The sequence below is a fragment of the Actinoalloteichus caeruleus DSM 43889 genome (assembly GCF_000429185.2).
GTDB lineage: Bacteria > Actinomycetota > Actinomycetes > Mycobacteriales > Pseudonocardiaceae > Actinoalloteichus_B > Actinoalloteichus_B caeruleus.
In genome coordinates this window covers 2,536,433-2,594,103 of sequence record NZ_AUBJ02000001.1, presented here as the reverse complement: position 1 = coordinate 2,594,103, position 57,671 = coordinate 2,536,433, and the positions used below count along the sequence as shown (strand labels likewise).

Genomic DNA, 57,671 nt, shown 5'->3' with positions numbered 1-57,671 from the left:
CGCGAGGCGGCTGACCAGGAGGACCGGCCGGGAGCGGGCCGGCCGTTTCCTGGCCGAGGGCGCGCAGGCGGTCCGCGAGGCGCTCCGGTGGGCCGCCGACGGCGGGGGCCGGGTGCACGAGCTCTTCGTCACCGACCCGGCCTCGGGGCGCAATCCCGAGCTGGTGGCCTCGGCCCACGTCGCCGGGGTCCCGGTGAGCCCGCTGACCGAGCGCGCGGCCGACGGTCTGTCCGAGACGGTCACCCCCCAGGGGATCGTGGCGGTCTGCGACCTGGTGGAGGTTCCGCTCCGGGCCGCGCTGAACGGTCAGCCGAGGCTGGTCGCCGTGCTCGCCGGTATCGCGGACCCGGGCAACGCCGGCACGGTCCTCCGGGTGGCCGACGCCGCCGGTGCCGACGCGGTCGTCTTCGCGGGCGACACCGTCGACCCGCACAACGGCAAGTGCGTCCGGGCGTCCACCGGAAGCCTGTTCCACCTGCCGGTCGCTCGGTCCCGCGATCTCGACGCCGTGACGAGCGCCTGCCGGGCGGCGGGCCTGCGACTGGTCGCCGCCGACGGGAAGGGCGACGCCGACCTCCACGACGAGGAGGTCGCCACCACCCTCCGGCGGCCGACGGCGTGGGTCTTCGGCAGCGAGGCCCACGGGGTGCCAGCCGAGGTCCTCGCCTCGGTGGACACCACCGTCCGCGTCCCCCTGTACGGGGCGGCGGAGAGCCTGAACCTGGGCACGGCCGCCGCGGTCTGCCTCTACGCCACGGCCAGGGAGCAACGGGCGCCGCGTCCCTGACCCGTCGTCCCGGCCGCCCGGCCCCGGAGCACCAGCCCCCTGGGGCCACCGACATCCCTTCCGCCCCGGCAGGGGGCGTCGCACGGAGAGGCGAGATGGCGAAACCGCTGCGGATCACCACCCGCAACGCACGCTTCCAGCAGTGGCAGGCCCTGCTCACCAACCGCACCAAGCGGCAACGGGCCGGCGAGTTCGTCGTGCAGGGCGTTCGCCCGATCTCCCTCGCGGTCGAGCACGGCTGGCGGGTGCGCAGCCTGCTGTTCGACCACGAGCGACGGCTCTCCCGCTGGGCCAGCGAGCTGCTGGGGAGCGTCGACGCGGAGCGTGTCGCGATGGCCCCGGACCTGCTCCGCGAACTCGGTGAGAAAGCCGAGGAGACCCCCGAGCTGGTGGCGGTCGTCGAACAGCGCCCCGACGACCTCGACCGCCTGGTCACCGGGCCGGACTTCCTCGGTGTGGTCTTCGACCGCCCCTCCACCCCGGGCAACATCGGTGCCCTGGTGCGGTCGGCCGATGCCTTCGGCGCCTCCGGTCTCATCACCACCGGGCACTCCGCCGACGCCTACGACCCCCGGTCGGTGCGCGGCAGCACCGGATCGCTGTTCTCCCTGCCCGTCGTCCGATCGCCCAGCCACCGCGAGGTAGCCAGGTGGGTCGGATCGTCGCGGGACACCGGGCTGCCGCTCGCCGTCGTCGGCACCGACGAGCACGGCACGGTGGACATCGACGAGTACGACCTCACCGGTCCGACGTTGCTGCTCGTGGGCAACGAGACCACCGGCCTCAGCGCGGCGTGGCGGGAGGCCTGCGACGTGCTGGTCCGCATCCCGATCACCGGTGCGGCCAGCTCGTTGAACGCCGCCAACGCGGGCAGCGTCGCGCTCTACGAGGCCGCGCGGCAGCGGGCACGGGCACCGCGCGCACGGTGAGCACGGTGAGGGGCCGCGGACGCCCACCCCGGCCCTCGGACGCCCCGGGGGCGTCGGCCGGCCGGACCGGCGGCGGGAGCTGGGCGGTGCCCGCCCAGGCCCGCGCCTCGGGCGGCCGGGGCGTGCCGCCCCCGCGTTCCGAGGCGGCCGCTCTCGCCAGGACTACCGCACGCCGACCCCCGAGGTGGAGGGAGACCGGCCGTGGGCTACCAGCACGCGGTGACCCGCGAGAACTACCAGGACCTCGCCAGCGGGGCCGTGCTCCGCTCGGCACCGGGGCTACCGGCGTTCCCGGTGCGCCTGGCCTCCGAGGTGTTCCAACGGGCGGTGGCCCTGCGGGGTCGGTCCGGACCGGTGACGGTGTGGGACCCGTGCTGCGGCAGTGGTTACCTGTTGACCGTGCTCGGCCTCCTGCACCGAGCTGCCCTCTCCGCCGTGGTGGCCTCCGACCTGGACGAGCGCGCGCTGTCCCTGGCCCGGGCGAACCTCGCCCTGCTGAGCGACCGGGGCCTGACCGCCCGCGCGGCCGAGCTGCGGGCCCTCGCCGAGCGGCACGGCAAACCCGGTTACCGGGAGACGGCCGACACCGCGCTGCGGCTGCGGGCCCGTCTCGCCGGGGGCGGGGACGTACCGGTGACGGTCCTGGCGGCTGATGCCTTCGATCCGGCGCCCGCCGTGGCCGACCGCTTCCGGGATGGTCCGCCCGACATCGTGGTCACCGACGTCCCCTACGGGGAGCGCACCGACTGGCTCGGCCCGGGCGCCTCGGGTGGCACGGCGGGCATGCTGGGCGCGGTCGCCTCGGTCGTCCCGGCGGAGACGGTGCTCGTCGTGGCCACCCGAGGTCGGAAGGTCCCGCTGGCCGGTCCGCGCCCCGCCGGGTCGCTCCGCGTCGGTACCCGGGCCGTCGCCCTCCTCCGGGCCGGCCAGGTCGTCGATCCGTCCTGACGTCGCCGGGCGTCAGTCCTCGGGCGCCTCCGAGTCCCATGCGCACCTCTCGGCCACGAACCTCGCGGCATCGTCCTGGAGCACCTCGGTCCGGGACTCGATGAAGTCGTCCCACCTCTCCTCGAGGAGAAGTCGTTCGGTCTCGTTCGTCAGGCCGTGGGACCTGAGGACGAGGCGCCAGGTGTCCGGCGTGACCTCCCCTGGCCGCACGGCCAGGCAGCTGTCGAGTTCGTTGACGGGTACCGCCTCGTCCGGCAGGAGAACCCTGTTGGCGGCCCAGTCCTGGTGCTCCTCTTTCAGGCTCCGCCGCGGGACCACTTGGGGTGAGGCCGACGCCGCGGTGGGGCTGTCCCCGAGGAACGAGGACAGCTGGGAGTGCCCATACCGTTGGCCGGTGATCGGAGAACGGGGTCCGATAGACCACCAAGCGCTCAGCAGGATCTTCGTCTCCGCCGAGTTCGTCCTGAACCTGGTCAGCGTCGGCGCCCGCAAGCCGCCGGGGGGAGTATCCGCGGCGTCGACCAGCGCCGACACCGACGCGGCCTCGTCGTCGGACCGGACCTTCGCGCACAACGCGCGGACCGTGCTCATCACGCTGCCCCGCCCAGTGAGCGGACCACGAACGGCCTCCCGCCAATACCACCGGGCCAGCAGGACGCGCGACCGTCGTGATGGTTCCGGATGGTGCGCGAAGAAACGGGTCATGACTACGAGGAGGTAGCGGTAGGCGAGCAGGCTCACGTGCGGGACCCCGACCTCCTCCCGGAGGAAGACGACGGCTCGCTCCAGCGCCCGGGCCCCGGCGGCGAAGGCGGTGTCGCGATCCTCTCCCCGGAAGTCGAACACGCCCCGGCGCTCGTGGTTGCTGAACTCGACCCGGAGATCACGTGCGACATCAGGGCCTCTTCTGGCGAGTACTCCCTGCAGGACCGTGTTGCTGTCCAGGAGCCCGAAACCGAGCCCTCCACTGATGGCGTTGGCGATTCCATCGATGGTCAGGTTGCTTTCGTGGGAGTTCTCGTCGCCCGCGTACAGCGCGGAGAACACCTCGGCTCGTCGCAGTCGCTTCCCGTAGTTGTTCATCCGATCGAAAATGTCCTGGAGGACGGCTACCTCGTCGTGTTTCACCAGGTAGGCCGGCACGCTGAATTGCCGGATTTTCCTGGCGAGGGAGGTGGCCTCGTCGAGGTGCTCGGTGAGTTCCGGATGCTCCGCGAACCAGCGGAGGAGTCTCTGGAGGTCGAAGATGACCGGAAGCGGGACGACCCAGGGGTCCTGGCTGTGAGGGCGCAGCGAGAATTCTCTGGCCCGGAGGTCGTAGGCGATTCGGAATCGTGGGTCGTTGGCACCGTCCGGATGCAGCACGTTGGCCAGGCTTGTCAGGCGTTGTTGGCCGTCGACGACCCACAGGGCCTCGTTGGTGGCCGGTGCTTCGATCTCCAGTTGGCCGAGTTTGAGCAGCTGCGAAGCCGCGGGCCGGGACCACAGGAGCAGGCTGCCCACCGGGTACCCGCGAACGATGCTGTCGAAGAGGCGGATGACGTCCTGCCGGTCCCAGCGGAACTCCCGCTGGAAGTGCGGTATCCGCAGGCGGCCCGCCCAGGCTTCGCCCAGGAGTTTCTCCAGGTCGAAGGTGGTCGCCGTCGGTCGTGTCTGGAGCGAATCGGTCATCTCAACACCTGGGGGATTCGCGGGGAAATATCCCAGGAATGATGGTTCAGCTCGTTACTCCCCGCTATCCCCCTTCCGGGTAGTCCTTTCGCGAAAAACGCGGTCGCTCCCCGTCGCGTGGCTGGGCGAGAATTCGGAGACGGCCTGCCCGCCGACTCGTGGCTCAACGCTGACCGCCGACCGCGGTCGCGTGTCGGCCTGGGATGCCCGGCGGACATCAGGGGTGCACGCGCGTCCGCGCTCCTGATCGCGGCTCCCGGAACCAGATGTCACTCGGGGTGCGGGTTCGGGCACCGGTGAGCGCGGTCCGTAATGCGGTCGACGAGGGGGTGAACCGACGGCTTAGGATCGGACTGTTCAGCACCCCTGCGACCCGGGAGTCAACCGCGGCCATGTCCGGAGCCAACGACAGCTACGACCCCAAGGAGGTCGCCGCACTCGCGCCGGAGACCCTGGCACGCGCGGTGGAGGACGCGGCGTCCGAGTTCGCTGCTGCCGGTGACCTCGACGAACTCCGGGCGATCAAGCCGGCGCACCTGGGTGATCGCTCCCCGCTGCTGACGGCGCGTCGGGAGATCGGCGCCCTGCCCCCCGCCGCCCGGTCGGAGGCGGGCAAGCGGGTCAACGAGGCGCGGACGAGGATCGAGGCGCTGTTCCAGGAGCGGCTGACCGTCGTGGAGGCCGAGCGGGACGAGCGCGTCCTGCGGGAGGAGACCGTCGACGTCTCGCTGCCCTGGGACCAGGTGGCCCCGGGGGCGCGGCACCCGATCACGGCCCTGTCCGAGACGGTCGCCGACGTCTTCGTCGGCATGGGCTACGAGGTCGCCGAGGGGCCCGAGCTGGAGACCGAGTGGTTCAACTTCGACGCGTTGAACTTCGGCAAGGACCACCCGGCCCGCACCATGCAGGACACCTTCCACGTCGCCCCGGAAGGCTCCGACCTCGTGCTGCGCACGCACACCTCACCGGTGCAGGTGCGCTCGCTGCTGGACCGCGAGCTTCCCGTCTACGTCGTCTGCCCCGGCCGGACCTACCGGACCGACGAGCTGGACGCCACGCACACCCCGGTCTTCCACCAGGTCGAGGGCCTGGCCGTCGACAGGGGCATCACGATGGCCCACCTCAAGGGGACGCTGGACGCCTTCGCGCGCGGCGTGTTCGGTCCCGACTCCCGGACGCGGCTGCGACCGTCGTTCTTCCCCTTCACCGAGCCCTCCGCCGAGGTCGACGTGTGGTTCCCGGAGAAGAAGGGCGGGGCCGGCTGGGTCGAGTGGGGCGGCTGCGGCATGGTGAACCCGAACGTGCTGCGTGCCTGCGGTGTCGACCCGGACGTCTACTCCGGTTTCGCGTTCGGCATGGGCCTGGAGCGCACCCTCCAGTTCCGGAACGGCCTGCCCGACATGCGGGACATGGTCGAGGGTGACGTCCGGTTCACCCTCCCCTTCGGCGTCCAGGGCTGAGCGCTCGGCCGCGAGTCACCAACCGCCTCTTCGCAGAAAGGCACTAGCGCGTGCGTATCCCGGTTTCCTGGCTTGCCCAGCACCTGGAGTTGCCGGAGGACACCACTCCGGAGCAGCTGGCCGACGCCTTCGTCCGGGTCGGCCTCGAAGTGGAGGACGTCACGTCCCTGGAGCCGGTCACCGGTCCCCTCGTGATCGGACGGGTCGCCGAGATCGAGGAGCTGACCGGGTTCAAGAAGCCGATCCGGCACTGCCGGGTCGAGGTCGGAACCGTGCCGGCGTCCCCCGACCAGGGCCAGGAGGCCGACGAGCCGGACGGGAACTCGGGCGAGGACGCCGTCGGGCGGCCAGACCTGCGGGAGATCGTCTGCGGCGCCACCAACTTCCGGGAGGGCGACCTCGTCGTCGTCGCGCTGCCCGGCACCGTGCTGCCCGGCGGCTTCGAGATCTCCGCGCGCCGCACCTACGGTCGGACCAGCGACGGCATGATCTGCTCCGCCAAGGAGCTGGGCCTCGGCGACGACCACACCGGCATCCTCGTGCTCCCCTCGGGAACCGCCGAACCGGGTACCCCCGCCGCCGGGCTGCTGGGCCTCGACGACACGGTGATCGAACTCGCGATCACCCCGGACCGGGGTTACTGCTTCTCGGTTCGCGGACTGGCCAGGGAACTGTCCTGCGCCTTCGACACCCCCTTCGCCGATCCGGCCAAGGTCGACGTCCGGGAGGCTGCCGGGGAGGCCTGGCCGACCTCGATCCGGGACGAGGACCGCGCCCCGCGCTTCGTGCTGACCCGGTTGACCAGTCTCGACCCCACCGCGCCCACCCCGTGGTGGATGCGGCGGCGCCTGATGTTGGCCGGTATCCGGTCGATCTCCCTGGCCGTGGACGTCACCAACTACGTCATGCTCGAACTCGGGCAGCCGCTGCACGCCTTCGACACCACCGCCCTGCGCGGTGACCTGGTCGTCCGGCGCGCGGAGCCGGGCGAGAAGCTGCGCACCCTGGACGGGACGACCAGGGATCTGGATCCCGACGACACGGTGATCTGCGACGACTCGGGGCCGATCTCGTTGGCCGGCGTCATGGGCGGTGAGACGACGGAGATCGGTCCGAACACCACGGACGTGCTGTTGGAGGCCGCGAGCTGGGAGCCGGCGAGCATCGCCAGGACGGTGCGGCGGCACAAGCTGCCGAGCGAGGCCGCGAAGCGTTTCGAGCGCAGCGTGGACCCCGCCCTGCCGGCCAAGGCCCTCGAGCGCGCCATGACGCTGCTGGTCCGCTACGGGGAGGCCACGGTGCACCGGGGGCGGACCGATCTCGGCGCCATCCGCCGGCCGGCGGCGGTCACGATGGCCCTGGACCTGCCGGACCGGGTCGCCGGTGTCCGCTACGAACGGGGTGTCACCGCCCGGCGCCTGAGCCAGATCGGCTGCCACATCGAGGTCAGCACCGTCGAGGGCGCCGCGGTGGTCACGGCGCTGCCGCCGACCTGGCGGCCGGACCTCGTCCAACCCGCGGACCTGGTCGAGGAGGTCCTGCGGCTGGAGGGCTACGACACCATTCCCTCCGTGCTGCCGACGGCGCCGGCCGGTCGGGGCCTCACACCGGGGCAGCGGCGTCAGCGCGCCGTGTCGAAGGCGCTCGCGCACGCGGGCTACGTGGAGACCCTGCCGTTCCCGTTCGTGTCCTCCTCGGTGTGGGACGACTTCGGCCTCGACGAGGACGACCAGCGGCGTCGGACGATGTCGCTGCTCAACCCGTTGGAGGCGGACCGCGCCGAGCTGACGACGACGGTACTGCCGGGCCTGCTGGACGCGGTCACCCGCAACGTGTCCCGTGGCCGCCGGGACCTGGCGCTGTTCCACGTCGGTCAGGTCTTCCGCGCGAAGGACGAGCAGCCCCCGGTGCCCCCCGTGGCGGCGACCGGGCGGCCGTCGGACGAGGAGATCGGGGCGCTGCACGCGGCGCTGCCCGAGCAGCCGGTGCACGTCGCCGTCGTCCTCGCCGGGCAGCGGGAACTCCCGGGGTGGTGGGGCTCGGGGCGTGCCGCCGGGTGGGCTGACGCTGTCGAGGCCGCCCGGTTGGTGGCACGGCACGCCGAGGTCCCCCTGCGGGTGCGGTCGGCCGAGTACGCGCCGTGGCACCCGGGTCGGTGCGCCGAGCTGTTGGTGGGCGACGAGGTCGTCGGTCATGCGGGCGAGTTGCACCCGAAGGTGGTGTCGGCGCTGGGCCTTCCGGCGAGGACCTGCGCGATGGAGCTGAACCTGGACGCGCTTCCCCTCGTCGAACGCCGGCCGGCGCCCCGGGTGTCGGCCTACCCGCCGGTCCTGCTCGACCTGGCGCTGGTCGTGGACGCCTCGGTCCCGGCGGCCGAGGTCACCGAGGCGGTGCGCGCCGGCGCGGGGCCGTTGTTGGAGGAGGCCCGGCTGTTCGACGTCTACGAGGGCGAGCAGCTCGGCGCGGGCAAGCGATCCCTGGCCTTCGCGTTGAGGCTGCGGGCGTCCGACCGCACGCTGACGGTCGAGGAGGCCACCGAGGCCCGGGACGCCGCGGTGGCCGCCGCCGCCGACCGGTTCGGCGCGACCCTCCGGGGCTGAGGACGTCCGAGGTGGGGTCGGCCGTCCGACTGCGGTGTCCGGCCCCGCTCCCGCGGGTCGACGGAGGTGTGGGCCTCGGGGCGGTACTCCGGTCGGAGCCGGGCGACGGCCCCGGGGCCCGACACCGGCTCCCCTCAGGTCCGGGGGAGGGGACTCGCGGCGGTGTCGGCCCGTGCGAGAGGCGCGGTGCCGCGCTCGCCGGCGGGCTCACGCCGCAGGCGAGGTGTTCACGGTGAGTGCCCGATAGTCCTCCGTTGATCACGCACGGTAGGATTTCGGGGCTCGTGGCGGCGCCGGTCACCCCACCCGGGGTCGCCGGTCCGCCGTCCGCCCGTTCCGGCCCCGACGACCGTGGAGTGGCCCGTGCCCGACCCAACCGACGTGGCGCCCTCGAGAGGAACCGACCGCGTGCCGCCGGTGCTGGGCGGTCCCAGGACTGGGCGCCTCACCGGCCTCGACGGTTCCTTCCTCGCCTACGCCCGGCCGCGGAGCGGGGCGCACGCCGACGTCGGCGCGGTGCTGGAAGTGCGGGGCACCCCCCCAGGCGTCGCCGAGTTGCGCGCCGAGATCGCCGGTCGGGTGGGTGCGACGCCAGGCCTGCGGTGGGGGCTCGGCCGGTCGGGTCTGGTGCGGCATCCGCGCTGGCGTCCGCAGCGGACGCCCGACGTGGAACGCCTCGTCGAGCACCTCGTCCCGTCGGACGGCTCCGGAGAGGACGGCCTCCGGGAGGTGCTCGCGGATCTGCTGCCCCAACCCGTCCCCGAGCGGGACCCGTGGCGGATCTCCCTCGTCACCGGGTACGCCGACGACGAGTTCGCCGTCGTCGTGCGGGTTCGGCACGCCACCCACGACGGTGTGAACGTCGTCCGGCTGCTGCGGGACGTGTTCGGCGAGGGGGCGTCGCCCCCGGGCGGGGATCGCGCCGCCCCGAGGCGGGCCGGCAACCCGTGGCGAGGGATGGGGATCGTCTGCCGGGACCTGCTCAGCCGCACCGATCCCGCGCCCCCGCTGGAACCTGCCGGTGCGCCCCGGCGGTGGCGTTTCGCGGATGTCCCGCTGTCGTGGCTGACCGACCTCGCCCGGGCCGCCGGGGTCACCGTGAACGACGTGTTCCTCACCGCCTGGGCGATCGCGGTGACCCGGCACCTGCTGGTCCGGGGGGAACGTCCGCCGGCGGAACTGAGCCTGCTGATGCCGGTGGACACCGGCGACGGCGACCGCCCTCCGCTCGGCAACCACCTCGCGCCCGTGCGGGTGCGGATCCCGTTGGGCGACGGTGGCGCGGACGCGGCCGATCCGGCCCGGCTGCTCACCACGGTCCACGCCCTGACCGCCCGCATCAAGAGCACCCGCCGGGCCTGGCACGTCGCCGCCCTGCTCCGCCTCACCGACTTCCTGCCGAACCTCGTCCTGGGCCTCCCGCACCACCTCTACTGCCGGTCGCGGACGTTCCACTGCGTGGTGACGAACCTTCGGGGCCCGGTCGAACCGCTGCGTGTCGGGGCGAGCGGGGTCCGCCGGGTCGCCCTCCTGCCGATGACCTACCGGGCGCTGGGCCTCTCGGTCGCGTTCGCCAGCACCGGCGGCGTCGGGACCCTCACCGTGGTCGACACCAGCGCGGCCGACGTGGATGGTGACCTCCCCGGCCGGTGGGTCGCCGCCCTGGGCGAACTCGCGGCGGCGCTGGGGGTCGAGACCGATCAACCGGCCTCGCCGGCAGAGGCGGCGCCCCCCGCTCCGTCGCGAGCCGTCGTGGCCACGGGCGGCTCCGGTGAGCCGGCCGTGGACGGCCCTCCCGCCTCGGACACGGCTCCGCCACCCGCTCCGGGCATCGGGACTTCCGGGCACGGTGCGGGGCCGGGGCAGCCGCTGTCGGACACCGGCGTAGCGGCCGACACCTGAGCGGCGCCGGGTCCCGGTGCCGCCCCGGCGCGACGACCGGTGTCGGCAACGGACCGGAACGGAGCCCGGCGGAACCCGGCCCTGGCGGAGGGGAGTGTGCTTCCCGGTTCAGCCGGAGTGGGGGCCGGTCGTCGGGTGCGGAGACCGGGTCGCGGACGCGGCGCGAGGGTCACCGGCCGGTGGTGTGGTGTGGCGGTGCTCGGGAGCGGCCCCGCGCCGTACCGGGCGCGGTGGGCGGTTGACGAGCGACGGCGCACCAGGGCGGGACGGGTGGTCCGCTCGCCGCCGGATACCGGCCCGGCGTGGCCCGTGGGGGCGGCGGCGAGTACCGGGCCCCGGGGTGGCGTCAGCGGAACCCGCGCCGCCACCTCTCACCCGGGTTCGGCGTTCCACCGGCGGCCGAGTGCGCGGGCACCTGGTGCGGGTGAGCCCTGACGGCGGAGGACCCGAGACGGCGCGACCGCGCACCGACCACGGGAACTCGTCGGGCGGGCCCGCCATCCGACGGCCAGGAGCGGACCGGTGGGCGGGTGTTCAGGTGAGCAGGTAGCGGGAGGCGGTGCGCCGGTACTCCTGCTCGGGGTCGCCCAGGTAGGCCCACGGGACTGGGTGCAGCCGGTCCTCCATCCCGAGCAGGTGGCGGCGGGTCCTGGGCAGGTCCCCGGCCTGGGAGAGCGCTGCCGCGAACAGGTTGTGGGCCTCCCTCGCGCGCGGGTGCGGCACCGGGTCCCTGGACCACTTGTCGGACGCGTCGACGAGTTCGCCGGCGTTGTCCTCGAAGTACCGGGTGTGGATCCGGAAGTACTCCACGCGCCTCCTGGCGCGGAACGTCTCCTCGAGGTTGTGCAGGTACACCTCGAAGTGGGCGAGCGGCAGCACGGCGGTGAGGGGGTGCCCGGCGGGAGCGCGGGCGACGGTCTCCCGGGCGAAGCGCAGGCTCGCCTCGTGGGAGCCGCCCCACTTCGCGGCGAGCGCCTGCACCCGGTACCAGTGCGCGGGGTAGAGGGTGGGCGAGCGGAGCACCGTCTCCGACCACACCTCGTCCTGCTGCTCGCGGTCGACCTGGAGGCCCTGGCCCACGCACACCAGCACCATCCAGGGGCAGGGGTCCTCGGGGAGCTGCGCGGCGGCCTCGTGCAGCGGGGCCACGGCCTTGCGGAGGGTGGCGAAGAAGATCTGGTACCTGTCGTGCCCCACGTCCTCGGCGACGCCGTCGCCGCGCACGGTCCAGGCCTCGTGCCGGTAGACGCTGCCGGCGAGTAACCAGAGCTCCGGATCACCGGTCGCCGAGGCGGCCTCGGCGATCTCGTCCGCCCGGCCGATGAACGCCCGGCCGAGCACGTCGGTGCGCAGGGCGCGGGTCTCGTGGTCGTCCCTGCACTCCTCGAGAACGGTGCGCGCCGCGACCAGGGAACCGGTCTCGACGGCGGCGTCCAGGACCGTGTCGTCGTACGGATGGCCGAGGACCATCTCCTCGGGACCGGCTTGCCTTCTCCGTCTGCTGAACAAGCGCACCGGGGGACTCTAGAGCCGCTGACATGCCGGGAGCCAGCCTGTGTCCGCGTTGTGATCAAACACGCCGGCGGCGTCCGACACGCCGTGCCGGACCCGCGCGTCTCCGGCCGGCGACCGGTCCTCCTGTTGGGGGAACGGGCTCCCCGGCGAGCGCGCCGCGGGTACCTCCGTTCGAGGCCGGCCGCCCTCCGGGCGGTGGTCCGTTCGACGTCCTCCCGTGGCCCCGGTCCCGCCGGGCGTCCCCGGGAGGCGATCGCCCCGTGCCGGGTCCGCTCCGCCGCCACCGGCTGGCCGAGGGGCGGCGTCCGGTGTGGACCGGACGCGGTGGGCCCGTCCACCGCGCCGTGGAGTCGGGAACGCCGCCCCCGGTGCCGGGCGCCTAGGCTGGGGCGGTGCGCACCGAGGAGACGCCGGACCTCTCCCCGCTGGAGACGGCGATGGAGCTGTTGGACCGGCACGCCACCCTGAACGACCGGTACCGGCGCCTGATCGCCGACGCGCGCCCGGTGTTCGTCGATCCCGCTCCACGCGGCAGCCAGGTGCGAGGTGTGGCGAAGAAGCTCATCGTGCTCGTCAGGGCGGCACGAGCGGAACTCGACCGGGTGCTGGCCCCCGAGCAGGTCGCCGCCGTCGAGCGCGGCGAGCGGGTGGCGTGGCGGGTGCTCCGTGACGAGCCGCGCCGGGAGCCGGGGCCGGCCGCCGACGACCGAGGCGAGGGCCCGCGTCCACGGTGACGGGTGAGCGACGACCGAAGGGATGGGGCTGGTGAGTGGAACCGGAGCGGAGGGTGGGCCGACGGGTCGCGGGCGGCCCCGGTGCCGAGGAGCGGCCGGTCGCACCACCCCGACGGCGCCCGGCCCGACCCCGGTGGTGGGGTGGAGGAGCCGCGTCAGGCTGGCACCGGGCCAGGGAACCCGGCGCTCGACCGGTTGGGCGCGGCGAGGTACCTGGCGGTCACCACCTTCCGGCGGTCCGGTCAACCGGTGGTCACGCCGGTGTGGCTCGCCAGGGACGGGGACGCGCTCGTCGTGTGGACGGTCGCCGACTCCGGGAAGGTGAAGCGCATCCGGCACACGCCCACGGTGCGCCTCGCCCCGTGCGACGTGCGGGGTCGCGTGACCGGCCCGGAAACCGGCGGACGGGCGGTCGTCCTCGGCCCCGAGGACAGCGACCGCGCCCGTCGCCTGGTCTCGCGTCGCTACGGTCCGCTGGGGTGGCTCGTCGTCACCCTGAGCACCCTGCGGCGAGGGCGTACCGGAACCGTGGGGGTGCGGATCACTCCCGCTGGCGGCTGATCGACGAGCACCAGGTCCTGCCGGGCGCTGGCCGTGCCCCGCCGCGGCACCAGCCGCCGCGCCTCTGGCCGCCGGTTCGCTGGCCCGCCCTTCGGGAGGCGACGGGTCACCCGCACCGGACCGGTGTCGTGCGCCCGGGGGCGGATCCAGCTGGGAGTCGAGTGGCAGGGGCGCCCGGGAGGTGCGCGCCGCGCCTGGTCGCGGCGCGACGGTGGGCGCGGTCCTGCCGCCGCCGGGCGTCGCCAGGGTGGTTGTCCGGCCGGGACGCCCTCAGCGGTTGGTGCGAGAGGCGGGTGCGGCCGACAAGGGGGGCGTACCCGGTGTCGTCCTGGTCGGCGGGGGCCCCTGACGTGTCGTCCGCGCTTCGTGGGCGGCCACGTCCCGAGTTCGGCTGTGGTCGGGAGGGGTGTGGGGCGAGCGCGGGCCGTCCGGCGTGGCCGGCTGACCGGGCGGGCTGCGCGCGGCGACGTGCGGCCGCCGGGGGCGCGGCGCGGCGGAGCGGGTTGGTGGCGACGACCACCCGGTCGGCGGCCAGCGGCGGCCCCCGGATGGCGGGCATCATGGGTGGCGTTCGCCTGCCGCCGTGGTGGCCGGCGGGAACGTCGGGACGGCCCCGGGTCGTGGTGGTGCGGCGAGCGCGTTCCGCCCCCGGCCGTCCCGGGGCGGGGAGTTGGCTGGGTCACCACGACGTTGATTGATATTGCATGAATGTGCATAATCATCCACATGACGTTTCGGGTGGCCGTGACCGGAGCCAGCGGGTACGCGGGTGGTGAGCTGCTTCGGCTGCTGCTCGCGCACCCCGAAGTGGAGATCGGCGCGCTGACGGCGGCCAGCTCGGCGGGATCGCGGCTGGGGGAGCACCACCCGCAGCTCGCGCCGTTGGCGGACCGCGTCCTGGCGGAGACCTCCCCGGAGCGGCTCGCCGATCACGACGTGGTGTTCCTCGCCCTGCCCCACGGCCACTCGGCCGCGATCGCCGATCGGCTCGGCGAGGGGACGCTCGTCGTGGACTGCGGCGCCGACTTCCGGCTCACCGACGCCGACGCCTGGCGGCGGTGGTACGGGGGTGACCACGCGGGCAGCTGGCCCTACGGACTGCCCGAGTTGCCCGGCGCCCGCGATCGGCTCCGAGGTGCCCGACGAGTCGCCGTCCCCGGCTGCTTCCCGACCGCGGTCTCCCTCGCGCTGGCCCCAGCCCTGCGCGCCGGGCTCGTCGAACCCGACGTGGTCGTGGTCGCCGTCACCGGTACCTCGGGGGCGGGCCGCGCGCTCAAACCCCACCTCCTGTCGGCCGAGGTCATGGGGTCCGCCAGCGCGTACGGCGTCGGCGGGGCCCACCGGCACACCCCGGAGATCGCGCAGAACCTCACCGCCCTCGTCGACGGCGACGTCCGGGTGTCCTTCACGCCGGTGCTCGCGCCGATGCCCCGGGGGATCCTCGCCACCTGCAGCGCGCCGCTGACGGCGGCGCCCTCGGGGCCGCGACGCGTCCGGGAGGTCTTCGAGGACGCCTACCGGGACGAGCCCTTCGTCCAACTGCTCCCCGAGGGCACCTGGCCCACCACCGCCGGGACCCTGGGGGCGAACAACGTCCAGCTCCAGGTCGCCGTGGACCCCGACGCCGGCCGCCTCGTCGTCGTCGCCGCCGTCGACAACCTCACCAAGGGCACGGCCGGTGGCGCCGTGCAGAGCATGAACCTCGCGCTCGGGCTTCCCGAGACGACCGGACTGTCGACCGTGGGAGTCGCACCATGAGCACACCACCCCCAACGAACCCGGGCGGACTCACCCTGGACCGTTCGCGTGGCGTCACCACCGCCGCCGGGTTCCGCGCCGCCGGGATCGCCGCCGGCATCAAGGAGTCGGGCGACCGGGACCTGGCGCTCGTGGTCAACGACGGACCGGCCGACGTGGCCGCCGCCGTGTTCACCACCAACCAGGTCAAGGCCGCCCCCGTCCTCTGGTCCCAGCAGGTCCTCCAGGAACGCCGCGTCCGGGCCGTCGTCCTCAACTCGGGCTGCGCCAACGCCTGCACCGGCCCGGAGGGCTTCCAGGACACCCACGCCACCGCCGAGCGGGTCGCCGAGGCGCTGGGTGTCGGCGCGGGCGAGGTCGCGGTCTGCTCCACCGGGCTCATTGGGGAACGCCTGCCGATGGACCGGGTGCTCCCCGGGGTGGAGGCCGCCGCCGACGCGCTGGCCACCTCCGACCAGGCGGCCCTGGACACCGCGACCGCCGTGATGACCACCGACTCCCGGCCCAAGCAGGTCTCGACCACCCACCCGGCCGGCTGGTCGGTCGGCGGCCTGGCCAAGGGCGCCGGCATGTGCGCGCCCAACATGGCCACGATGCTCTCGGTGATCACCACCGACGCCGTGGTCGACTCCTCACTGCTCGACTTCGCGCTCCGGGCGGCCGTCGCCCGGACCTTCCACCGGCTCGACGTCGACGGCTCCACCTCCACCAACGACACCGTGCTGGTGCTCGCCTCCGGGGCCTCGCGGGTCAGCCCGGACGCCGGGGCCTTCACGGGAGCGCTCACCGAGGTCTGCGCCGACCTGGTGGCACAGCTGCAGGCGGACGCCGAGGGGATGACCAAACGGGTGCGCATCGAGGTCGTCGGCGCCGCCACCGAGGGCGACGCGGTCCGCGTGGCCCGCACCATCGCCGAGGACCACCTCGTCGGAACGGCCCTGTTCGGGTCCGACCCGAACTGGGGCCGCATCGCGATGGCGGTCGGTCGCGCGGACGCCGAGGTCGACCCCAACCGCCTGGACATCCGGCTCAACGGTGTCCTGCTCTGCGCCGGCGGGGTCAAGGCCGCCGAACGCCACGAGGCGGACCTGAGCGGCCCGGAAATCCTGGTCGAGGTCGACCTGCACGTCGGGGACGACGCCACCTTCGTCCTCGCCACCGACCTCTCCCACGGGTACGTCGAAGAGAACAGCGCGTACTCCTCATGAGCGGCCACGTCACCGACCCCGGGGGAACACCGGCCACCGGGCACCCGGCCGACGCGACGCCGGGGAACGACAGTGACCGCCTCGGGGAGGCCGCCGCCAAGGCCGCGGTGCTCGTCGAGGCCCTGCCCTGGCTCGAACGGTTCCACGGCGCCACCGTCGTGGTGAAGTACGGCGGGAACGCCATGGTCGACGAGGAGCTCAAACGGGCCTTCGCCCAGGACATGGTGTTCCTCCGCCTGGCGGGCCTGCGGCCGGTCGTCGTGCACGGCGGCGGACCCCAGATCAGCGCGATGCTCGGTCGACTCGGCATCCCGGGGGAGTTCCGGGGCGGGCTCCGCGTCACCACGCCGGAAACCATGGACGTGGTGCGGATGGTGCTCTTCGGCCAGGTCGGCCGCGAACTCGTCGGACTGGTCAACGCCCACGGGCCCTACGCGGTCGGCATCTCCGGCGAGGACGCCGGCCTCTTCACCGCCGCCCGCCGCCCCGCGGTGGTCGACGGGGCACCGGTGGACATCGGCCTGGTCGGCGACGTCGTCGAGGTCAACCCCGAGGCCGTCCTCGACATCATGCACGCCGGACGCATCCCGGTCGTGTCCACCATCGCCCCCGACGCCGACGGCGTCGTCCACAACGTCAACGCCGACACGGCGGCGGCGGCGCTGGCCGTGGCGTTGCGCGCGGCCAAGCTCGTCGTGCTCACCGACGTGGAGGGGCTGTACGCCGACTGGCCCGACCGCTCCTCGCTGCGGACGAGGGTGACAGCGCCCGAGCTGGAGCGGCTGCTGCCGGGGCTGGCCAGCGGGATGGTCCCCAAGATGGAGGCCTGCCTGCGCGCCGTGCGCGGCGGCGTCCCCGCCGCGCACGTGATCGACGGCCGGTTGGCCCACTCCGTGCTGCTGGAAGTCTTCACCCAGCAGGGGGTCGGCACGATGGTGTTGCCCGGTGAACCCGAGGGTGCCTCGGGAGGACAGGACGAGGAAGACCAGGCATGAGCGGATCGAACAGCGAGGGGCGGCAGCGGTGGCGGGCCGCGCTGATGAACAACTACGGCACTCCCGGCCGCACGCTGGTCAGCGGGCGGGGCGCGCACGTCACCGACGCCGAGGGCCGCCGCTACCTGGACCTCTACTCGGGGATCGCCGTCAACGCGCTGGGCCACGCCCACCCGGCCGTGGTCGGTGCCGTCAGCGAGCAGGTCGCCCGCCTGGGCCACGTCTCGAACTTCTTCGCCACCGAACCAGCGCTGGACCTCGCCGAACTCCTCCTCCACCACACCGGCTTCGGCTCCGAGGGACGGGTGCTGTTCACCAACTCGGGCGCGGAGGCCAACGAGACCGCGTTCAAGATCGCCAGGCGCACCGGCCGGCCCGAGATCATCGCCACCGAGGGCGGGTTCCACGGCCGCACGATGGGCGCGCTCGCCCTCACCGGGCAACCCGCCAAGCGGGCTCCCTTCGAACCGATGCCGCCGGGGGTCCGGCACGTCCCCTACGGCGACGTGGCCGCGCTGCGCGCCGCCGTCACCGAGCGGACCGCTGCCGTCGTCCTCGAACCCGTGCAGGGCGAGGGCGGCGTGGTGGTCCCCCCGGAGGGATACCTCACCGCGGCCCGGGAGATCACCCGCTCCGTCGGAGCGCTGCTCGTCGTCGACGAGGTCCAGACCGGGGTCGGCCGCACCGGCCGCTGGTTCGCCTTCCAGGCCGAGAACGTCGTCCCCGACGTCGTCACCCTCGCGAAGGGCCTCGGCGGCGGTCTCCCCCTCGGCGCCTGCGTCGCCAGCGGGGAGGCGGCCCACCTGCTCGAACCCGGCCAGCACGGCACCACCTTCGGAGGCAACCCCGTGTGCTGCGCCGCTGGCCTGGCGGTCCTGCGCACCATCGCCGACGAGGGCCTGCTCGACCACGTGGCCGAACTCGGCAAGGACATCGCGCGCCGGATCGACGGTCTCCACCACCCGCTGGTCGCCGGCGCCAGGGGAGTGGGCCTGCTGCTCGGGTTGCGGCTCACCCGCCCGGTGGCCCCCGAGGTCGCCGACCAGGCGGCCGAGGCCGGCTACCTGGTCAACCCGGTCCAACCGGACTGCGTGCGCCTCGCCCCACCGCTGGTGCTCACGCACGAGGACGCCCACCGCTTCCTCGACGCGCTGCCCGGCGTGTTGGACGCGGTCGCGCACCGGATCCCCACCGACCCCGACCACACCACTGCGAAGAGGACCCCCTGATGCCGCGGCACTTCCTGCGCGACGACGACCTGACCCCGGACGAGCAGACCGCCGTGCTCGACCTCGCCGACCGGCTCAAGGCCGACCCCCTCGGCTCGCGGCCGCTGGCCGGCCCCCGGTCGGTGGCGGTGATCTTCGAGAAGAACTCCACCAGGACCAGGCTGTCGTTCGAGGTCGGCATCGCGCAGCTCGGCGGCCACCCGATCACCGTCGACAGCCGGACCATGCAGCTCGGCCGCGAGGAGACGATCGAGGACACCTCACGGGTGCTGTCCCGGTACGTCGACGCCGTGGTGTGGCGGACCTTCGCCCAGGCGAGGATGGACGCGATGGCCTCGGTCTCCGCCGTGCCGGTGGTCAACGCGCTCACCGACGAGTTCCACCCCTGCCAGGCCCTGGCCGACCTCCAGACCATCCGCGAGCACCACGGGCGGCTGGCCGGCCTGACCCTCACCTTCCTCGGGGACGGCGCCAACAACATGGCGCACTCGCTCATGCTCGCGGGCGTGACGGCCGGCATGCACGTCCGGGTCGGCGCTCCCGAGGGCTTCCGCCCGCTCGCCTCGGTGCTGGAGGCGGCCAACCGGCGGGCGGCCGACACCGGGGGCTCGGTGCGCCTGGACCACGACCCGGCGCGGGCGGTCGAGGGAGCCGACGTCGTGGTGACCGACACCTGGACGTCGATGGGCCAGGAGAACGACGGCAAGGACCGCGTCGGCCCCTTCCGACCCTTCCAGATCAACGGCTCGCTGCTGGCCGGCGCGGCCGAGCGGGTCGCCGTCCTGCACTGCCTGCCCGCCCACCGGGGCTGGGAGATCACCGACGAGGTGCTCGACGGGCCGCACAGCCTGGTCTGGGACGAGGCGGAGAACAGGCTGCACGCCCAGAAGGCACTACTCTGGTGGTTGCTGGCGGACGGCGACGTCGCCGTCGACGGTGGGTCCGAGGGGACCTCACGATGACCCGCTCCTCCACCGCGGCCACCCGGGTCGCCAGGCAGGCCAGGATCGCCCAACTGGTGGCCCAACGGGCGGTGCGCAGCCAGACCGAACTGGCCGCGCTGCTCGCCGCCGAGGGAATCGAGACCACCCAGGCCACCCTGTCCCGGGATCTCGACGAGCTCGGCGCCGTGAAACTGCGCGGCGCCGACGGCGGGGCCGCCGTGTACGTCATCCCGGAGGACGGCAGCCCGGTCCGGGGTGTGGAGGGCGGGACGACCAGGCTCGCCCGCCTGCTGGGTGAGCTACTGGTCTCGGTGGACTCCTCGGGCAACCTGGCCGTGATCCGCACCCCACCCGGGGCGGCTCACTTCCTGGCCAGCGCGCTCGACCGGGCCGCACTGCACGACATCGTCGGCACCATCGCCGGCGACGACACCGTGCTTCTCGTCGCCAGGGAACCCCTCACCGGGGCGGACCTCGCGAGGCGGGTGAACGCGCTGGCGGTGGGAGCCGGCGGCCAGCGCGGCGGAGGCGGCACCGCACCCGCTTCGAACCCCATCGGGACCTCAAGCCCCGACCAGGGCGCAACCGACACTGACAAGACTTGATCACCTCGATCGCAGTAGTGACTGGAGAGCAACAATGACTGAGCGGGTTGTGCTGGCCTACTCCGGTGGGCTGGACACCTCCGTCGCCATCGGCTGGATCGCCGAGGAGACCGGCGCGGAGGTCGTGGCGGTGGCCGTGGACGTCGGCCAGGGCGGCGAGGACCTGGAGAGCATCCGCAAGCGGGCGCTGGCCTGCGGCGCGGTCGAGGCCGTCGTCGCGGACGCCCGGGACGAGTACGCGGACGAGTACTGCCTGCCCGCCCTCCAGGCCGGCGCGCTCTACATGGACCGCTACCCCCTGGTGTCGGCCCTGTCCCGCCCACTGATCGTCCGGCACCTCGCCGAGGCCGCCAAGTACCACGGGGCGACCACGGTCGCCCACGGCTGCACGGGCAAGGGCAACGACCAGGTCCGCTTCGAGGTCGGCATCGGCGCGCTCGCCCCCGACCTCCAGGTCATCGCCCCGGTCCGGGACTACGCCTGGACCCGGGAGAAGGCCATCGCCTGGGCGGAGGAGCGCGACCTCCCCATCGACGTCAACAAGCGGTCCCCCTACTCGATCGACCAGAACGTCTGGGGCCGCGCCGTCGAGACCGGGTTCCTCGAGGACATCTGGAACGCGCCCATCGAGGACGTCTACGAGTACACCGCCGACCCCGCCCAGCCGCGTGAGGCCGACGAGGTCGTCATCACCTTCGAGCGGGGCGTCCCGATCGCCATCGACGGCACCAAGGTCACCATGCTCCAGGCCATCCAGGAGATGAACCAGCGCGCCGGCGCCCAGGGCGTCGGCCGGCTGGACATGGTCGAGGACCGGCTGGTGGGCATCAAGAGCCGGGAGATCTACGAGGCGCCGGGCGCCATCGCGTTGATGACCGCCCACGAGGAGTTGGAGAACGTCACCCTCGAACGGGACCTCGCCCGCTTCAAGCGCCAGGTGGCCCAGCGGTGGAGCGAACTCGTCTACGACGGCCTCTGGTTCTCCCCGCTGAAGAACGCCCTCGACAGCTTCGTGCTCAGCTCGCAGGAGCACGTCACCGGCGACGTCCGGATGGTGTTGCACGGTGGCCGGGCCACCGTCACCGGTCGCCGCAGCTCGCAGTCGCTGTACGACTTCAACCTGGCCACCTACGACGAGGGCGACGCCTTCGACCAGTCGCTGGCCAAGGGCTTCGTCCAGCTGTGGGGCCTGCCCAGCAAGATCGCGGCCAAGCGCGACCTCCAGGGCGACACCCCGCCCCAGAGCCGGGACTGACGCGAACACGCGGGCGACGCCGGCCCCACGGGAGGAGCCGGCGTCGCCCGCCGTCGTCCCTGGTCCGAACCGGGCACCCGCGCGGCGCCCTGGCACCACCGGACCTGCCAGACTGCTGACCAGCGGGCGGTCCACCCCTCCCGGGCGGGCCGTCGACGTGGCGGCGGCCCCGCCACCAGACCTCCGACCAAGGTGAGAGAACGACGGTGACGAACGACAAGGCAGCGCCCGCCCGCCTGTGGGGTGGACGGTTCAGCTCGGGACCAGCCGAGGCGATGGCGGCGCTGAGCGACTCCACCCACTTCGACTGGGCGCTCGCGCCCTACGACATCGCGGGTTCCCGTGCCCACGCCAGGGTGCTGCACCGCGCCGGGCTGCTCACCGAGGAGGAGCTGGAGCGGATGCTCCGGGGGCTGGACACGCTGGCCGCTGACGTCGCCTCGGGCGAGTTCACCCCCACCAGGGACGACGAGGACGTCCACACCGCCCTCGAACGCGGCCTGCTCGACAGGCTGGGCCGTGAGCTGGGCGGCAAGCTGCGAGCCGGGCGTTCCCGCAACGACCAGGTGGCGACCCTCTTCCGGATGTGGCTGCGGGACGCCGCCCGACGGATCGCCACCGGCGTCCTCGACGTCGTCGACGCCCTGCTGGCGCAGGCCGCCACGCACCCGGAGGCGGTGTTGCCGGGACGGACCCACCTCCAGCACGCCCAGCCGGTGCTCCTCGCCCACCACCTGCTCGCCCACGCCCAGGCCCTCGTCCGCGACGTCGACCGCCTGCGGGACTGGGACGCCAGGACCGCCTTCTCCCCGTACGGCTCCGGGGCGCTCGCCGGCTCCTCGCTCGGCCTCGACCCGGAGGCCGTCGCGCTGGAACTCGGTTTCGACGGGCCGGTCGAGAACTCGATCGACGGCACGGCCTCCCGTGACTTCGCGGCGGAGGCCGCCTTCGTCCTGGCGATGCTCGGGGTGAACCTGTCCCGCGTCGCCGAGGAGGTCATCGTCTGGACGACCGCCGAGTTCGGGTACGCCGTGCTCGACGACGCCTGGGCCACCGGCAGCTCGATCATGCCGCAGAAGAAGAACCCGGACGTCGCCGAACTCACCAGGGGCAAGTCCGGCCGGCTCATCGGCAACCTGACCGGCCTGCTCGCCACCCTCAAGGCGCAGCCGCTGGCCTACAACCGGGACCTCCAGGAGGACAAGGAACCCCTGTTCGACTCCGTGCGGCAGTTGGACCTGCTGCTGCCGGCACTCGCCGGGATGCTGGGCACCATGCGTTTCGACACCGAGCGGATGGCGGCGTGGGCCCCGGCGGGGTTCACCCTCGCCACCGACATCGCCGAGTGGCTCGTCCGGCAGGGCGTCCCGTTCCGCGTCGCGCACGAGGCCGCCGGGGAGTGCGTTCGACTGGCCGAGGCCCGGGGCGCCGGTCTTGACCAGCTCACCGACGCCGAACTCGCCGCCGTGCTGCCCGAACTGACGCCCTCGGTCCGCGAGGTCCTCACCGTCGCCGGCTCCATCGCCTCCCGGGACGCCTACGGAGGGACCGCTCCGGCGCGGGTCGGTGAGCAGCGCCACCGCCTGGCGTCGCTGGTGGAGACCCAGCGCGTGTGGTCCTCGGAACCGGTGCGGACTTCGTGACACCGCCCCCCGCCCGGCCACGGCCCGAACAGTTCACCCGGGAGGAACTCGCCGTCGATCCGGTCGACGCGGTCCCCCTGGTGCTCGGTTCGGTGCTGCGCTCGGAGACCCCGCAGGGGCCGGTGTCGGTCCGCGTCGTGGAGGTCGAGGCCTACCGGGGGGCCGACGACCCGGCGTCGCACTGCTACCGGGGCCGGACCCGTCGGAACCAGGTGATGTTCGGTCCCGCGGGCCACCTGTACGTCTACTTCGTGTACGGCATGCACTTCTGCGCGAACATCGTGTGCCTGACCGACGGGATCCCCGGCGCACTGCTGGTGCGGGGCGGCGAGGTCGTCGAGGGCGTCGAGCTGGCCAGGTCACGACGTCCGGCGTCGCGTCGGGACACCGACCTGGCCAGCGGGCCGGCCAGGCTGACGACCGCGCTGGGGCTGACCGCGTCGCACGACGGCACCGACCTGACCGATCCGGGCAGCCCGGTGCGGCTGCTGCGGGGGGACACCGTCGCCCCGGACCAGGTGCGCCGAGGGCCCCGGGTTGGCGTCGCCACCGCGATGGAGGTGCCCTGGCGGTTCTGGGAGGCCGGCTCCCCGGCCGTCAGCCCCTACCGCCGGGGTGGGCGGCGGCGGGTGATCGCCGCGCCGCCGCCGACGCGCGACTGACCGGTCACCCCCGCGGCGCGTTCCGCCCGGGTCCCGGAGCCGCGGCGCCGGTCACGCGCTCCGGGGAGCGGCGGCGCCCCGGACGACGGGTGCGTCCCGCGCGGGGTGTGCCCCCGGACACGGGAACACCAGGGACGGGTGGCCCGGCGGATGGGGGACAATGGGCCGGTGAGCGAGCACATCCTTGACGAGCTGACCTGGCGCGGCCTGATCGCGCAGTCCACCGACCTCGCGAGCATGCGCGAGGACCTCTCCCAGGGCCCGCTCACCCTCTATGCCGGCTTCGACCCCACCGCGCCGAGCCTGCACGCGGGTCACCTGATCCCACTGCTGACGCTCCGCCGCTTCCAACGGGCCGGGCACCGGCCGATCGTGCTGGCGGGGGGCGCGACGGGGATGATCGGCGATCCCAGGGACGCCGGGGAACGGTCCCTGCACGCCGCGGACACCGTCGCCGAGTGGGCGAACCGGATCCGAGGGCAGCTGGAGCGCTTCGTCGAGTTCGACGACGGCGCCACCGGAGCGGTCGTGGAGAACAACCTGACGTGGACGCGTGACCTCACCGTCCTGGAGTTCCTCCGTGACCTGGGCAAGCACTTCCCGGTCAACGGGATGTTGGCGAGGGAGACGGTGAAGCGTCGGCTGGCCGGCGAGGGGATGTCGTACACGGAGTTCAGCTACCTGCTGCTCCAGGCGAACGACTACCTCCACCTGCACCGGCGCCACGGGTGCCGGCTGCAGATCGGCGGCTCCGACCAGTGGGGCAACATCGTGGGCGGCGTCGACCTGATCCGCCGGGTCGAGGGCGCCTCGACCCACGCCCTGACGGTCCCGCTCATCACCGACTCGGAGGGGCGGAAGTTCGGCAAGTCCACCGGCGGCGGGAGCGTGTGGCTCGATGCCGAGCTCACCAGTCCCTACGCCTGGTACCAGTACTTCGTGAACACCGGGGACGCCGACGTGGGCCGGTACCTGCGGTTGTTCACCGAACTGGGTCGGGAGGAGATCGAGGAGCTCGAACAGCTCACCGAGGACAAGCCCCAGCTGCGCGCCGCCCAGCGGCGGTTGGCCCAGGAGCTGACCACTCTCGTGCACGGAGCGGAGCACACCGAGCAGGTGGTGGCGGCCAGTCAGGCCCTGTTCGGCCGGGGTGAGTTCCGCGAGCTGTCGGCGAGCACGCTGCGCTCGGTCCTGGCCGAGGTGCCGACGGCATCGGTCCGGCTGGCCGACCAGCCCAGCATCGTCGACCTCCTCGTCGGGGCCGAGCTCACCCCGAGCAAGGGGGCGGCCCGGCGCGCCGTCGCCGAGGGCGGGGCCTACGTGAACAACACCAAGATCACCGACCCGGAGTGGGTGCCCACCCAGGACGACCTGTTGCACGGGCGCTGGCTGGTACTCCGACGTGGCAAGCGTCACACTGCGGGAGCGGAAGTGCTCATCTAACCTGGAGCCAGGTCCCCGGCGAACCGTTGACCAGCGGATTCGCCGGGCCGGTTGGCGCTGGTGGGGCAATTTGACTTGCCCGGCCGGGCAGGCGTACGTTAGTGATGTCAGCGCGGAACGGACTCCGGTGGCGGACGCTGAGCGGCGGCCACGGGGGACGGAGCGTAGGAGTTGTGAACCAGGCTCCCACCTCGGGTGGTAGAGTGGGCAACTTCCGACGAACAGCAGGCAGGACCACGTGACGCCCCCTCGCGGAGGCTGATTCGTGGTGGTGCTACTGTTCCGAGGCGCAAAACAGCGACACCACTGAGCAGCTCGGACCTGACACGGATCTGGCGAGGCCAAGACGCGGCCCCCGAACGAGACAGGGAAAAGCAGCCCAGTACGCTCCACTAGGCTCCACATTGACAACAACAAAGCCAGGAGTTCACCGCCAACCGGTCGAAAGCGCCGAGTTGACGGAACGAACGAAGATCGGTTACGTTGACCCGGAACCGGAAAACACCGCACACACGGTGCTGCCCGGAACCACACATTGACAACACAGTTCCACGATATTCGGAAACGGTTGTGACCAGGCCAAACCCGGTGAACACCGGATTTGACACCAGGAAACACCGACCGATACGGTGGAACGGCCAGACCGGAAAGAAACACCGGTCCACCGGAAACGGTGCACGGTTCACCACGGTGACACCGACACCCCCCGGGAAACACCGGAAACACGGTCTGGTAGCGTTGACAACACAACACGACGGAAACAGCGACGGCCTTCCCGGAAGGGTGGTCAACGGTGATTCCGGTTCCGCTGAGAAAACGGCGGTTTCCACGGAAACCCCGGATTTGACCCGGTGGAAACGGAAATGCTAAGCTGGTTCCAGCGAAAAACGGGAACTCCCTGAAACACCGGATGGGACATCACGGGAACGTGGTGGTGGGGGTTACCGGACACAAGCTTCAGATACGAGAAGAGTGCGTCCCAGGACGACGGGCCCACGATGTGGGTGTGGGGTTCTGGTGTGGCGTGTGTTCTTTGAGAACTCAACAGTGTACCGATATAATAGCCAGTAGAGCTAAATATGAACCCTCGTTAGAGGAGTTCCTTTGAGTGACGGTGGCATTCCCTGCCCTCCGGGGTGGGTGTGAGTGTCATGCGTCGAATGTAACAGAATCAAACCTTTATGGAGAGTTTGATCCTGGCTCAGGACGAACGCTGGCGGCGTGCTTAACACATGCAAGTCGAGCGGTAAGGCCCTTCGGGGTACACGAGCGGCGAACGGGTGAGTAACACGTGGGCAACCTGCCCTGCACTCTGGGATAACCTCGGGAAACCGGGGCTAATACCGGATACGACCTTCCCCCGCATGGGGGTGGGTGGAAAGTTCCGGCGGTGCAGGATGGGCCCGCGGCCTATCAGCTTGTTGGTGGGGTAATGGCCTACCAAGGCGACGACGGGTAGCCGGCCTGAGAGGGCGACCGGCCACACTGGGACTGAGATACGGCCCAGACTCCTACGGGAGGCAGCAGTGGGGAATATTGCGCAATGGGCGAAAGCCTGACGCAGCGACGCCGCGTGAGGGATGACGGCCTTCGGGTTGTAAACCTCTTTCAGCGCCGAAGAAGCGAAAGTGACGGTAGGCGCAGAAGAAGCACCGGCTAACTACGTGCCAGCAGCCGCGGTAATACGTAGGGTGCGAGCGTTGTCCGGAATTATTGGGCGTAAAGAGCTCGTAGGCGGTTTGTCGCGTCGACTGTGAAAACCTACAGCTTAACTGTGGGCGTGCAGTCGATACGGGCAGACTTGAGTTCGGTAGGGGAGACTGGAATTCCTGGTGTAGCGGTGGAATGCGCAGATATCAGGAGGAACACCGGTGGCGAAGGCGGGTCTCTGGGCCGATACTGACGCTGAGGAGCGAAAGCGTGGGGAGCGAACAGGATTAGATACCCTGGTAGTCCACGCCGTAAACGGTGGGCGCTAGGTGTGGGGGATTTCCACGTCCTCCGTGCCGTAGCTAACGCATTAAGCGCCCCGCCTGGGGAGTACGGCCGCAAGGCTAAAACTCAAAGGAATTGACGGGGGCCCGCACAAGCGGCGGAGCATGTGGATTAATTCGATGCAACGCGAAGAACCTTACCTGGGTTTGACATGCACTGGATCGCCTCAGAGATGGGGTTTCCGTAAGGTCAGTGTGCAGGTGGTGCATGGCTGTCGTCAGCTCGTGTCGTGAGATGTTGGGTTAAGTCCCGCAACGAGCGCAACCCTTGTTCCATGTTGCCAGCACGTAATGGTGGGGACTCATGGGAGACTGCCGGGGTCAACTCGGAGGAAGGTGGGGATGAGGTCAAGTCATCATGCCCCTTATGTCCAGGGCTTCACACATGCTACAATGGCCGGTACAGAGGGCTGCGAAATCGCAAGGTGGAGCGAATCTCTTAAAGCCGGTCTCAGTTCGGATCGGGGTCTGCAACTCGACCCCGTGAAGTCGGAGTCGCTAGTAATCGCAGATCAGCAACGCTGCGGTGAATACGTTCCCGGGCCTTGTACACACCGCCCGTCACGTCATGAAAGTCGGTAACACCCGAAGCCCGTGGCCCAACCCTTGTGGGGGGAGCGGTCGAAGGTGGGACTGGCGATTGGGACGAAGTCGTAACAAGGTAGCCGTACCGGAAGGTGCGGCTGGATCACCTCCTTTCTAAGGAGCATGTATCCCACTGCTTCGGTGGTGGGGTGGTCACTGTCTCAGGCGTGTGTTCTGGGGGTGACTGCTCAGTGGAATTGTGGACTGCTGGTTACCCGCATGGCTGTTCTGCTGTGTGGTGGTGAGTACGGCTCCTGCTTTCGGGTGGGGGTGGGGAAAGCTGCTGTGTGGTGGGGTGGTGGTGTGGTCGGTGCACTGTTGGGTCCTGAGGGAACACGCGTGGTGCGTGGGTCTTCTGGTGGTGCTGTCCCCGAGTGCCATACCGTCTGGCGTGCCCCTGGTGGGTGCGCGGGGTTGGTGGTACTCAGTGTGGGGGTGGTGGCCGGTTGTTCTTTGAGAATTACACAGTGGATGCGAGCATCTTTGTGGTCAAGTAAGTAAGGGCACATGGTGGATGCCTGGGCATCAGGAGCCGATGAAGGACGTGGGAGGCCGCGATAGGCCTCGGGGAGCTGTCAACCAAGCTGTGATCCGAGGATTTCCGAATGGGGAAACCCGGCCAGAGTCATGTCTGGTCACCCACACCTGAATATATAGGGTGTGTGGAGGGAACGCGGGGAAGTGAAACATCTCAGTACCCGTAGGAAGAGAAAACAACCGTGATTCCGTGAGTAGTGGCGAGCGAAAGCGGATGAGGCTAAACCGTGTACGTGTGATACCTGGCAGGGGTTGCGTATGCGGGGTTGTGGGACCCACCGGTCGAGGCTGCCATCTCGGCGAGGAGTCAGAAAACATGGTGTTAGCGGAAGACGTCTGGAAAGCGTCAGCGTAGAGGGTGATACTCCCGTACGTGAAAGCACTGTGTCTCCTGGAGGGGATCCCAAGTAGCAGCGAGCTCGTGGAATTTGCTGTGAATCTGGCGGGACCACCCGCTAAGCCTAAATACTCCCTGATGACCGATAGCGGACTAGTACCGTGAGGGAAAGGTGAAAAGTACCCCGGGAGGGGAGTGAAATAGTACCTGAAACCATGTGCCTACAATCCGTCAGAGCCTCCGTTGTGGGGTGATGGCGTGCCTTTTGAAGAATGAGCCTGCGAGTTAGTGATACGTGGCGAGGTTAACCCGGGTGGGGTAGCCGTAGCGAAAGCGAGTCTGAACAGGGCGTCAGAGTCGCGTGTCCTAGACCCGAAGCGGAGTGATCTACCCATGGCCAGGGTGAAGCGCGGGTAAGACCGCGTGGAGGCCCGAACCCACCAGGGTTGAAAACCTGGGGGATGAGCTGTGGGTAGGGGTGAAAGGCCAATCAAACTCCGTGATAGCTGGTTCTCCCCGAAATGCATTTAGGTGCAGCGTCGTGTGTTTCTCATCCGAGGTAGAGCACTGGATGGCCGATGGGCCCGACAAGGTTACTGACGTCAGCCAAACTCCGAATGCGGGTGTGTGAGAGCGCGGCAGTGAGACTGCGGGGGATAAGCTTCGTAGTCGAGAGGGAAACAGCCCAGAACGCCGGCTAAGGCCCCTAAGTGTGCGCTAAGTGGAAAAGGATGTGGGGTCGCCCAGACAACCAGGAGGTTGGCTTAGAAGCAGCCATCCTTGAAAGAGTGCGTAATAGCTCACTGGTCAAGTGGTCCTGCGCCGATAATGTAGCGGGGCTTAAGCGCACCGCCGAAGCCGTGTCATTCACATGTAGAGCTCCATCTGTCTCCCTTTTGGGGGGTGGGTGTAGGTGTGTGGATGGGTAGGGGAGCGTCCTGCACTGGGTGAAGCAGTCGCGTGAGCGGGTGTGGACGGTGTGGGAGTGAGAATGCAGGCATGAGTAGCGAAAGCAGAGTGAGAAACTCTGCCGCCGGATGACCAAGGGTTCCTGGGCCAGGTTATTCCGCCCAGGGTAAGTCGGGACCTAAGGCGAGGCCGACAGGCGTAGTCGATGGACAACGGGTTGATATTCCCGTACCCGTGTGGATGCGTCCCTGGCGAGGCTGGTGATACTAACCGCCCGTGGTGCTGTCCTGCTTTCGGGTGGGGTGGTGGCCATGCGCGGGATCTGAGCTGGTAGTAGCCAAGTGATGGGGTGACGCAGGAGGGTAGCCCCGCCAGTGAGTGGTAGTACTGGTGTAAGCGTGTAGCCAGGAGAGGTAGGCAAATCCGCTTCTCTGTTAATGGTGAGACGTGATGCATAGCCGAATGAGGCGAAGTAGGGTGATCCCATGCTGCCGAGAAAAGCCTCTAGCGAGTGTCTACGCGGCCCGTACCCCAAACCGACACAGGTGGTCAGGTAGAGAATACCAAGGCGATCGGGTGAACTGTGGTTAAGGAACTCGGCAAAATGCCCCCGTAACTTCGGGAGAAGGGGGGCCGTGTGGCGTGAAGCCCTTCGCGGGCTAGCGTTGTGTGGCCGCAGAGACCAGGGAGAAGCGACTGTTTATTAAAAACACAGGTCCGTGCGAAGTCGTAAGACGATGTATACGGACTGACGCCTGCCCGGTGCTGGAACGTTAAGGGGACCGGTTAGTCCTTCGGGGCGAAGCTGAGAACTTAAGCGCCAGTAAACGGCGGTGGTAACTATAACCATCCTAAGGTAGCGAAATTCCTTGTCGGGTAAGTTCCGACCTGCACGAATGGCGTAACGACTTCTCCGCTGTCTCAACCACAGGCCCGGCGAAATTGCACTACGAGTAAAGATGCTCGTTACGCGCGGCAGGACGGAAAGACCCCGGGACCTTTACTATAGCTTGGTATTGGTGCTCGGTTCGGCTTGTGTAGGATAGGTGGGAGACTGGGAAGCGGTCACGCTAGTGGTCGTGGAGTCAATCTTGAAATACCACTCTGGTCGTACTGGGTGTCTAACCTCGGACCATGATCTGGTTCAGGGACAGTGCCTGGTGGGTAGTTTAACTGGGGCGGTTGCCTCCCAAAGGGTAACGGAGGCGCCCAAAGGTTCCCTCAGCCTGGTTGGCAATCAGGTGTTGAGTGTAAGTGCACAAGGGAGCTTGACTGTGAGACTGACGGGTCGAGCAGGGACGAAAGTCGGGACTAGTGATCCGGCACTGGCTGGTGGAAGCGGTGTCGCTCAACGGATAAAAGGTACCCCGGGGATAACAGGCTGATCTTGCCCAAGAGTCCATATCGACGGCATGGTTTGGCACCTCGATGTCGGCTCGTCGCATCCTGGGGCTGGAGTAGGTCCCAAGGGTTGGGCTGTTCGCCCATTAAAGCGGCACGCGAGCTGGGTTTAGAACGTCGTGAGACAGTTCGGTCCCTATCCGCCGCGCGCGTTGGAGACTTGTGGAAGGCTGTCCCTAGTACGAGAGGACCGGGACGGACGAACCTCTGGTGTGCCAGTTGTACCGCCAGGTGCATGGCTGGTTGGCTACGTTCGGAAGGGATAACCGCTGAAAGCATCTAAGCGGGAAGCCTGTTCCAAGATGAGGTCTCCCACCCACTTTGTTGGGGTAAGGCCCCCAGTAGACGACTGGGTTGATAGGCTGGAGATGGAAGCACGGTAACGTGTGGAGTTGACCGGTACTAATAGGCCGAGGGCTTGTCTACGAAGGTGTTACGCATCCACTGTGTGATTCTGGGAGTGCAACTGGCTCCCTGCCCTGGGGTTGGTTGGGGTGGGGTGTTGGTTAGAGTGTTTCGGTGGTGATAGCGAGAGGGAAACGCCCGGTCCCATTCCGAACCCGGAAGCTAAGCCTTTCAGCGCCGATGGTACTGCACCTGTGGGGGTGTGGGAGAGTAGGACGCCGCCGAACTTTCTTTCACCGGTGGGTGGAGGGGAATGTGGTTGAGCACCTGGTGGGTGCTCCCGGTTCTCCTCCACCCACTTTTTTTGTGCGCGCTGAGGTGGGTGGGGTCGCCCGGCGCGGGTAGTTACGGTGGACCAAGCCATCGGTGTTCGTCTAGGAGGACAGGTGTCCACGTCAGGGGAAGGCCCCGTCGACCGCGATCGTTCGTCCGGTCCCCGCCACGGCAACGGGGGTGGCGGCCAGGGCCGGCCACGCCGTGAGCGTGGCGAGGGAGGCGACCGGGGGTTCCGCGCGGACCGCTCCCGCGACCGGCGTTCCGGTGGGAACGGCGGGGCCGCTGATCGTTCACGCGACTGGAACGAGCGGAGCTCCCGGGACGGCGAACGTCGTGGCGACCGGGGGCAGCCCCCGCGCGGTGACCGTCGTCGGCCCGGGGAGCAGGGAGGTTCCGGCGGCCAGCGGCCTCGGGACGAGGGTCGCGGGCGGTTCGACCGACGTCCCGCCGGCGAGGGTGACCGGCCGCGCCGGGGCGGCCCGGATGGGCGGCCCTTCCGGAACGACGGGCCTCCTCGCGGTGACCGTCGCTTCGCCGGCGGCGGTGGCGACCGGCGACAGGACCGGGGCGACGACCGGGGATCGCGTGGCTGGGAGCGCGGGGAGTCCCGCGACCGACCGCGTGGTGGGCCCAGGTCGGGTGACCGGAACCAGGGCGGCGGTTTCCGCCGTGACGACTCCAGGGACGACCGCCGGCCCTCCGGCGGGTACGGCGGCGATCGGCCGCGTCGGTCCTTCGGCGACAGGCCGGGTGGGAACCGCCGTGATGACCGCGACGGCGGGTTCCGGGGCGGCGCGGACCGTCGCGGTGGTTTCAGGGACCGCGACCGGGACGCGCGTTCGTCGGACGACCGTCCCCGGCGGCAGGGCCCGCCTGGTGGGCGGGGCGATGACCGGCGGGAGTGGCGGCGCGACGACAACCGGGGTTTCCGGGCTGGGCTGCGCGGCGAGGGCACCCGTGAGCGGGGGGGTTCGGACCGGGGCGACCGGCGGGACTTCCGGCGGGATGACCGCCCCAGGGATCGGGACGGCCGGAGCTCCGCGCGTCCGCAACGGACCTTCGACCGAGGTGACCGCCGCGACGATCGTGACCGCCAGGGCGGCCGGGACTTCCGTGACCGTCGGGATGACCGTGGCGGCCGGGACTTCCGCGACCGTCGCGACGACCGTGGCGGCCGTGGCGGCCGGGACTTCCGTGACCGTCGGGATGACCGGGGCGGTGCGCCAAGGCGGGAACGCCAGAGCGGAGGCGAACGCTGGGACCGCGGTGGCGCCGCCTCGGCCCGCCCGTCGGAATCGCGCTACCGCGACCGCGAGCGTCACCGGGACGACGACCGCAGGGGTCGGGACGACTACCGGGGTTCCGGATCGGGCGCCCCGCGCGGCGATCGGGGCCGGGACGAGCGTCCCCGTCGGGACGACCGGCGTGGCCCGGGCGAGCGCTCGTCCTCCGACCGCCAGTCCGGGTACCGGGCCGAGGGGAGGGACGGCAGGAGCGGGCGACCGGGCGGTGACCGCCCCCATCGCGGGCGGGACGACCGGCGGGACGCCCCGCGACGTCCCCGTGCCGAGGACGGGGCGGAGACCGCCGAGGACGTGGTGACCCAGGACCCGATGCCGGAACTGCCGGACGAGGTGGAGGCCGGTGACCTGGACACCGAGGTGCGGCGCTCGCTGTTGGGGATGCCCAAGGTGATGGCGGATCTCGTCGCCAGGCACCTCGTCGCCACCGGCGCGCTGCTCGACTCCGATCCGGAGCGGGCACTGCTGCACGCCAGGTTCGCCCGCCGGAAGGCGGCCCGGGTGGGTGTGGTGCGCGAGGCGGCCGGGCTGGCCGCCTACCACGCCGGGGAGTGGAACGAGGCGTTGGTGGAGTTGCGCGCGGCCCGCCGGCTGGCCGGAGGTCCCGGGCACGTCGCCGTGATGGCCGACTGCGAACGCGCCCTGGGAAGGCCGGAACGGGCCCTGGACCTGGCGCGGACCCCGGAGGCCCGGCAGCTGCCGGCGGACCAGGCGGTGGAACTCCGGATCGTCGTGGCCGGTGCCCGCCGTGACATGGGCCAGCTCGACGCGGCGGTCGTGGAGTTGCAGGGTGCGGACCTCGACCCGGCGCGGCCCCAGCCGTGGAGCGCTCGGCTCTTCTACGCCTACGCGGACAACCTGCTGGCGGCCGACCGAGGGGAGGAGGCGCTGCGGTGGTTCATCAACGCCGCCCAGGCCGACTCCGAGGACGAGACCGACGCCGACGACCGTGCGGTGGAACTGGCCTCCGAACTCGGCCGGACGATCGAGGGGACTCCCCTGCCGAAGTCCACCTCCCGCGCCGAGCGCCCGGCCGGAGGGACCACCGCCCGGGCACCCGAGCGGTCCGGCCCCGCGAGCGGTTCTCCCTCCGGAGACCGTGCGGCGGGGACGGCGGCGGACGAGCCGGGCACGCCGAGTGCCGAGGACGCCGGCGCCGCCGACACCGGCCGCGAGGAGGCCACCGGAACGGGAGCCGACGGCGGTGTTCCTCCCGGCGGGTCCGCCTCCCCGTCGCCGGAGGTCCCCTCCGAGGGGAACCTGGACGGACGGGACCACGCGGGAGAGGCTGAGACCGAGCACCGGCCGAACCAGGAGGACTGATGACGGAAGCGGGCGACCCCGGTCCCGACTACCTCGACCGGTACGACGCGTTGTTGCTCGACCTGGACGGCACCGTCTACCAGGGCAGGGAGGCGGTGCCGGGCGCGGTCGACGCGCTGCGCGCCGCCTCGGCCCGGGGCACCCGCTTCCGGTACGTCACCAACAACGCGGCACGCCCGCCGGAGGCGGTGGCCGAGCACCTCGTGGAGCTGGGCTTCGCGGCGGCCCCCGCTGAGGTGAGCACCAGTGCCCAGGCGGGTGCCTCGGTGCTCGCCGAGCGACTCGCTCCCGGCAGCACGGTGGCGGTGGTGGGTACCGAGGCGTTGCGCGCCGAGGTGTCCGCCGTCGGGCTCCGGCCGGTGCGCGCCGGTGAGCTCGACGATCCGGGCTCGGCCGTGGCCGTCGTGCAGGGGCACTCCCCGGAGACGGGGTGGCGGGACCTCGCCGCCGCCTGCCGGGTCATCCGGGGCGGCGGCCTGTGGGTGGCGTGCAACCTGGATCCGACGGTTCCCACCGACGTCGGTCAGCTGCCCGGGAACGGTTCGATGGTCGCCGCGTTGCGCACGGCCACCGGTGCGGAGCCGCTCGTGGCCGGCAAACCGAGGCGGCCGCTGTTCGACCAGGCCGTTCGCGGCGCGGGCTTCCGGCGTCCCCTCGTGGTCGGCGACCGCCTGGACACCGACATCGCCGGTGCTCGCAACGCCGGGCTGGCCTCCCTGCTGGTGCTCAGCGGGGTCTGCACCGGCCGGGATCTGCTCGCCTGCGTGGAGGAGGAACGACCGGACCACGTCGCCTGGGACCTCGCGGCCCTGCACGCGCCGCACGCCCACGGGGCCCTGCCGCGTGGGGAGAGCCCGGTCGACGCGGACGGCCCGGCCGGGGCCTGGGTGGTGGAGAGGTCCGCGGAGCCGGGTGCGGAAGGCCGGTTGGTCGTCCGGCACGCCGGCGGGGCCCACGCGCCGTCGTCGCTCGGGTTGTTGCTGGCGCTGTGCGCGGCCTGGTGGCCGGTCGGGGGGACCCGGGCGCGGTGGTGGCCGTCGACGACTCCTCGGCGGCCGCGCTGCGGGCGCTCCGCGTCCCCGTGGTCGGGGACTGAGCCGGCCCGAGCTGGTTCGCCGCTGGACCGGGCGGACGGGTGTGCGCCGGGAACCAGCGGTTCCTCCGCGTCGGAGGAGATTCGGTAGCGTTGTCGGGGCCGCCGCCGGTGCGGTGGAACGGTCCGCACCAGAGTGGAGCAGGAGTGCGCTGGGGATGAACTCTGACAGCACGCCCAGCCCGATGCTGTTCGCCGTCGCTCGCCCCGCCGATGTCGTCGGCGGGATCGATGAGGCGATGGCGGGGCTCGCCGACCTCGACGCGCTGCCCCCGGAGGAGCACGTCGCCCGTTTCGACGCGGTGCACGCGGCGCTGGCCGCCGCGCTCGCGGACGTCGACCGACTCTGAGGTGAACCAGTGCCACGACGTGCGAGGTTGGACGCCGAGCTGGTCCGCCGGGGTCTCGCCCGGTCACGTGACCACGCCTCCGAGCTGGTCGCCGCCGGCCGGGTGACGGTGCGCGGCGCGGTGGCGACCAAACCGGCGACCGCGGTGACGGCTGACGCGCCGCTGGTGGTGTCCGAGGCGGCGGATGACCCGGGGTGGGCATCCCGGGGGGCCCACAAGTTGCTCGGCGCGCTCGAGGCATTCGAGGGCGGCGGGCTGGCGGTCGCGGGCCGCCGGTGCCTGGACGCCGGTGCCTCCACGGGCGGGTTCACCGACGTCCTCCTCCGCGCGGGGGCCGGGGAGGTGGTCGCGGTGGACGTCGGCTACGGCCAGCTCGCGTGGCGGCTGCGGACCGACGAACGGGTGACCGTGCTGGACCGGACGAACGTGCGCGGGATCGACGCGGAGACCATCGGTGGTCCCGTCGGTCTCGTCGTCGCGGACCTGTCCTTCATCTCGCTGCGGCTCGTGCTGCCCGCCCTGGCGGCGTGCGCCGCGCCGGGCGCCGACCTGGTGCCGATGGTCAAACCGCAGTTCGAGGTGGGTCGCGAACGGTTGGGGAGCGGTGGTGTCGTCCGCGACCCGGAGTTGCGGGCCGAGGCGGTCCGATCGGTGATCGACGCGGCCCGGCCGCTCGGCCTGCGGGCGCGGGCGGTGACCGCCAGCCCGTTGCCGGGTCCCTCCGGCAACGTCGAGTACTTCGTGTGGTTCACCGCGTCCCCGACCGGGGAGGGGGCGGCGTCGCCGGGTGGTGACGTGCCGGAGTCCGGGGGCGGTGCGGGGCGGGCCGGTGTTCGGGACGACCGGGAGGAGGCGGACCGCGTGCGGGAGCTCGTCTGGGACGCGGTCAGGTCGGGGCCCGCGTGAGCGCGCGTGAGGTCCTGCTGGTGGTGCACACCGGCCGTGAGGACAACCAGCGCACCGCCTTCGAGGTGGCCAGGAGGTTCACCGAGGCGGGCTTCAGGTTGCGGGTGCTGGCAGAGGAGGCCCCTGACCTCGACCACGCCTGGTACCCGAACACGGTGGAGGCGGGGCCCTACGCGGCGGTGGGGACGGAACTCGTCTTCGTGCTGGGCGGGGACGGGACGCTGTTGCGGGCGGCCGAGCTGGCCCGCCCGGCGAGGGTTCCGGTCCTCGGCGTCAACTTCGGTCGGGTGGGTTTCCTCGCCGAGGCGGACTCCGAGCACCTCGCGGAGGCCGTCCAGGCGGTGATCGACGGTGACTACCAGGTCGAGGAGCGGATGACGATCGACGTCAGGGCGACGTGGAACGGCGCCGTCCTGACCGAGACGTGGGCGCTCAACGAGGCCAGCGTGGAGAAGAACAGCCCGGAGCGGGTGATCGACGCCGTGATCGAGGTCGACGGGCGGCCGGTGCTGGCGTTCGGGTGTGACGGGGTGCTGTGCGCGACTCCGACCGGTTCCACCGCCTACGCGTTCTCCGCCGGTGGACCGGTGGTCTGGCCCCAGGTTCCGGCGATGCTGGTCGTGCCGAGCAACGCGCACGCCCTGTTCGCGAAGACGATGGTCGTCGCGAGGGATTCGGTGGTGGCGGTGGAGGTCACCCCGGACAGCCATCCCGCCGTGCTGTGCTGTGATGGTCGTCGCACCGTCGAGCTGCCTCCGGGGTCGCGGGTGGAGGTCGTCGAGGGCGAGTGCCCCATCGGCCTCGTCCGGCTCCGACCGGGCAGGTTCTCCGAACGGCTGATCCGCAAGTTCGACCTGCCCGTGCAGGGCTGGCGCGGGCCGCCCCCGGCATGACCGGGGACCCCCGTCCCGCCGGTGGCAGCACGTCTCCTGGCGTCTTCCTGGGCAGGACGGCGCTGTTGGGGCTGTCCGGACGGGCGAGCAGGCCCGTCCCCCCGCAGCCTGAGCCACCCGTCGAGGCCGGGACCGACCTGGCCGGGGGGCGAGGTCGGCGGGCAGGGGCGGCTGAGGGACGTTCCGACCGCGGCGATGCCGACGCGGAGGAGACCACCGGCCCGCCAGGGCCAGGGCCGGCCACGCCCGACGCGGCGGGCCTGGCCGTTCCGGGGAGTTCCGGTCACCGGGCTGGGAACGGTTCCGCCGGGCACGGGAAGTCGGAGGACGCGTCCGCCGGCGGGGCGTGCGGGGCCCGGGACGAACGCCAATCATCACCCGACGGCGCTAGGGTGCGGTGTGTGCTGGCTGAGATGCGTATCCAGAAACTCGGGGTCATCGACGATGCCACGCTGGAGCTGCACCCCGGCCTGACCGTCGTCACCGGAGAGACAGGAGCCGGGAAGACGATGGTGGTGACGGGGCTGCACCTGCTCAGCGGTGGGCGGGCGGAGGCCTCGCGGGTGCGGGTCGGCGCCGACCGGGCGGTGCTGGAGGGCAGGTTCCTGGCGCCGGCGGGGACCGGGGCCGCCGCCGTGGCCTCGAACGCGGGCGCCGAGCCGGACGAGGACGGTGGCCTGATCGCGCTGCGCACCGTCGGGGCCGACGGCCGTTCGCGGGCGCACCTGGGGGGCCGGTCGGTCCCGGTCGGGGTGTTGGCGCAGCTCGCCGAGCAGACGCTCGCGGTGCACGGGCAGAACGACCAGCTGCGGCTGTTGCGCCCGACCGAGCAGCGGGCCGTGCTCGACCGGTTCGGCGGGGAGGGGATCACCGAACTCCGGGACCGGTACCGGGAGGTGCGTTCCCAGTGGCTGGGCGTCATCGAGGAGCTGACCGAGCGGCGGGAACGGGCACGGGAGTTGGCCAGGGAGGCCGAACTGCTGCGGCACGGCCTGACCGAGATCAACGCGGTCGCTCCCCGGCGTGCCGAGGACGTGGAGCTCCAGCAGGAGGCCAAGCGCCTCGCCGACGTCGACCAGCTCCGCGAGGCGGCGGCCGCCGCGCAGGCGGCGGTGTCCGGGGCCCCGGACGGCGACCCGGACCAACCGGGCGCGTTGGGGCTGCTCGGTGAGGCTCGGCGGCGGCTGGGAGGCGTTGACGACCCCCGGCTGCGGGACTTCGAGCCGAGGGTCTCGGAGGCCCTCGCGTTGCTGGTCGACGTGGGAGCCGAGCTCGGTGGCTACCTCGAGGACCTGGAGGCGGACCCGGACCGGCTCCAGTCGGTGTTGGCTCGCCAGGCGGAGTTGAAGGCGCTCACCCGCAAGTACGCGGCCGATGTGGATGGCGTGCTGGACTGGGCCGAGGAGGCGGAGCGCCGGCTGGCGGAGGTCGACACCTCCGACGACGCGGTGGCCGCGCTGCGGGCCAGGCGGGAGGAACTGGCCGCGCTGCTCGCCGGTCACGCCGGTGAGCTCAGCGCGGCGAGGGCCGAGGCCGCCGGTCGGTTGGCGGAATCCGTGACCGCCGAGCTGGGAGGGCTGGCCATGCCCCACGCCCGGCTGGTGGTGTCGGTGGCGGCTCGGGAGTGCGACGAGGAGGACCCGGCCGCGCTGAACGTGGACGGTCGGTGGAGGCACGCCGGGCCGGACGGGACGGACGACGTGGAGTTGCGGTTGGTGGCCCATGACGGCGCACCGGAACTCCCCGTCCACAAGGGAGCGTCGGGCGGCGAGCTCTCCCGGGTCATGCTGGCGTTGGAGGTCGTGCTCGCCCACGCGGATCCGGTGCCCACGCTCGTCTTCGACGAGGTCGACGCCGGGGTCGGTGGGCGGGCCGCGGTGGAGATCGGTCGTCGGCTCGCGCGGCTCGCGGTCACCCACCAGGTGGTGGTGGTGACGCACCTCGCCCAGGTGGCGGCCTACGCGGACCGCCACGTGGTCGTGGACAAGGGCAGCGGCTCCGGCATCACGCACAGCAGCATCAGGCGGCTGGAACCGGGGGAACGCGTCGTCGAGCTGGCCAGGATGCTGGCGGGCATGGAGTCGACCGAGACGGGGCGCGCGCACGCCGAGGAGTTGTTGGAGGTCGCGGAGCGGGATCGGGAGACGTTCCGGTTGGCCCACACCACGGGGTGAGGCTGGCCAACCACCCGAGGGGCACGCGGCGTGGCTTCACGTCGGACGGTGATCGTTTTGTCACGATCTGTCCATGAGAATCACTGGCCTGCTGAAACGGCGGAAACAGGAGCTGCCGGGAGTGATCGGAACGGCGCGGGTTGGCGGGCCCGAGCCGGAACTCCTGCGTCGGCTGAGCCCTGGGGACGTGGTGGTTCTCGACCACGTCGACCTCGACCGCCGGACGGTGGACCGCATCGTGGCGGCGGACGCGGCCGCCGTGGTCAACGCGGCCCCCTCCATCTCGGGTCGTTTCCCGGTGCTGGGACCGGAGCGGCTGCTGCGGGCGGGGGTGGTCCTGGTCGACGGCGCCGGGCCCGAGGTCCTGCGCGCGGTCCGCGACGGTGCGCGCGTCCGGGTCCACGAGGGGGCCGTCTACGAGGGTGAGCGGGAACTCGCCCGAGGGACGTGCCAGACGGCCGACACGGTGGCTGACCAGCTGGTGGAGGCCAGGACCGGGATGGTCGCCCAGCTGGAGGCGTTCTCCGCCGACGTCGTCGAGTTCCTCCGCCAGGAACGTGCCCTGTTCCTGGAGGGGGTGGGTTTCCCCGAACTCGACCTGGACCTCCACGGCGCGCACGTGCTGGTGGTCGCCGCGAACGGGGACGCGGACGGGCACCTGCGGTCGCTGCGGGGTTACCTGCGCGAGCACCGGCCTCGCCTGGTCGGGGTGGAGGGCGGGGCGGACCTCCTCGCCCGGGCCGGGTACCCGCCCGACCTCATCGTCGGTGATCCCGCCACGATCAGCCAGGACACGCTGCGGTGCGGCGCTCCGGTGGTGGTCCCCGCCCACCACGACGGGTACGCGCCGGCGTTGGACCGCCTCCACGACCTCGGGGTCGAGGCCAGCGGCGTCGCCTCGGGAGCCAACCCGGAGGACCTGGCCCTGCTGCTGGTGGACCACCAGGGCGCCGCGGTGGTGACCACCGTCGGGTTCGGCGGCAGCCTGGAGGAGTTCCTCGACCGGGGGCGGACGGAGTCACGGCCGTCCATGGTGGTCACCCGGCTCAAACTGGGCGCGAAGTACGTGGACGCCCGCACGGTGGCGGCGGTGCACCGGCGGGGCGTTCCCGCCTGGGCCCTGGTGGCGCTGCTGGGGGTGGCGGTGGTGGTGCTGCTCGCGGCTCTGCTGCTCAGCGGGGTCGCCGGGGTGTACCTCGCCGAGCTCGGTGCCGTCGGAGGGGAGGTCCTCTCGTGGTTGGGAGGCGTCGTCGCGTGAGCCCGTCCCGGTACCGGATGCTGACGGCCACCTCGGTCCTGCTCGCCCTCGCCGCTGGCGTCGTGGTGGGAGCCGGTGCCTCGGGGATGAGGGCGTCCGGCGCGCCGTCGTCGGGTGCCGAGCTCGCCGAACGCGTGGCGGAGTTGGAGGCGGAGCGGGCCGAGCTCCGGGAGCGGTTGGGGGGTGCCGAGGAGTTCGGCGCCTCGGTGGGGCCGCTGGTGGTCCGGGACGTGCTGGCCGGGCGCTCGGTGCTCCTGGTGACCACCGGGGACGTCGAGGACGCCGAGGCCTCGTCCGTCGCGGCGCTCGTGGAGGCGGCTGGCGGCCGCGTCGCCGGCGGGGTCGGGATGACCGAGGACCTCGTGGACGGGCGGCGGGCCGACCAGCTGCGTGAGCTGGCCCGGCGGCTGCTCCCCGCCGGCGCCAGCCTGCCGGCCGGGGGTGACCCGGGTTCCCTCGCCGGGGCGCTGCTGGCTTCCCTGCTGGTGGTCGACCCGGTGACCGGCGAACCCCGCTCGGAGGAGGTGGAACGGGAGGTCGCGCTGACCGCGCTCGCGGAGGCGGGCTTCCTGCGGGCGTCGGAGCCGGTGCCTCCCGCTGAGCTGGTGTTGGTCCTCACCGGAGCCGGGGTGGGCACGGCGGCCGGGGACGTGACGGGAGGCACGGTCCGGGAGCGTTCCCAACTGCTGAGGGCGGTGGTCTCCGAGCTGGCCCGCGTCGGGCGGGGAGTGGTCGTGGCGGGGCCGCCCGCCTCCGCGGACGCCGACGGGTTGGTGGGGGTCGTGCGGACGGACGCGGGCACCAGGACCCGGGTGAGCACCGTCGACACCCTCGGAGGTGGCGAGGGCTCGGCGGTGGCCGTGCTGGCGCTGCGGGCCGCGTGGGAGGGCGAGGTGGGCCACTTCGGGGGAGCGGGGAACGCCGGCCGTCGTTCCCCGCTGGCGCCGGGTACCTGAGCCGTCACCAGGCGTGGGGGCGGGTGGGGAACGCGGACGTGCGTGTCGAGGACCCGTTCCGTGAGGTGTTACGGTGAGGTCCCGTGGGTCGACGGTGGTTCGTCCCCCATCAGTCAGGACAATCCGGCCGCTGAGGCCAGACGCACGGGAATCACGGGAGCCTCCTTGGTGCTGCAAGCACGCACGATCAAACACGTGTTCGTCACGGGAGGCGTGGCATCCTCCCTGGGGAAGGGACTGACCGCCTCCAGCCTCGGACAGCTGCTCACGTCGCGCGGGTTGCGGGTGACGATGCAGAAGCTGGACCCCTACCTCAACGTCGATCCCGGAACGATGAACCCGTTCCAACACGGTGAGGTGTTCGTCACCGAGGACGGGGCGGAGACCGACCTCGACATCGGCCACTACGAGCGGTTCCTCGACCGGGACCTCAGCGGCCGCGCCAACGTCACGACCGGTCAGGTGTACTCGAGGGTCATCGCCAAGGAACGGCGTGGCGAGTACCTGGGGGACACCGTCCAGGTCATCCCCCACATCACGGACGAGATCAAGGCCAGGATCACCGCCATGGCCGAGCCGGACGAGCACGGTGTGACGCCGGACGTGGTGATCACGGAGGTCGGTGGCACGGTCGGGGACATCGAGTCGCAGCCGTTCCTGGAGGCCTGCCGGCAGGTCAGGCACGACGTCGGTCGGGACAACTGCTTCTTCCTGCACGTCTCGCTGATCCCCTACCTCGCGCCGTCGGGTGAGCTGAAGACCAAGCCCACCCAGCACTCGGTGGCCGCCCTGCGCAACATCGGCATCCAGCCGGACGCGCTGGTGTGCCGGGCCGACCGGGAGGTGCCCGAGTCCCTCAAGCGCAAGATCGCGCTGATGTGCGACGTCGACACCGACGGTGTCATCGCCACGCCCGACGCGCCGTCGATCTACGACATCCCGAAGGTGCTGCATTCCGAGGGGCTGGACGCCTACGTGGTGCGCCGGTTGGGCCTGCCGTTCCGGGACGTGGACTGGCGGGTGTGGGGTGACCTCCTCGACCGGGTCCACAACCCCGTGGACACGGTGCGGGTCGCCCTCGTCGGCAAGTACGTCGACCTGCCGGACGCCTACCTCTCGGTGACCGAGGCGCTGCGGGCCGGGGGGTTCGCGCACCGCGCGAAGGTCGAGATCCGCTGGGTTCCCTCCGACGAGTGCCAGGACGAGCAGGCCTCGGCGACGGCGTTGGCCGGGGTGGACGCCGTGCTGGTGCCCGGCGGGTTCGGCGTGCGGGGGATCGAGGGCAAGGTGGGGGCGATCGCCCACGCCCGGACGCACGGCATCCCCGTGCTCGGGCTGTGCCTCGGCCTCCAGTGCATGGTCATCGACGTGGCGAGGAACCTCGCCGGCCTGCCCGGCGCGAACTCCGCGGAGTTCGACGAGTCCGGTACCCACCCGGTGATCTCAACGATGGCCGACCAGACCGCGGTGGTGGCCGGTGAGCGGGACATGGGCGGGACGATGCGCTTGGGCGCCTACCCGGCCGCGTTGACCGAGGGGTCCCTGGTGGCCGCCGCCTACGGGTCGACGGAGGCGTCCGAGCGGCACCGGCACCGCTACGAGGTGAACAACGCCTACCGGGACAAGCTGGCCAAGGCCGGTCTCGTCTTCTCCGGCACGTCCCCGGACGGCAGGTTGGTGGAGTTCATCGAGCTGGCCGCCAAGAAGCACCCCTTCTACGTCGGCACGCAGGCCCATCCGGAGCTGAAGAGCCGGCCGACGCGGCCCCACCCGCTCTTCGCGGCGTTCGTGAAGGCGGCGTTGGACTACCGTGCCGCCGAGCGCCTGCCGGTCGAGTTCTCGGACGAGGCGACCACCGCTACGGTGTGATCGTGGCGGATGACCAGGTGACCAGGACCCACGGCACGCACGAGTTCGAGACGCGGGACAGCGTCGACCTCTACGAGGGGGCGGTGCTCGCGCTGCGACGTGACGACGTGGTGATGCCCGGCGGTGGCACCGCCCGCCGTGAGGTCCTGGAACACCCGGGTGCGGTGGCGGTCGTCGCCCTCGACGAGGACGACCGGGTGGTCATGATCCACCAGTACCGGCACCCGATCGGCCGGCGGCTGTGGGAGCTGCCGGCCGGTCTGCTCGACGTCTCCGGTGAGGAGCCCGCCCTGACCGCCGCCCGGGAACTCGCGGAGGAGGTCGGGCTGGCCGCGAGCGAGTGGTCGGTGCTGGTCGACGTCGCGGCCTCGCCCGGGTTCACCGACGAGGTGGTGCGGGTGTACCTCGCGACGGGCCTGTCCGAGGTGGAGCGGCTGAGCGGGACGGGGGACGAGGAAGCTGACCTCGTCCCGCGCCGGGTCCCGCTGGCCGAGGCCGTCGAACGGGTGTTCACCGGGGAGGTCGTGAACGCGGCGGCGGTGGCGGGAGTGCTGGCCGCGCACGTGGCGCGCACCGGGGCGGCCGCTGCCCGCCCGGTCGGAGCGCCGTGGCGCGACCGACCCACCCGGTGGGCCGCGCGGGTCGCGAACCGGGGCTGACGGGACGGCCCGGCCGTTCCGCCGTTGGCCCGGCCGGTCCCGCCCGCGGCCGTCCCGGTGTCACTCCCGCAGTCGCCTGCCCTCCCGGTCCCTGCCCCCGTAGGCGAGCAGGATGATGCCGTCGATCCAGCACCACAGCACACCCAGGCCGAACAGCGGCACGGTCACGAGCTGCGCGAGTCCCAGCGCGACCCGACCGGTGTAGATACGGCCGATGCCGAACCCCGGGACGATCTGGAGCACCCCCGCGACGACCTTCGACTTCGGGGAGAACTCCTCCTCGAACCTGGCGGGCGGCGGTGCCGGGTTGAGGACGACCGGGGTCGGGGGCGGAGGTGGCGGGGGAGGGGGCGCGTCGCGCAGCGGTTCCGGCAGGGGGCCGGGCAGGTCCTCGAAGAGCCTGATCAGTTCGCCCCGGGTCTTCGCGGCGGATGCCGAACGCATCCGCTCCTCGTACTCCTCCAGGTCGAGTCGACCGGCGCCGAGGTGATCGCCCAGCGCGGCCACCGCGGCCTCACGCTCCAGGGTGCCGATACGCAGGCTGTCTGGTTTCTTGGTCGCCACCACCTCATAATCCCCCGTCTGGCGTGCTGGTGGGGCACGGGGTGACCGCTTGTCTCCCGACCGTCATCGACGCCCCGCCGATATCCTCGTCGCGCCGGGCCCCGTCACCACCCGTGGGTCCGGCCGGGACGTGGGGAGGTGTCGCGTGCGGGTCGGGGTGCCTCGCGAACTGCGGGAGGGGGAACACCGGGTGGCGCTGGCGCCGTCCGGGGTCGTCGAGTTGACCCGGCGGGGCCACCAGGTCCTGGTCGAGTCCGGCGCGGGTGCGGGGTCGGCATTCCCCGACACCGACTACCTCGCCGCCGGCGCCCAGGTCCTCGCCGGGGCCGAGGAGGTGTGGGAGCGCGCGGACCTCGTGTTGAAGGTGAAGGCGCCCGGACCGGCGGAGTACCCGTGGCTGCGCCGGGGGCAGACGCTGTTCGCGTTCCTCCACCTGGCCGCCGAGCCCGACCTGACCTCCGCCCTCGTGGAGGCCGGTACGACCGCCGTCGGCTACGAGACCGTGCGGGCGGCGGATGGTTCCCTGCCGCTGCTCTCACCGATGAGCGAGGTCGCCGGTCGGATGGCCGCGCAGGTCGGCGCCCACTGCCTGGAACGGGCGCAGGGCGGTCGGGGGTCCTGCTGGGCGGGGTCCGCGGCGTCCCGGCCGGGAAGGTCGCGATCCTGGGTGGCGGGGTGGTGGGCACGAACGCCGCGCTCATCGCGCTCGGCCTCCAGGCGGAGGTGATGGTGCTGGACTCCGACCCGGCCCGGTTGCGCTACCTCGACCTGGTGCACCGTGGGCGGTTGCGGACCGTCGCCAGCAACGCCTACGAGGTGGAACGGGCCTGCCTGTGGGCGGACCTCGTCATCGGTTCCGCGTTGGTCCCCGGCGCGCCCACCCCGCGACTGGTGGGCGCGGACCTCGTGGAGCGGATGCGACCGGGGTCGGTGCTCGTCGACGTCTCGATCGACCAGGGCGGCTGCTTCGAGCAGTCCCGTCCCACCACGCACGCCCAGCCGACCTTCCGCGCAGCGGACTCGGTCTTCTACTGCGTCCCCAACATCCCCAGCGCGGTGCCGCACACCTCGACCTGGGCGTTGACGAACGCGACCCTGCCGTACGTGGCGGCCCTGGCCGACCGGGGCGCGGCGGAGGCGGCGCGTTCGACCCCCGCCCTGGCGGCGGGTCTGCAGGTGCTGGCGGGGACGCTGCTGCGCCCGGAGGTCGGGCGGGCCCACGGGATCCCGCACGGTTCCGGCGAGGAGGTGCTGGGATGAGCCCCGAACGGACGGGCGGGTCGGGAGGCGGGACCACCCTGCCCCCGGGCGGCGGGGTGACCGGATCCGACGAGGACGCGGCGGCGCCGAGCCAGGGGCGGGGGTGGCCCTCGCGGACGGCGGAGGAGGCGCCCGAGGTCGCCGATGTCCTCCTGGCGGCGGCGCGCACCTACCTCGACCACCTGGTGGTCGAGCGCGGCTTCGCCGAGAACACGATCGTCTCCTACCGGCGGGACCTGCGTCGCTACCTCTCGTGGCTCGCCTCGGCGGGGGTGCGGGTCCTCGACGAGGTCGGGGAGGGGGAGGTCAGCGGTTTCCTCGCCGAGCTGCGTGAGCCCAGCGGCGGCGAGCCCGGGCTCGCGGTGACCTCGGCCGCGAGGACGCTGGTGGCGGTGCGCGGGTTCCACCGCTTCTGCCACGAGGAGGGCCTCGCCCCGCTCGATCCCGCCCGTGGGGTGTCCCCGCCGAACACGCCCCGGCGGTTGCCGAAGGCGCTTCCGGTGGACACCGTGCTGAGCCTGGTGGCGGCGGCGGGTGACGAGCACAGCCCGCGCGGCCTGCGGGACCGGGCGCTGGTGGAGCTGCTGTACTCGACGGGCGCGCGGATCTCGGAGGCGGTGGGACTCGACCTCGACGACGTGGACGTGGCGGAGCGGGTCGTCGTGCTGCGGGGCAAGGGGGGGCGGGAGCGTGTCGTGCCGGTGGGCCGTCCCGCCCTGGCCGCGGTGGAGGCCTACCGGGTGCGGGGCCGCCCTGACCTGGCCTCCCGAGGCGGGGGAGGGCCGGCCGTCTTCCTCAACGCGCGGGGCGGTCGGTTGTCCCGGCAGAGCGGGTGGCAGGTGCTGCGGGACACGGCGGACCGCGCCGGCGTCGGTGCGGACCTGTCGCCGCACACGCTGCGGCATTCCTTCGCCACCCACCTCATGCTGGCCGGGGCCGACGTGCGGGTGGTGCAGGAGCTGTTGGGGCACGCCTCGGTGACCACGACGCAGATCTACACGCGGGTCACCGTGAACTCGCTGCGCGAGGTGTACGCGCTGGCCCACCCCCGGGCGTTGGGCTGAGCGGTTCGGCGGTCCGGGTGGCACGCCCCGCGCGCCTGGCCCCGGCGGTCCCGCTGACCGGGGACGGCACCGGGGACGGCGAGGCACGGGCGGTCGTGTCGGGGACCAGCCGAGTGATCGCCAGGTGTGATCGGTACCGCGTTTTCCACCCGGTCTGGCTACTGTCTGTCGTTGTCGCCACCCGAGTATGTTGATGTCGGTGCCCGACTCGGCCTGGGGCGTCCGGTCCGGCCAGGACCGGTGGTACGGCGAGGCGCGTTGCCGCTGCTTCGGGCTGCCCATAGGCTGCGCCTGGTCACGACCGTGGACACGAGGAGCTAGGTCACGATGTCGACACCGTCGCCTTCGCCGGTGGGACGGCCACGGGGCGGCAGGGTCGACCTGAGCATGGCGCCCGGCACGGTCGACCCCGGTGAGGACGAGGCCGCGGAGACCCTGGAGGGTGAGATCGGCCCGACCGGTCGTCCCCGCCGGCACGTCCCGGAACCGCCCCTGGTCGACAGCCACGGGCCCGCCACCGTCCTGGCGATCTGCAACCAGAAGGGCGGGGTGGGCAAGACGACGTCGACGATCAACCTCGGCGCCGCGCTCGCCGAGTGCGGCCGCCGGGTGCTGCTCGTGGACTTCGACCCGCAGGGTGCGTTGTCGGTGGGGCTCGGCGTGCAGCCCCACCAGCTGGACACGACGATCTACAACGTGATCATGGAGCGCGCGGTCGGTGTTCGCGACGTGGTCATGAAGACCCCCGCCGAGGGGATGCACCTGTTGCCGAGCAACATCGACCTGTCCGCGGCCGAGGTGCAGTTGGTGGCCGAGGTCGGTCGGGAACAGACCCTGGCGCGGGTGCTGCGGCCGGTGCTCTCCGAGTACGACTACATCCTCGTCGACTGCCAGCCCTCGTTGGGGCTGCTCACCGTGAACGCGCTCGCGGCGGCCGACGGGGTGTTGATCCCCCTCGAGTGCGAGTTCTTCAGCCTGCGGGGCGTCGCGCTGCTCATCGACACCATCGAGAAGGTCCGGGAACGGCTCAACCCGAAGTTGGAGATCACCGGGATCCTCGCCACCATGTTCGACCCGAGGACGCTGCACTCCCGTGAGGTGATGGCCCGGGTGGTGGAGGCCTTCGGGGACATCGTCTTCGACACGGTCATCAACCGCACCGTGCGGTTCCCGGAGACGACGGTGGCCGGTGAGCCGATCACCCGCTGGGCACCCCGTTCGGCGGGCGCCAAGGCGTACCGGGCGTTGGCCCGCGAGGTGATCGCCCGCTGACCCCGGCGTCCCTCCCCACCGCACGGCCCCGCCGGTCGGTGACCGGGCCGGCCGGCTCACGGTCCGCATCGGTACTGCTGGGAGACTGGGGCGAAGTCGGGGTTGGCCGCGAGGGGTGACAGCGTGGGTGCTTGGCGGGAGCCGCCGTTCGGCGGGGGCGGCCGAACCGGGAGGCGACGGGACGGCCCGGCGCGGGGGGTCGCCTCGGCGGTCCTGGGCGGCCCGGCCAAGCCGAGCGGGGAGGGTGCCCGGTGACTGGGGACCCCGGAGCCGTGGCGCCGTCTCCCGGTGCGGTTTCGACGGGGGTTCGGGAGGAGACGCCGCCGGGCGGCGACGCGGCCGGGGACGAGGCGGTGCCGGTGGCGGTGGCGAGCGGAACCGGTGCCGTCGGCGACGGCGACCCCAGGCCCGCGCACCGGTTCACGGTCCGGCTGACCAACTTCGAGGGACCGTTCGACCTGTTGTTGCAGTTGATCTCGCAGCACAGGATGGACGTCACCGAGGTGGCGTTGCACGAGGTGACCGACGAGTTCATCGCGCACATCCGCGCCCTCGGTGACGGGTGGGACCTCGACGAGACCACCGAGTTCCTGGTCATCGCCGCCACGTTGTTGGACCTCAAGGCGGCACGTCTGCTGCCGTCGGCCGAGGTCGAGGACGAGGACGACCTCGCCCTGCTGGAGGCCCGTGACCTGCTCTTCGCCCGCCTGCTCCAGTACCGGGCGTACAAGCAGGTGGCGGCGCTGTTCGCCGAGCTGGAGGCGGGGGCCCTGCGCCGGTACCCGCGGTCGGTGGCCTTGGAGGACCGGTTCGCCGCGCTGCTGCCGGAGGTGATGCTCGGGGTGGACGCGAACCGGTTCGCCGAGCTGGCGGCCGCCGTGTTCCGGCCCAAGCCGCCGCCGACGGTGTCACTGGACCACCTGCACGTCGCGAAGGTCTCGGTGCGCGAGCACGCCGCGCTGCTGCGGCTGCGTCTCGCCGAACGGGGCAGCGCCAGCTTCTCCGAGCTGGTCGAGGACTGCGAGGCGACGATCGAGGTGGTGGCGCGTTTCCTGGCGTTGCTGGAGTTGTTCCGGGAGGCCGTCGTCCTCTTCGAGCAGCCGGAGCCGTTGGGGGAGCTGGTGGTGCGGTGGGACGGCGGCGACGTCGACGACGCGCGGGCGGCCGCCGAGGCCGACCGGGCCAACCGCGAGGAGGAGGAGTACGGGTGATGCCATCGGAGGAGACGGCCGGGTCGGGTTCCGGCGAGGCACGGCCGGCCGGCGCCCCCGCCGCGGTGGTCGACGTGCCGCCGGGGGGCGGCGGGCCGGCGGAGGACCCCGAGGACCGGCCCGACCTGGGGCGGGAGGCGGACCTGGAGGCGGCCCTGGAGGCACTCCTGCTGGTCGTGGACGTCCCGGCCGGTGAACAGCTGCTCGCCAGCACGCTCGACCAGCCCATCGGTCGGGTGCGGGCCGCCCTGTACCGGTTGGCCAAGCGGTACCGCGAACAGGGCAGCGGTATCGACCTGCGCAGGGTGGGGGAGGGGTGGCGCTTCTACACGCGGGACGTCTTCGCCCCCTACGTGGAGCGCTACCTGCTGGACGGGCAGCGGTCCCGGTTGACCCGGGCCGCCCTGGAGACGCTGGCCGTGATCGCCTACCGGCAGCCGGTGACCAGGTCGCGGGTGGCCGCGGTACGCGGGGTGAACGTGGATGGCGTCATCCGTACCCTGTTGGCTCGGGGGTTGGTCGAGGAGACCGGGACGGACCCGGAGACCGGCGGTCTGCTCTACCGGACCACCGAGCTGTTCCTGGAGCGTCTCGGGCTGTCCTCGTTGTCCCAGCTCCCGCCGATCGCTCCGTTGCTACCCGAGGTGGACTCCATCGATGAGCTCTGACCAGGCACCACGCCGTTCCGACGCGGTCGGGGACGACCGAGGCCGACGCGTCGGCCGGGGGGAACCGGACCCCACCGGCCTGCCCGAGGGCATCCGGCTCCAGAAGGTGCTGTCCAAGGCCGGTATCGCCTCCCGGCGCGCGGCCGAGGACCTGATCGCCCAGGGCAGGGTGACCGTCGACGGGGCGGTCGTCACCGAGATGGGGCGGCGGGTGGACCCCGACACGGTGTCGATCCACGTCGATGGCATGCGGGTCATCGTCCGGGACGACCTCGTGCACCTCGCGCTGAACAAGCCCCGTGGCATGCATTCCACGATGTCCGATGACCGGGGCCGGTCGTGCGTGGGTGACCTGGTGGTCGACCGGCCGGAGCGGCTGTTCCACGTCGGTCGCCTCGACGCCGACACGGAGGGCCTGCTGCTGCTGACCAACGACGGGGAACTGGCGCACCGCCTGATGCACCCGTCCTTCGAGGTCCTCAAGACCTACCGGGCGGAGGTGCGGGGGCCGGTGGCGCGGGACGTCGGGCGCCGACTCCGCGCCGGGGTGGAACTGGAGGACGGCCTGGCGAAGGCGGACTCCTTCCGGGTCGTCGACGCCTACGCGGACCGGGTGATGGTGGAGGTCGTGCTCCACGAGGGCCGCAAGCACATCGTGCGCCGGCTGCTCGCGGAGGTGGGCCACCCGGTGCGCCGCCTGGTGCGCACGGCGATCGGGGAACTCCGCCTCGGTGACCAGCGGCCCGGCACCCTCCGTCGGGTGTCCCGCCGGGAGGTCGGGGAGCTGTACAAGGCCGTGGAGCTCTGAGCGCGCCGGTCCCGGCGGCCGCCTGACCTGGAGGCCGTCGGGGCTTGTCGCTCCGCTCACCGTGCGCGGCAGGTGCGGGCCGGCGGAACCGAGGGCGTCGCCGGGGGATCCGGTGCGGGCCACCGGGAGGAGCCGCTGTGTCGGGCTCCTCGGCCGGCGCGCGTCGCGGCTGGGTGGGAGCCGCCGACGGCGGCAGGGTGCCCGGCGGCCGCCGGTCGGTCGTCCCGGAGCGAGCCCCCGCCGTAGGGACGTGGGCTGGGGCGGCCGGAACCCGTCCACCCCGCCCCGTCCAGGCGCCGGAGTTCGCGGTCGCTCAGACGTGGGACCGCTGCCAGCGGCCGGCGGCGTCCGCCGCCCGCCGGAACTCCGAGTGGGGGTCCTGCAGGCTGCCGATGGCCACCGCCTCGCGCCGGAACAGGGCGGCCAGCAGCCAGTCGAAGGCGATGCGCACCTTCCGGTTGACGCTGGGCATCTTGGCCAGGTGGTAGGCGCGGTGCACCAACCAGGCGGGCAGGCCCTTCAGCCGCACCCCGTAGATCTCGGCGACGCCCTGGTAGAGGCCCAGCCCCGCGACGGAACCGATGTAGGCGTGCCGGTACTCGGCCGGCCGGTGCCCCCGGATGGTGGCGACGATGTTGTCCCCCAGCCGGTGGGCCTGCCGGGCGGCGTGCTGGGCGGAGGGACCACAGGTGGCGTCGGGGTCCTCGTCGATCCTGGTGAGGTCGGGCACGGCCGCGCAGTCCCCGGCGGCGAAGACGCCGGGCACGCCCGCGACCTGGAGGGTCGCTGTGCACCGGACGCGTCCCCGCTGGTCGAGCGGCAGGGTGGTGTCCCCCAGCATCGGGTCGGGGCGGACGCCGGCGGTCCAGATGACGGTGTCGGTGTCGAACTCGGTCCCGTCGCCCAACACGACGTGGCCGTCCTCCATGCTGCTGACGGTGGTCTCCAGGTGCACCTCGATGCCGCGTTCCCGCAGCAGGTCGACGGTGTACTCGCCCATCGGCCGGCTGACCTCCGGCATGATGCGGTCGGTCGCCTCGACGAGGACCCACCGCAGCTCGGCGGGGTCGATCGCCGGGTAGTCGCGGGTGGCGAGCCGGGACATGTCCTCCATCTCGGCGAGGGCCTCGATCCCCGCGTACCCGCCTCCCACGGTGAGGAAGGTGAGGAGCCGCCGGCGGCGGGCGGTGTCGGTGGCGCTCGCGGCGGCGTCGAGCCGGGACAGCACGTGGTTGCGCAGGTAGATGGCCTCGCTGACGGTCTTGAAGCCGATGCCCTGTTCGACGAGGCCGGGGATGGGCAGGATGCGGCTGATGGAGCCCGGCGCCACGGCCAGGATGTCGTAGTCGACCTCCTCGGTGGCCCCGTCGCCGTCGGTGACGGTCACCGTGCGGCGGTGGTGGTCGATGCCGCCGACCCGGCCGGTGATCACCTCGCAGCGCCGCAGCATCGAACGCAGGGGGGCGATGACGTGCCTCGGTTCGACCGAGGCCGCGGCGACCTCGGGGAGGAAGGGTTGGTAGGTCATGTGGGGCTGTTGGTCGATCACGACCACCGACGCCTCGGAGTGCCGCAGCCGCGACTCCAGCCGGAGGGCGGTGTTCAGGCCGACGTAACCGCCGCCGACGATCACGATCCTCGGGCGGGAGCCGCCGTTCTTCGCGCCGTGTGCCATGTAGGGAGACGTACCCAGGAGGTGGCCGGCCACACACCTCGTCCACCGGTCGCCTGGCCCGTGCGGGGTGGTGTGGTGGTCGCAGGGGCTGGCGCGCCCCACCCCGCGCGACGACGTCGGTGGTGGCGGCGCGGGTGGGCTCGCGATCGGGTGCGCGGTCCCCGGCGCCGGTCAGCCGGGGGCGGGGCGCGGACCGGCATGGCGGACCGGTGCCACGATCCGGCTGCCGTCCGAGGTGAGCACGGCGACCGAGGCCTGGTAGTGCTCGGCCACCCGCGCCTGGGTGAGCACCTCGCCGGGTGCGCCGGACGCGGTGACGGCGCCGTCGACGAGGAAGACCAGCCGGTCGGCGTACTGCGCGGCCAGGGTCAGGTCGTGCAGCGTGGTCACCACCGTGACCCCGTCCTCCCGGCGGAGCCGGTCCACCAGTTCCAGCAGTGCCTGCGCGTGGCCGACGTCCAACCCGGTGGTGGGTTCGTCGAGGAGCAGCACCCGGGGCTGTTGGGCGAGGACCCTCGCCAGCACGGCGCGTTGTCGCTCCCCACCGGAGAGGGTGGCCAGCGGCCGGGTCGCCATCCCGGCGAGGTCGAGCCTGGCCAGGACCTCGGCGACGACGCGGAGGTCGGAGCGTCCCTCTCGGCCCAGGGGCGGCAGGTACGGCGACCGGCCCAGGAGCACGTAGTCGGTGACGGTGAGACCGGTCGGGGGTTCGGGTGTCTGCGGCGCGTACCCCAGGACGCGGGCCCGTTGCCGGGGGCGCAGTCCGTCGATGGACGTGCCGTCCACGGTGACCGTGCCCTCGTGGGGCAGCAGCCCGGCCAGGGTCTTGAGCAGGGTGGACTTGCCCGCGCCGTTGGGGCCGATGACCCCGAGCCATCCGCCGGCGGGCACCTCGGCGTCGACGGCCCGCAGCACGGGGCGCCCCCGGTAGCCGGCGCTGATGTCGACGGCCCGCAGCCCGCTCACGCCCGCCCCCTGGTGCGGAGGACGAGGACGAAGAAGGGGGCACCGGCGAAGGCGGTGACGACGCCGATCGGGAGCTGGGCCGGGGACATCGCCGTGCGGGCGATCATGTCGGCGGCGGCGAGGAAGATCGCGCCTCCGACCAGGGAGAGCGGTACCACCACCCGGTAGCTGCCGGCGACGAGGAGCCGTACGAGGTGGGGGACGACGATGCCGACGAAGCCGATCAGCCCGGCCGCGGAGACGGCGGCGGCGGTGGCCAGCGACGCGGCGAGGAGCACGGCCAGGCGCACCCGGCCGGGGCGCACGCCGAGGGCTGTCGCCTCCTCGTCGCCCACCCCGAGGACGTCGAGGAGCCGGGCGCACAGGCACAGCACCGAGGAGGCGGCCACCACGTAGGGCAGGACCAGCAGCACCTCGCGCCAGCCGGTGGTCGTCAGCCCGCCGAGCACCCACGAGTAGATCTGCCGCAGCGAGTCCGTGTTCAGCTGCTGCACGAAGGTCTGGCCGGCGGTGAGGAAGGCCGAGACGGCCACGCCGGCGAGGATGAGGGTGCCGGTGCCGTGGCCGGCGGTGCGTCCGAGCACCCAGCTCAGGACGACCCCGGACAGGGCACCGCAGAAGGCCGCGAGCTGGAGCGGGCCGATCACCCAGTCCAGGGTGCCCGGGGCAGCCGCGACGACGATGGTCGCGGCCAGCCCGGCGCCGGCGGCGGCTCCCAGCAGGTACGGGTCGGCCAGCGGGTTGCGGAACACGCCCTGGAAGGCGGCGCCGGAGACCGCGAGGGCGGCTCCCACCAGGCAGGCGAGCACCACCCGGGGGACACGCAGCTGCCAGAGGATGGCCGCCTCCCGTTCCGAGAGCGGCGAGGTCCCCCCGGTCACCTGGGCCACCAGTTCCCCCACGACCCGCTGCCATCCGAGGTCGGCGGCGCCGAGGAGGACGGAGAGCAGCGTCACGGCGAGCAGCAGCGCGAGGGCGAGGGCGAGGTGACGAACCCGGAGCCGGGTCGCTCGGGGAGCACCGGCGGGGGCGGGTCCGGCCGGGGAGTCCCGGCCGGACCGCACGGTGAGGGGCACGGGGCGCCCGGTCAGTTCGTCCGCGAGCTGACGTCGCTGACGGCGGCGCCCACGGCCTCCGCGAAGTCGACGACCCTGGGGCCCCAGCGGGAGGCGAGGTCGTCGTCGAGCTCGATGATCCGGTCCTCCTGCACCGAGGAGAGGGTGTCCCAGCCCGGCCGCTCGGCGACGGTCTGCGCGCTCTGGCCGCAGCACACGGTGTCGGCGAGGAAGATGAGGTCGGGGTCGGCCTCCAGGATGAACTCGGGGCTGAGCTGCGGGTAGTCGCCGCCGTCCGCGGCGTCGGCGATGTTCTCCAGACCGAACAGGTCGTAGACCTGGCCGGCGAAGGTGCCGGAGGTGATGGAGAAGAAGGTCTGGTCGAGCTCGTGGTAGTAGGTCAGCGGTTCCTCGGGCATCTCGGTCGAGGCGACGATCCGATCGATCTCGGTGCGCATGTCCTCCACGAGCACCTCGGCGGCCTCCTGGTTCCCGGTGGCCTCGCCGAGGGCGACGAGCTGCTGGTAGCTGTCCTCCAGGTCACCGGCGGTCCCCACGACGAGGACCGGGACGTCGATGGCGGACATGGCGTCGAGCAGTTCCTGGGAGTCACCGGAGGAGATGACGAGGTCGGGCTGGTACTCGGTGACGGCCTCGATGTTGGGGCTGATCCCGTCGAGGTCGGTGGTCGGGGCCTCCGGGGGGTAGTCGGAGTAGGTGTCGGCGGCGACGACCGAGTCCCCGGCGCCGATCGCGAACAGCATCTCGGTGGCGGTGGGGGTCAGCGACACGATGCTGCTCGGACGTGCGTCGATGGTGACCGGCTCGGTGCCTCCCAGGGTCACCTCCACCGGGAATCCCGCCTCGGTGGTGTCCTGGGCGGAGGGGGGCTGCTGGGTGGCGGTGGCGGCCGACGGATCGGCGGCCTCCTCCCGGTTGGCGCAACCGGCGAGGGCGGCGACGCCGATCAGGGACAGTGCGGGCAGCGCCGCCAGACGAGATCGGAGGTTCACACCTGATCCTTGGGTTCGGCCGACACGCGGGGAGGCGGCCGACCCGCCGGACCGGGAGGTGCGGACGACACTCCACCCCTGTGCCGGGAGTGGTGACGTCGCGTGGAGTGGCAGGCGGCCTGGCTCGACCTGGTGGGCCATGACAGTTGCGGCACAGCGCCGGACTCCCACCGGACTTCGCTGCCACACACGCCGCCGGCCCCTGGTCGGCCGGCAGCGGCACCGTATCAGAACCATTCGAACGGATCCGGTGAATCGGCGGCGGCCGAACGGAGCAGAGCGCCTACCACCGGTGGGTGGCCGGTGGTGAACGCAGGGTGAATCCGTTCACCTCGGCTCCGGGGGTGGTGCCCGGATCGCGGGAGTCGTTGTCGGGATCGCCGCATGAGCCGGCTGGCCAGGTATTCTCGGGTGCGAGAGCCCTCCGCGCCGCTGCGGGTATCAACCTCGTCTATCGCTGTTGCCGGTGAAATCGTTACCCGACACGGCGAACTTCACTCTTGCGGTCGGTAGGGATGATGAGGTTACTGTTAGGGCCACATGAATGAAACGCCCGTGTCATCTTCCGGGTGTACGGAGCGGGCCATCGTCGTCCCGTCGAACCCAACCCCTGAAACTTGAGGATTCAAGTTCGTAGGACGATGAGGGAGGTCTGCCCGTGATCTTCTCCACCACCCCCGGCGCTACGGGGCTCTATCGTCCGGAGGACGAACGCGACAGCTGCGGTGTCGCGATGGTCGCCGACGTGGAGGGACGGTCGTCGCACGGCATCGTCGCCGACGCGCTCACCGCCCTGGCCAACCTGGAGCACCGGGGCGCGGCCGGCGCCGAACCCTCCAGCGGCGACGGCGCCGGGATCCTGGTGCAGCTCCCCGACGCGTTCCTGCGCGCGGTGACCGGTCTCGAACTGCCGGCACCCGACGAGCGGGGCCGGCACACCTACGCCGCCGGCGTCGCCTTCCTCCCCAGCGACGAGGAGGAGCGGGAACGCGCCGTCAGCCTGGTGGAGCGGATCGCCGACGAGGAACGGCTGCGCGTGCTGGGCTGGCGGGACGTCCCCGTCGACCCGGACGGCGCCGACGTCGGACCGAGCGCCCGTTCCTGCATGCCGCACTTCGCGATGCTGCTGGTCGCGGGAACGGAGGTGGCGCACCCCCCGGCCGGGATCGAACTGGACCGGCGGACCTTCTGCCTGCGACGACGCGTGGAGCGGATCAGCCGCGACGAGGGGCACGGGGTCTACTTCCCCTCCCTGTCCGCGCGCACCCTGGTCTACAAGGGAATGCTGACCACCGAACAGCTGCCGGCCTTCTTCCCCGACCTCAGGGACGCCCGGCTGACCAGCGCCATCGCCCTGGTGCACAGCCGCTTCTCGACCAACACCTTCCCGTCCTGGCCGCTGGCCCACCCCTTCCGCTACGTCGCCCACAACGGCGAGATCAACACCATCCGCGGCAACCGCAACCGCATGCGCGCGCGGGAGGCCCTGCTGGCCTCGGAGATCATCGAGGGCGACTTCGAACGTCTCTACCCGATCTGCACCGAGGACGGTTCCGACTCCGCCTCCTTCGACGAGGTGCTCGAACTGCTGCACCTGGGCGGCCGCAGCCTGCCGCACGCGGTGATGATGATGGTGCCCGAGGCGTGGGAGAACCACGCCACCATGGACCCCCGGCGCCGGGCCTTCTACCAGTTCCACGCCAGCCTGATGGAGCCGTGGGACGGGCCGGCCTGCGTCACCTTCACCGACGGCACGCTCGTCGGCGCGGTCCTCGACCGCAACGGGCTCCGGCCCGCCCGCTGGTGGCGCACCACCGACAACCGCGTCGTGCTCGCCAGCGAGACCGGTGTCCTCGACGTGCCGCCCGACCAGGTGGTCGCCAAGGGCAGGCTGCGGCCAGGCCGGATGTTCCTCGTCGACACCGCCGAGGGGCGGATCGTCGACGACGGGGAGATCAAGGACCAACTGGCCGCGGAACGGCCCTACGACGAGTGGCTGCACGCCGGGTTGTTGGCGTTGGCCGACCTGCCCGACCGCGA

General features: G+C 72.0%; 41 protein-coding genes, 3 rRNA genes and 1 pseudogene (2 of these 45 running past the window's edge). 38 read left to right on the top strand and 7 right to left on the bottom strand.

All coding sequences use genetic code 11. The features are described from left to right. The 3 genes from G443_RS09365 to G443_RS09355 form a co-directional block, all read left to right on the top strand. On the top strand, nt 1–787 hold the 3' portion of the coding sequence (locus tag G443_RS09365) for a TrmH family RNA methyltransferase (protein ID WP_081715370.1). It extends 35 nt beyond the left edge of the window; 787 of the gene's 822 nt are visible here — the last part of the coding sequence; its start codon lies beyond the left edge, outside the window; its stop codon occupies nt 785–787. Between the two features lie 95 nt (nt 788–882). Further along, nucleotides 883–1,716 (top strand): TrmH family RNA methyltransferase, encoded by an 834-nt coding sequence (locus tag G443_RS09360; RefSeq protein ID WP_026418445.1) that lies wholly within the window; start codon nt 883–885, stop codon nt 1,714–1,716. Between the two features lie 201 nt (nt 1,717–1,917). Beyond that, on the top strand, nt 1,918–2,664 hold the full coding sequence (locus G443_RS09355; protein WP_026418446.1) for an rRNA methyltransferase: 747 nt from the start codon (nt 1,918–1,920) through the stop codon (nt 2,662–2,664). 12 nt (nt 2,665–2,676) lie between these two features. On the opposite strand, the gene G443_RS09350 is transcribed toward G443_RS09355, so the two are convergent. Continuing rightward, nucleotides 2,677–4,335, bottom strand: coding sequence for a DUF262 domain-containing protein (locus G443_RS09350; protein ID WP_051313827.1), 1,659 nt, complete (start codon nt 4,333–4,335; stop codon nt 2,677–2,679). Nucleotides 4,336–4,727: 392 nt separating this feature from the next. Between G443_RS09350 and pheS the strand changes: the two genes are divergently transcribed. The 3 genes from pheS (at nt 4,728) to G443_RS09335 (ending at nt 10,297) form a co-directional block, all read left to right on the top strand. Then, nucleotides 4,728–5,795, top strand: a complete 1,068-nt coding sequence (pheS, locus tag G443_RS09345) for a phenylalanine--tRNA ligase subunit alpha (RefSeq protein ID WP_026418447.1) — start codon at nt 4,728–4,730, stop codon at nt 5,793–5,795. Nucleotides 5,796–5,845: 50 nt separating this feature from the next. Beyond that, nucleotides 5,846–8,395: a phenylalanine--tRNA ligase subunit beta gene (pheT, locus tag G443_RS09340; RefSeq protein ID WP_026418448.1), complete on the top strand. Its 2,550-nt coding sequence runs from the start codon at nt 5,846–5,848 to the stop codon at nt 8,393–8,395. Nucleotides 8,396–8,758: 363 nt separating this feature from the next. After that, on the top strand, nt 8,759–10,297 hold the full coding sequence (locus G443_RS09335) for a wax ester/triacylglycerol synthase domain-containing protein (protein WP_162147295.1): 1,539 nt from the start codon (nt 8,759–8,761) through the stop codon (nt 10,295–10,297). A 534-nt stretch (nt 10,298–10,831) separates the two neighbouring features. On the opposite strand, the gene G443_RS09330 is transcribed toward G443_RS09335, so the two are convergent. Further along, on the bottom strand, nt 10,832–11,812 hold the full coding sequence (locus tag G443_RS09330; RefSeq protein ID WP_245588753.1) for a hypothetical protein: 981 nt from the start codon (nt 11,810–11,812) through the stop codon (nt 10,832–10,834). A gap of 392 nt (nt 11,813–12,204) precedes the next feature. On the opposite strand from G443_RS09330, the gene G443_RS09325 reads away from it, so the two are divergent. From G443_RS09325 to G443_RS09205, 25 genes are all read left to right on the top strand, one after another. Next, complete coding sequence (locus tag G443_RS09325) at nt 12,205–12,546, top strand: hypothetical protein (protein ID WP_051313828.1); 342 nt, start codon at nt 12,205–12,207, stop codon at nt 12,544–12,546. 141 nt (nt 12,547–12,687) lie between these two features. After that, complete coding sequence (locus tag G443_RS09320; RefSeq protein ID WP_051313846.1) at nt 12,688–13,107, top strand: PPOX class F420-dependent oxidoreductase; 420 nt, start codon at nt 12,688–12,690, stop codon at nt 13,105–13,107. A gap of 726 nt (nt 13,108–13,833) precedes the next feature. Then, on the top strand, nt 13,834–14,865 hold the full coding sequence (gene argC / locus G443_RS09315) for an N-acetyl-gamma-glutamyl-phosphate reductase (RefSeq protein WP_026418452.1): 1,032 nt from the start codon (nt 13,834–13,836) through the stop codon (nt 14,863–14,865). Continuing rightward, nucleotides 14,862–16,073: a bifunctional glutamate N-acetyltransferase/amino-acid acetyltransferase ArgJ gene (gene argJ / locus G443_RS09310; protein WP_051313829.1), complete on the top strand. Its 1,212-nt coding sequence runs from the start codon at nt 14,862–14,864 to the stop codon at nt 16,071–16,073. Before argC ends, argJ begins: the two co-directional genes overlap by 4 nt. Beyond that, nucleotides 16,070–17,068 carry an acetylglutamate kinase gene (gene argB, locus G443_RS09305; RefSeq protein ID WP_026418454.1) on the top strand — a complete coding sequence of 333 codons (999 nt, stop codon included), beginning with the start codon at nt 16,070–16,072 and terminating at the stop codon, nt 17,066–17,068. Before argJ ends, argB begins: the two co-directional genes overlap by 4 nt. Continuing rightward, nucleotides 17,065–18,297, top strand: coding sequence for an acetylornithine transaminase (locus G443_RS09300; protein ID WP_026418455.1), 1,233 nt, complete (start codon nt 17,065–17,067; stop codon nt 18,295–18,297). The genes argB and G443_RS09300 overlap by 4 nt, the downstream gene beginning before the upstream one ends. Then, nucleotides 18,297–19,259 (top strand): ornithine carbamoyltransferase, encoded by a 963-nt coding sequence (argF, locus tag G443_RS09295; protein ID WP_051313830.1) that lies wholly within the window; start codon nt 18,297–18,299, stop codon nt 19,257–19,259. The genes G443_RS09300 and argF overlap by 1 nt, the downstream gene beginning before the upstream one ends. Continuing rightward, nucleotides 19,256–19,846 carry an arginine repressor gene (locus tag G443_RS09290; RefSeq protein WP_035275506.1) on the top strand — a complete coding sequence of 197 codons (591 nt, stop codon included), beginning with the start codon at nt 19,256–19,258 and terminating at the stop codon, nt 19,844–19,846. The genes argF and G443_RS09290 overlap by 4 nt, the downstream gene beginning before the upstream one ends. A 34-nt stretch (nt 19,847–19,880) precedes the next feature. After that, entirely contained in the window at nt 19,881–21,101 is a 1,221-nt protein-coding gene (locus G443_RS09285) for an argininosuccinate synthase (protein ID WP_035275508.1), read from the top strand. Between the two features lie 206 nt (nt 21,102–21,307). Next, entirely contained in the window at nt 21,308–22,744 is a 1,437-nt protein-coding gene (gene argH, locus G443_RS09280; RefSeq protein ID WP_026418456.1) for an argininosuccinate lyase, read from the top strand. Continuing rightward, nucleotides 22,741–23,406, top strand: a complete 666-nt coding sequence (locus G443_RS09275; protein WP_035275539.1) for a DNA-3-methyladenine glycosylase — start codon at nt 22,741–22,743, stop codon at nt 23,404–23,406. The genes argH and G443_RS09275 overlap by 4 nt, the downstream gene beginning before the upstream one ends. Before the next feature lie 168 nt (nt 23,407–23,574). After that, entirely contained in the window at nt 23,575–24,849 is a 1,275-nt protein-coding gene (gene tyrS / locus G443_RS09270) for a tyrosine--tRNA ligase (protein WP_026418458.1), read from the top strand. 1,178 nt (nt 24,850–26,027) lie between these two features. After that, nucleotides 26,028–27,542, top strand: a 16S ribosomal RNA gene (locus G443_RS09265). Nucleotides 27,543–27,915: 373 nt separating this feature from the next. Continuing rightward, nucleotides 27,916–31,038 (top strand): 23S ribosomal RNA (locus G443_RS09260). 89 nt (nt 31,039–31,127) lie between these two features. After that, a 5S ribosomal RNA gene (rrf, locus tag G443_RS09255) occupies nt 31,128–31,244 on the top strand. Together the 16S, 23S and 5S rRNA genes form the textbook arrangement of a ribosomal RNA operon. A 1,647-nt stretch (nt 31,245–32,891) precedes the next feature. Then, nucleotides 32,892–33,917: a tetratricopeptide repeat protein gene (locus G443_RS09250; RefSeq protein WP_211237530.1), complete on the top strand. Its 1,026-nt coding sequence runs from the start codon at nt 32,892–32,894 to the stop codon at nt 33,915–33,917. Next, nucleotides 33,917–35,101, top strand: coding sequence for an HAD-IIA family hydrolase (locus G443_RS09245; RefSeq protein ID WP_253860196.1), 1,185 nt, complete (start codon nt 33,917–33,919; stop codon nt 35,099–35,101). Before G443_RS09250 ends, G443_RS09245 begins: the two co-directional genes overlap by 1 nt. A 67-nt stretch (nt 35,102–35,168) precedes the next feature. Next, on the top strand, nt 35,169–35,360 hold the full coding sequence (locus tag G443_RS09240) for a hypothetical protein (RefSeq protein WP_035274753.1): 192 nt from the start codon (nt 35,169–35,171) through the stop codon (nt 35,358–35,360). 9 nt (nt 35,361–35,369) lie between these two features. Further along, complete coding sequence (locus tag G443_RS09235; RefSeq protein WP_026418986.1) at nt 35,370–36,266, top strand: TlyA family RNA methyltransferase; 897 nt, start codon at nt 35,370–35,372, stop codon at nt 36,264–36,266. After that, on the top strand, nt 36,263–37,159 hold the full coding sequence (locus tag G443_RS09230) for an NAD kinase (RefSeq protein WP_026418985.1): 897 nt from the start codon (nt 36,263–36,265) through the stop codon (nt 37,157–37,159). The genes G443_RS09235 and G443_RS09230 overlap by 4 nt, the downstream gene beginning before the upstream one ends. A gap of 413 nt (nt 37,160–37,572) precedes the next feature. Next, complete coding sequence (recN, locus tag G443_RS09225; protein ID WP_030105818.1) at nt 37,573–39,333, top strand: DNA repair protein RecN; 1,761 nt, start codon at nt 37,573–37,575, stop codon at nt 39,331–39,333. A 73-nt stretch (nt 39,334–39,406) separates the two neighbouring features. Then, on the top strand, nt 39,407–40,591 hold the full coding sequence (gene steA / locus G443_RS09220) for a putative cytokinetic ring protein SteA (RefSeq protein ID WP_026418983.1): 1,185 nt from the start codon (nt 39,407–39,409) through the stop codon (nt 40,589–40,591). Continuing rightward, nucleotides 40,588–41,547, top strand: coding sequence for a copper transporter (locus G443_RS09215; protein ID WP_155886138.1), 960 nt, complete (start codon nt 40,588–40,590; stop codon nt 41,545–41,547). Before steA ends, G443_RS09215 begins: the two co-directional genes overlap by 4 nt. A 165-nt stretch (nt 41,548–41,712) precedes the next feature. Next, entirely contained in the window at nt 41,713–43,416 is a 1,704-nt protein-coding gene (gene pyrG / locus G443_RS09210) for a CTP synthase (RefSeq protein WP_026418981.1), read from the top strand. Between the two features lie 2 nt (nt 43,417–43,418). Next, nucleotides 43,419–44,075, top strand: a complete 657-nt coding sequence (locus G443_RS09205) for an NUDIX domain-containing protein (RefSeq protein ID WP_245588809.1) — start codon at nt 43,419–43,421, stop codon at nt 44,073–44,075. Nucleotides 44,076–44,135: 60 nt separating this feature from the next. Here G443_RS09205 and G443_RS09200 read toward each other — a convergent pair whose 3' ends face one another. Next, nucleotides 44,136–44,639 carry a DUF1707 domain-containing protein gene (locus tag G443_RS09200; RefSeq protein WP_030105813.1) on the bottom strand — a complete coding sequence of 168 codons (504 nt, stop codon included), beginning with the start codon at nt 44,637–44,639 and terminating at the stop codon, nt 44,136–44,138. 145 nt (nt 44,640–44,784) lie between these two features. Here G443_RS09200 and ald point away from each other — a divergent pair. From ald to G443_RS09170, 6 genes and pseudogenes are all read left to right on the top strand, one after another. Then, nucleotides 44,785–45,899, top strand: a pseudogene (gene ald / locus G443_RS09195) (alanine dehydrogenase). Next, nucleotides 45,896–46,963, top strand: a complete 1,068-nt coding sequence (locus tag G443_RS09190; RefSeq protein ID WP_081715450.1) for a site-specific tyrosine recombinase XerD — start codon at nt 45,896–45,898, stop codon at nt 46,961–46,963. Before ald ends, G443_RS09190 begins: the two are co-directional and overlap by 4 nt. A 387-nt stretch (nt 46,964–47,350) precedes the next feature. Then, complete coding sequence (locus tag G443_RS09185) at nt 47,351–48,235, top strand: ParA family protein (RefSeq protein WP_245588818.1); 885 nt, start codon at nt 47,351–47,353, stop codon at nt 48,233–48,235. Between the two features lie 359 nt (nt 48,236–48,594). Then, complete coding sequence (locus tag G443_RS09180; protein WP_051313980.1) at nt 48,595–49,446, top strand: segregation and condensation protein A; 852 nt, start codon at nt 48,595–48,597, stop codon at nt 49,444–49,446. Continuing rightward, nucleotides 49,446–50,114, top strand: coding sequence for an SMC-Scp complex subunit ScpB (gene scpB / locus G443_RS09175; protein WP_272500023.1), 669 nt, complete (start codon nt 49,446–49,448; stop codon nt 50,112–50,114). The genes G443_RS09180 and scpB overlap by 1 nt, the downstream gene beginning before the upstream one ends. Further along, a complete protein-coding gene (locus G443_RS09170; RefSeq protein WP_245588808.1) occupies nt 50,104–50,922 on the top strand; it encodes a pseudouridine synthase in 819 nt (272 codons plus the stop codon). The genes scpB and G443_RS09170 overlap by 11 nt, the downstream gene beginning before the upstream one ends. Before the next feature lie 313 nt (nt 50,923–51,235). Here the strand turns inward: G443_RS09170 and G443_RS09165 are convergent, their stop codons facing one another. The 4 genes from G443_RS09165 to G443_RS09150 form a co-directional block, all read right to left on the bottom strand. Beyond that, complete coding sequence (locus G443_RS09165) at nt 51,236–52,597, bottom strand: NAD(P)/FAD-dependent oxidoreductase (RefSeq protein WP_026418972.1); 1,362 nt, start codon at nt 52,595–52,597, stop codon at nt 51,236–51,238. Nucleotides 52,598–52,768: 171 nt separating this feature from the next. After that, a complete protein-coding gene (locus G443_RS09160; RefSeq protein ID WP_026418971.1) occupies nt 52,769–53,563 on the bottom strand; it encodes an ABC transporter ATP-binding protein in 795 nt (264 codons plus the stop codon). After that, entirely contained in the window at nt 53,560–54,627 is a 1,068-nt protein-coding gene (locus G443_RS09155) for a FecCD family ABC transporter permease (RefSeq protein WP_051313979.1), read from the bottom strand. Before G443_RS09155 ends, G443_RS09160 begins: the two co-directional genes overlap by 4 nt. A gap of 23 nt (nt 54,628–54,650) precedes the next feature. Further along, entirely contained in the window at nt 54,651–55,631 is a 981-nt protein-coding gene (locus G443_RS09150) for an ABC transporter substrate-binding protein (RefSeq protein WP_026418969.1), read from the bottom strand. Nucleotides 55,632–56,289: 658 nt separating this feature from the next. On the opposite strand from G443_RS09150, the gene gltB reads away from it, so the two are divergent. Then, nucleotides 56,290–57,671: the 5' portion of a glutamate synthase large subunit gene (gene gltB, locus G443_RS09145; protein WP_026418968.1), read on the top strand. 3,199 nt of this gene lie beyond the right edge of the window; only the first 1,382 of its 4,581 coding nucleotides appear in the window; the start codon lies at nt 56,290–56,292; the stop codon falls past the right edge of the window.

What these genes read in the sequence shown, in the direction of transcription:
- recN (WP_030105818.1), top strand. Translation starts at nt 37,573, where the DNA reads ATGCGTATCCAGAAACTCGGGGTCATCGACGATGCCACGCTGGAGCTG.
- G443_RS09165 (WP_026418972.1), bottom strand. Translation starts at nt 52,597, where the DNA reads ATGGCACACGGCGCGAAGAACGGCGGCTCCCGCCCGAGGATCGTGATC.
- G443_RS09360 (WP_026418445.1), top strand. Translation starts at nt 883, where the DNA reads ATGGCGAAACCGCTGCGGATCACCACCCGCAACGCACGCTTCCAGCAG.
- argJ (WP_051313829.1), top strand. Translation starts at nt 14,862, where the DNA reads ATGAGCACACCACCCCCAACGAACCCGGGCGGACTCACCCTGGACCGT.
- argF (WP_051313830.1), top strand. Translation starts at nt 18,297, where the DNA reads ATGCCGCGGCACTTCCTGCGCGACGACGACCTGACCCCGGACGAGCAG.
- G443_RS09300 (WP_026418455.1), top strand. Translation starts at nt 17,065, where the DNA reads ATGAGCGGATCGAACAGCGAGGGGCGGCAGCGGTGGCGGGCCGCGCTG.
- G443_RS09170 (WP_245588808.1), top strand. Translation starts at nt 50,104, where the DNA reads ATGAGCTCTGACCAGGCACCACGCCGTTCCGACGCGGTCGGGGACGAC.
- G443_RS09245 (WP_253860196.1), top strand. Translation starts at nt 33,917, where the DNA reads ATGACGGAAGCGGGCGACCCCGGTCCCGACTACCTCGACCGGTACGAC.
- argB (WP_026418454.1), top strand. Translation starts at nt 16,070, where the DNA reads ATGAGCGGCCACGTCACCGACCCCGGGGGAACACCGGCCACCGGGCAC.
- G443_RS09350 (WP_051313827.1), bottom strand. Translation starts at nt 4,335, where the DNA reads ATGACCGATTCGCTCCAGACACGACCGACGGCGACCACCTTCGACCTG.
- G443_RS09240 (WP_035274753.1), top strand. Translation starts at nt 35,169, where the DNA reads ATGAACTCTGACAGCACGCCCAGCCCGATGCTGTTCGCCGTCGCTCGC.
- argC (WP_026418452.1), top strand. Translation starts at nt 13,834, where the DNA reads ATGACGTTTCGGGTGGCCGTGACCGGAGCCAGCGGGTACGCGGGTGGT.
- G443_RS09290 (WP_035275506.1), top strand. Translation starts at nt 19,256, where the DNA reads ATGACCCGCTCCTCCACCGCGGCCACCCGGGTCGCCAGGCAGGCCAGG.
- G443_RS09190 (WP_081715450.1), top strand. Translation starts at nt 45,896, where the DNA reads ATGAGCCCCGAACGGACGGGCGGGTCGGGAGGCGGGACCACCCTGCCC.
- scpB (WP_272500023.1), top strand. Translation starts at nt 49,446, where the DNA reads ATGCCATCGGAGGAGACGGCCGGGTCGGGTTCCGGCGAGGCACGGCCG.
- G443_RS09285 (WP_035275508.1), top strand. Translation starts at nt 19,881, where the DNA reads ATGACTGAGCGGGTTGTGCTGGCCTACTCCGGTGGGCTGGACACCTCC.
- G443_RS09185 (WP_245588818.1), top strand. Translation starts at nt 47,351, where the DNA reads ATGGCGCCCGGCACGGTCGACCCCGGTGAGGACGAGGCCGCGGAGACC.
- pheS (WP_026418447.1), top strand. Translation starts at nt 4,728, where the DNA reads ATGTCCGGAGCCAACGACAGCTACGACCCCAAGGAGGTCGCCGCACTC.
- steA (WP_026418983.1), top strand. Translation starts at nt 39,407, where the DNA reads ATGAGAATCACTGGCCTGCTGAAACGGCGGAAACAGGAGCTGCCGGGA.